54 protein-coding genes and 2 tRNA genes (1 of these 56 cut by a window edge) are annotated in these 55,816 nt (G+C 69.1%); 20 read left to right on the top strand and 36 right to left on the bottom strand.

From position 1 onward, the window contains the following. The 5 genes from ACT53U_RS00280 to pstB all read left to right on the top strand — a co-directional run. Positions 1–992 carry the 3' portion of a ligand-gated ion channel gene (locus ACT53U_RS00280; protein ID WP_476151783.1) on the top strand. Its footprint begins 67 nt before the window's first position, so the window shows 992 of its 1,059 coding nt (coding positions 68–1,059); the start codon falls outside the window, past its left edge; the stop codon is at positions 990–992. A gap of 177 nt (positions 993–1,169) precedes the next feature. Further along, positions 1,170–2,222 carry a phosphate ABC transporter substrate-binding protein PstS gene (gene pstS / locus ACT53U_RS00275; RefSeq protein WP_476151781.1) on the top strand — a complete coding sequence of 351 codons (1,053 nt, stop codon included), beginning with the start codon at positions 1,170–1,172 and terminating at the stop codon, positions 2,220–2,222. Positions 2,223–2,295: 73 nt separating this feature from the next. Next, positions 2,296–3,285 carry a phosphate ABC transporter permease subunit PstC gene (gene pstC / locus ACT53U_RS00270; protein WP_476151779.1) on the top strand — a complete coding sequence of 330 codons (990 nt, stop codon included), beginning with the start codon at positions 2,296–2,298 and terminating at the stop codon, positions 3,283–3,285. A 2-nt stretch (positions 3,286–3,287) separates the two neighbouring features. Further along, positions 3,288–4,130 carry a phosphate ABC transporter permease PstA gene (gene pstA / locus ACT53U_RS00265; protein WP_476151777.1) on the top strand — a complete coding sequence of 281 codons (843 nt, stop codon included), beginning with the start codon at positions 3,288–3,290 and terminating at the stop codon, positions 4,128–4,130. Between the two features lie 17 nt (positions 4,131–4,147). Next, positions 4,148–4,942 (top strand): phosphate ABC transporter ATP-binding protein PstB, encoded by a 795-nt coding sequence (pstB, locus tag ACT53U_RS00260; RefSeq protein WP_476151775.1) that lies wholly within the window; start codon positions 4,148–4,150, stop codon positions 4,940–4,942. Positions 4,943–5,030: 88 nt separating this feature from the next. Here the strand turns inward: pstB and ACT53U_RS00255 are convergent, their stop codons facing one another. From ACT53U_RS00255 to ACT53U_RS00215, 9 genes are all read right to left on the bottom strand, one after another. Then, entirely contained in the window at positions 5,031–6,293 is a 1,263-nt protein-coding gene (locus tag ACT53U_RS00255; protein WP_476151773.1) for an MFS transporter, read from the bottom strand. 158 nt (positions 6,294–6,451) lie between these two features. Next, positions 6,452–6,835 carry a helix-turn-helix domain-containing protein gene (locus ACT53U_RS00250; RefSeq protein ID WP_476151771.1) on the bottom strand — a complete coding sequence of 128 codons (384 nt, stop codon included), beginning with the start codon at positions 6,833–6,835 and terminating at the stop codon, positions 6,452–6,454. Positions 6,836–6,845: 10 nt separating this feature from the next. Next, positions 6,846–7,100 carry a type II toxin-antitoxin system RelE family toxin gene (locus tag ACT53U_RS00245; RefSeq protein ID WP_476151770.1) on the bottom strand — a complete coding sequence of 85 codons (255 nt, stop codon included), beginning with the start codon at positions 7,098–7,100 and terminating at the stop codon, positions 6,846–6,848. Positions 7,101–7,188: 88 nt separating this feature from the next. Next, positions 7,189–7,264, bottom strand: a tRNA-Arg gene (locus tag ACT53U_RS00240). A gap of 101 nt (positions 7,265–7,365) precedes the next feature. Continuing rightward, positions 7,366–7,671, bottom strand: a complete 306-nt coding sequence (locus ACT53U_RS00235) for an ETC complex I subunit (protein ID WP_476151768.1) — start codon at positions 7,669–7,671, stop codon at positions 7,366–7,368. Between the two features lie 90 nt (positions 7,672–7,761). Further along, positions 7,762–7,838, bottom strand: a tRNA-Pro gene (locus tag ACT53U_RS00230). A 122-nt stretch (positions 7,839–7,960) separates the two neighbouring features. Continuing rightward, entirely contained in the window at positions 7,961–8,512 is a 552-nt protein-coding gene (locus ACT53U_RS00225; protein ID WP_476151767.1) for a DUF192 domain-containing protein, read from the bottom strand. Positions 8,513–8,555: 43 nt separating this feature from the next. Next, on the bottom strand, positions 8,556–9,185 hold the full coding sequence (locus ACT53U_RS00220; RefSeq protein WP_476151766.1) for a cold-shock protein: 630 nt from the start codon (positions 9,183–9,185) through the stop codon (positions 8,556–8,558). A 196-nt stretch (positions 9,186–9,381) separates the two neighbouring features. Further along, the gene (locus ACT53U_RS00215) at positions 9,382–10,143 is read right to left on the bottom strand and encodes an SIR2 family NAD-dependent protein deacylase (protein ID WP_476151764.1); all 762 of its coding nucleotides are present in this window, start codon (positions 10,141–10,143) and stop codon (positions 9,382–9,384) included. A gap of 33 nt (positions 10,144–10,176) precedes the next feature. Between ACT53U_RS00215 and ACT53U_RS00210 the strand changes: the two genes are divergently transcribed. Beyond that, on the top strand, positions 10,177–10,635 hold the full coding sequence (locus ACT53U_RS00210; protein ID WP_476151763.1) for a VOC family protein: 459 nt from the start codon (positions 10,177–10,179) through the stop codon (positions 10,633–10,635). A 7-nt stretch (positions 10,636–10,642) separates the two neighbouring features. Here the strand turns inward: ACT53U_RS00210 and ACT53U_RS00205 are convergent, their stop codons facing one another. The 9 genes from ACT53U_RS00205 to ACT53U_RS00165 all read right to left on the bottom strand — a co-directional run bounded on the left by ACT53U_RS00205 (position 10,643) and on the right by ACT53U_RS00165 (position 20,115). Beyond that, positions 10,643–11,362, bottom strand: coding sequence for a site-2 protease family protein (locus tag ACT53U_RS00205; RefSeq protein ID WP_476151762.1), 720 nt, complete (start codon positions 11,360–11,362; stop codon positions 10,643–10,645). Between the two features lie 9 nt (positions 11,363–11,371). After that, positions 11,372–12,304 (bottom strand): DUF2167 domain-containing protein, encoded by a 933-nt coding sequence (locus tag ACT53U_RS00200; RefSeq protein ID WP_476151760.1) that lies wholly within the window; start codon positions 12,302–12,304, stop codon positions 11,372–11,374. A gap of 102 nt (positions 12,305–12,406) precedes the next feature. Beyond that, a complete protein-coding gene (locus ACT53U_RS00195) occupies positions 12,407–13,129 on the bottom strand; it encodes an ABC transporter ATP-binding protein (protein ID WP_476151758.1) in 723 nt (240 codons plus the stop codon). Next, the gene (locus tag ACT53U_RS00190) at positions 13,129–14,415 is read right to left on the bottom strand and encodes a lipoprotein-releasing ABC transporter permease subunit (RefSeq protein ID WP_476151756.1); all 1,287 of its coding nucleotides are present in this window, start codon (positions 14,413–14,415) and stop codon (positions 13,129–13,131) included. The genes ACT53U_RS00195 and ACT53U_RS00190 overlap by 1 nt, the downstream gene beginning before the upstream one ends. A 20-nt stretch (positions 14,416–14,435) precedes the next feature. Beyond that, entirely contained in the window at positions 14,436–15,758 is a 1,323-nt protein-coding gene (proS, locus tag ACT53U_RS00185) for a proline--tRNA ligase (RefSeq protein ID WP_476151755.1), read from the bottom strand. A 387-nt stretch (positions 15,759–16,145) separates the two neighbouring features. Beyond that, positions 16,146–16,424, bottom strand: a complete 279-nt coding sequence (locus tag ACT53U_RS00180) for a CPCC family cysteine-rich protein (RefSeq protein WP_476151753.1) — start codon at positions 16,422–16,424, stop codon at positions 16,146–16,148. Between the two features lie 9 nt (positions 16,425–16,433). Continuing rightward, positions 16,434–18,017: a lipoate--protein ligase family protein gene (locus tag ACT53U_RS00175; protein WP_476151752.1), complete on the bottom strand. Its 1,584-nt coding sequence runs from the start codon at positions 18,015–18,017 to the stop codon at positions 16,434–16,436. Positions 18,018–18,567: 550 nt separating this feature from the next. Beyond that, a complete protein-coding gene (ndk, locus tag ACT53U_RS00170) occupies positions 18,568–18,990 on the bottom strand; it encodes a nucleoside-diphosphate kinase (protein ID WP_476151750.1) in 423 nt (140 codons plus the stop codon). A gap of 168 nt (positions 18,991–19,158) precedes the next feature. Further along, positions 19,159–20,115 (bottom strand): hypothetical protein, encoded by a 957-nt coding sequence (locus ACT53U_RS00165; protein ID WP_476151748.1) that lies wholly within the window; start codon positions 20,113–20,115, stop codon positions 19,159–19,161. 203 nt (positions 20,116–20,318) lie between these two features. Here ACT53U_RS00165 and ACT53U_RS00160 point away from each other — a divergent pair, with 203 nt between their 5' ends. Then, entirely contained in the window at positions 20,319–20,948 is a 630-nt protein-coding gene (locus tag ACT53U_RS00160) for a hypothetical protein (RefSeq protein ID WP_476151746.1), read from the top strand. Between the two features lie 19 nt (positions 20,949–20,967). On the opposite strand, the gene ACT53U_RS00155 is transcribed toward ACT53U_RS00160, so the two are convergent. Continuing rightward, positions 20,968–22,083: a pyridoxal phosphate-dependent aminotransferase gene (locus tag ACT53U_RS00155; RefSeq protein ID WP_476151744.1), complete on the bottom strand. Its 1,116-nt coding sequence runs from the start codon at positions 22,081–22,083 to the stop codon at positions 20,968–20,970. A 417-nt stretch (positions 22,084–22,500) separates the two neighbouring features. Between ACT53U_RS00155 and ACT53U_RS00150 the strand changes: the two genes are divergently transcribed. Then, a complete protein-coding gene (locus ACT53U_RS00150) occupies positions 22,501–24,105 on the top strand; it encodes a DEAD/DEAH box helicase (RefSeq protein ID WP_476151742.1) in 1,605 nt (534 codons plus the stop codon). A gap of 71 nt (positions 24,106–24,176) precedes the next feature. Here ACT53U_RS00150 and ACT53U_RS00145 read toward each other — a convergent pair whose 3' ends face one another. From ACT53U_RS00145 to tsaA, 11 genes are all read right to left on the bottom strand, one after another. Continuing rightward, the gene (locus tag ACT53U_RS00145; RefSeq protein ID WP_476151741.1) at positions 24,177–24,809 is read right to left on the bottom strand and encodes a CAP domain-containing protein; all 633 of its coding nucleotides are present in this window, start codon (positions 24,807–24,809) and stop codon (positions 24,177–24,179) included. 324 nt (positions 24,810–25,133) lie between these two features. Next, a complete protein-coding gene (locus ACT53U_RS00140) occupies positions 25,134–25,823 on the bottom strand; it encodes a Crp/Fnr family transcriptional regulator (RefSeq protein WP_476151739.1) in 690 nt (229 codons plus the stop codon). Continuing rightward, a complete protein-coding gene (locus ACT53U_RS00135) occupies positions 25,802–28,498 on the bottom strand; it encodes a nitrate- and nitrite sensing domain-containing protein (RefSeq protein ID WP_476151737.1) in 2,697 nt (898 codons plus the stop codon). Before ACT53U_RS00135 ends, ACT53U_RS00140 begins: the two co-directional genes overlap by 22 nt. 200 nt (positions 28,499–28,698) lie before the next feature. Continuing rightward, positions 28,699–29,286, bottom strand: coding sequence for a helix-turn-helix domain-containing protein (locus tag ACT53U_RS00130; protein WP_476151736.1), 588 nt, complete (start codon positions 29,284–29,286; stop codon positions 28,699–28,701). A gap of 84 nt (positions 29,287–29,370) precedes the next feature. Further along, the gene (locus tag ACT53U_RS00125) at positions 29,371–30,318 is read right to left on the bottom strand and encodes a cytochrome-c peroxidase (protein ID WP_476151734.1); all 948 of its coding nucleotides are present in this window, start codon (positions 30,316–30,318) and stop codon (positions 29,371–29,373) included. Between the two features lie 13 nt (positions 30,319–30,331). Further along, positions 30,332–30,886: a hypothetical protein gene (locus ACT53U_RS00120; protein WP_476151733.1), complete on the bottom strand. Its 555-nt coding sequence runs from the start codon at positions 30,884–30,886 to the stop codon at positions 30,332–30,334. A gap of 10 nt (positions 30,887–30,896) precedes the next feature. Continuing rightward, positions 30,897–31,427, bottom strand: a complete 531-nt coding sequence (locus tag ACT53U_RS00115) for a DUF2478 domain-containing protein (protein WP_476151731.1) — start codon at positions 31,425–31,427, stop codon at positions 30,897–30,899. Beyond that, complete coding sequence (locus ACT53U_RS00110) at positions 31,424–32,257, bottom strand: ABC transporter ATP-binding protein (RefSeq protein ID WP_476151729.1); 834 nt, start codon at positions 32,255–32,257, stop codon at positions 31,424–31,426. The genes ACT53U_RS00115 and ACT53U_RS00110 overlap by 4 nt, the downstream gene beginning before the upstream one ends. Continuing rightward, positions 32,254–33,279, bottom strand: a complete 1,026-nt coding sequence (locus ACT53U_RS00105) for a FecCD family ABC transporter permease (RefSeq protein ID WP_476151728.1) — start codon at positions 33,277–33,279, stop codon at positions 32,254–32,256. The genes ACT53U_RS00110 and ACT53U_RS00105 overlap by 4 nt, the downstream gene beginning before the upstream one ends. 1 nt (position 33,280) lies before the next feature. Beyond that, positions 33,281–34,324 carry an iron ABC transporter substrate-binding protein gene (locus ACT53U_RS00100; RefSeq protein ID WP_476151726.1) on the bottom strand — a complete coding sequence of 348 codons (1,044 nt, stop codon included), beginning with the start codon at positions 34,322–34,324 and terminating at the stop codon, positions 33,281–33,283. Continuing rightward, on the bottom strand, positions 34,321–34,809 hold the full coding sequence (gene tsaA / locus ACT53U_RS00095; RefSeq protein WP_476151725.1) for a tRNA (N6-threonylcarbamoyladenosine(37)-N6)-methyltransferase TrmO: 489 nt from the start codon (positions 34,807–34,809) through the stop codon (positions 34,321–34,323). The genes ACT53U_RS00100 and tsaA overlap by 4 nt, the downstream gene beginning before the upstream one ends. Positions 34,810–35,498: 689 nt before the next feature. Between tsaA and ACT53U_RS00090 the strand changes: the two genes are divergently transcribed. The 4 genes from ACT53U_RS00090 (at position 35,499) to ACT53U_RS00075 (ending at position 39,634) form a co-directional block, all read left to right on the top strand. Then, on the top strand, positions 35,499–37,583 hold the full coding sequence (locus ACT53U_RS00090; protein WP_476151723.1) for a TonB-dependent receptor plug domain-containing protein: 2,085 nt from the start codon (positions 35,499–35,501) through the stop codon (positions 37,581–37,583). Positions 37,584–37,704: 121 nt separating this feature from the next. Beyond that, complete coding sequence (locus ACT53U_RS00085; protein ID WP_476151722.1) at positions 37,705–38,322, top strand: MotA/TolQ/ExbB proton channel family protein; 618 nt, start codon at positions 37,705–37,707, stop codon at positions 38,320–38,322. Next, positions 38,319–38,786: an ExbD/TolR family protein gene (locus ACT53U_RS00080; RefSeq protein WP_476151720.1), complete on the top strand. Its 468-nt coding sequence runs from the start codon at positions 38,319–38,321 to the stop codon at positions 38,784–38,786. The genes ACT53U_RS00085 and ACT53U_RS00080 overlap by 4 nt, the downstream gene beginning before the upstream one ends. Further along, positions 38,783–39,634 (top strand): energy transducer TonB, encoded by an 852-nt coding sequence (locus ACT53U_RS00075; RefSeq protein WP_476151719.1) that lies wholly within the window; start codon positions 38,783–38,785, stop codon positions 39,632–39,634. Before ACT53U_RS00080 ends, ACT53U_RS00075 begins: the two co-directional genes overlap by 4 nt. A gap of 211 nt (positions 39,635–39,845) precedes the next feature. On the opposite strand, the gene ACT53U_RS00070 is transcribed toward ACT53U_RS00075, so the two are convergent. From ACT53U_RS00070 to ACT53U_RS00055, 4 genes are all read right to left on the bottom strand, one after another. Then, positions 39,846–41,177: a sigma-54-dependent transcriptional regulator gene (locus ACT53U_RS00070; RefSeq protein WP_476137185.1), complete on the bottom strand. Its 1,332-nt coding sequence runs from the start codon at positions 41,175–41,177 to the stop codon at positions 39,846–39,848. Then, positions 41,174–42,970, bottom strand: a complete 1,797-nt coding sequence (locus ACT53U_RS00065) for a sensor histidine kinase (protein ID WP_476151717.1) — start codon at positions 42,968–42,970, stop codon at positions 41,174–41,176. Before ACT53U_RS00065 ends, ACT53U_RS00070 begins: the two co-directional genes overlap by 4 nt. A gap of 107 nt (positions 42,971–43,077) precedes the next feature. Beyond that, positions 43,078–44,394, bottom strand: a complete 1,317-nt coding sequence (locus ACT53U_RS00060) for a dicarboxylate/amino acid:cation symporter (RefSeq protein ID WP_476151715.1) — start codon at positions 44,392–44,394, stop codon at positions 43,078–43,080. Positions 44,395–44,992: 598 nt separating this feature from the next. After that, positions 44,993–45,115, bottom strand: coding sequence for a hypothetical protein (locus ACT53U_RS00055; protein ID WP_476151714.1), 123 nt, complete (start codon positions 45,113–45,115; stop codon positions 44,993–44,995). Positions 45,116–45,326: 211 nt separating this feature from the next. Here ACT53U_RS00055 and ACT53U_RS00050 point away from each other — a divergent pair, with 211 nt between their 5' ends. The 8 genes from ACT53U_RS00050 (at position 45,327) to ACT53U_RS00015 (ending at position 54,073) form a co-directional block, all read left to right on the top strand. Then, a complete protein-coding gene (locus ACT53U_RS00050; RefSeq protein ID WP_476151712.1) occupies positions 45,327–46,478 on the top strand; it encodes a transporter substrate-binding domain-containing protein in 1,152 nt (383 codons plus the stop codon). A 10-nt stretch (positions 46,479–46,488) separates the two neighbouring features. Next, the gene (locus tag ACT53U_RS00045; protein WP_476151711.1) at positions 46,489–47,103 is read left to right on the top strand and encodes an ANTAR domain-containing response regulator; all 615 of its coding nucleotides are present in this window, start codon (positions 46,489–46,491) and stop codon (positions 47,101–47,103) included. A 327-nt stretch (positions 47,104–47,430) separates the two neighbouring features. Beyond that, complete coding sequence (locus ACT53U_RS00040) at positions 47,431–48,684, top strand: transporter substrate-binding domain-containing protein (protein ID WP_476151710.1); 1,254 nt, start codon at positions 47,431–47,433, stop codon at positions 48,682–48,684. A 128-nt stretch (positions 48,685–48,812) separates the two neighbouring features. Further along, positions 48,813–49,706 (top strand): urea ABC transporter permease subunit UrtB, encoded by an 894-nt coding sequence (gene urtB / locus ACT53U_RS00035; protein WP_476151709.1) that lies wholly within the window; start codon positions 48,813–48,815, stop codon positions 49,704–49,706. Positions 49,707–49,710: 4 nt separating this feature from the next. Then, on the top strand, positions 49,711–50,859 hold the full coding sequence (urtC, locus tag ACT53U_RS00030) for an urea ABC transporter permease subunit UrtC (protein ID WP_476151707.1): 1,149 nt from the start codon (positions 49,711–49,713) through the stop codon (positions 50,857–50,859). A 1-nt stretch (position 50,860) separates the two neighbouring features. Then, positions 50,861–51,607, top strand: coding sequence for an urea ABC transporter ATP-binding protein UrtD (gene urtD / locus ACT53U_RS00025; protein ID WP_476151706.1), 747 nt, complete (start codon positions 50,861–50,863; stop codon positions 51,605–51,607). Beyond that, positions 51,607–52,302, top strand: coding sequence for an urea ABC transporter ATP-binding subunit UrtE (urtE, locus tag ACT53U_RS00020; protein ID WP_476151704.1), 696 nt, complete (start codon positions 51,607–51,609; stop codon positions 52,300–52,302). The genes urtD and urtE overlap by 1 nt, the downstream gene beginning before the upstream one ends. 28 nt (positions 52,303–52,330) lie before the next feature. Further along, positions 52,331–54,073: a nitrilase-related carbon-nitrogen hydrolase gene (locus tag ACT53U_RS00015; RefSeq protein WP_476151703.1), complete on the top strand. Its 1,743-nt coding sequence runs from the start codon at positions 52,331–52,333 to the stop codon at positions 54,071–54,073. 70 nt (positions 54,074–54,143) lie between these two features. On the opposite strand, the gene ACT53U_RS00010 is transcribed toward ACT53U_RS00015, so the two are convergent. Continuing rightward, positions 54,144–54,725, bottom strand: coding sequence for an RBBP9/YdeN family alpha/beta hydrolase (locus tag ACT53U_RS00010; RefSeq protein WP_476151701.1), 582 nt, complete (start codon positions 54,723–54,725; stop codon positions 54,144–54,146). 102 nt (positions 54,726–54,827) lie between these two features. Then, entirely contained in the window at positions 54,828–55,742 is a 915-nt protein-coding gene (gene citG, locus ACT53U_RS00005) for a triphosphoribosyl-dephospho-CoA synthase CitG (RefSeq protein WP_476151699.1), read from the bottom strand. Positions 55,743–55,816 lie beyond the last annotated feature (74 nt).

Raw genomic sequence — 55,816 nt, 5'->3', positions numbered from 1 at the left:
GCGCCGAGACCAGCCTGCCACAGGGGGTCGAACTGCCCGTGCGGGTGCGCGTCGCGCTGCGCATCCTCGACGTCACCGAGATCAAGGAAGTCGCCGGCAAAGCGCGGCTGTGGGTCGAGGTGACCCAGCGCTGGCGCGACCCGCGCGACGGTTTCGATGCCGTCGAGGCCGGCAGCCCGCGGATCGACCGCGTCGGCGCGGAAGCCGACAAGTATCTCGAAGGCATCTGGACGCCCGGCGTCGTCGTCGACAACCAGATCGGCGACGTCGACGGCCGCACGGTGGCCACCTCCACCCATGCCGACGGCTCGGTCGTCGTGGTCGAGCGCTACGAGGCCGACTTCCGCGTCGCCACCAACATGACCGCCTTCCCCTTCGACCACCAGAAGATCACCCTCTCCTTCTCGGCACCGCGCCATGCCAAACAGGACGTGCTGCTGGTGGCCACCGACGCCGATCGCGGCTTCTCCAAGGTCGCCGAGCACCTTTCCGTCACCGACTGGCAGCCTCTGCGGCTCGACTTCTCCAATGCCGAGGCGGCCGGCTGGAACGCCCGCAGCTATTCCCGGCTCGAAGCGTCGCTCGAGGTGGAGCGGCTGTCGGAACGCTACATCCTGCGCATCTTCATCCCGATCGCCGCAGTGTTGGCCGTCTCGATCTACGTGTTGTGGGCGCCCGGTATCGGGGCGACCGACAAGGGCGGGCTCATCTTCTCGGCGCTCTTGGCGCTCGCCGCGATCAGCTTCACCTTCGAGTCGAGCTTCCCCGGCTCGATCTCGCTCAATACGCCGATCGCCCAGATCATCTCGATGGGCTATGTCTATCTGGTCACGGTGCTGCTCTTCGACAGTATGCTGGGCGTGCCCTGCGGGCGGCCCGGCTCGCGGCTGTATCGACCGTGCCTCGAGATCAGGCGGCAGATGTCCTGGGCGCTGCCGGCGATCATGACGGTGATCTGCGCGGGAGCGGTGATGAGGGCGCTTCCGGCGTGACCCGGCTTTCGTGACGAAAAGCCGCGAACGGCCGCGCCCCGCGCGGCCGTCTTCGTTTCAATGCCTTGTTTTGTTTCTGAAATTCTCTCTCGTTCGTTCGACATCAAAGTGTCATCGACCGTGTTGCATGGTCGGAACGTCCCGGGATACCCCGGCCAACAAGGAGAGATTTCCGTCATGAAAAAGGCCGTCCACTCGGTGCGCGCGACGCTCGCTGCCGTCACCATGCTCGGCATCTTCACCGCGCCGGTTCTCGCCGGCGACTTCACCGGTGCCGGCGCGACCTTCCCCGCGCCGGTCTACGGCGCCTGGGGTGCCGACTACAAGGCCGCGACCGGTTCGGCCCTCAACTATCAGGCGATCGGTTCGGGCGGTGGCCAGACCCAGATCCTCAACCGCACCGTCGACTTCGGTGCCTCCGACGCCCCGATGGCTCCGGAGAAGCTCGAGAGCGGCAAGCTGCTGCAGTTCCCGACCGTGGTCGGCTCGGTCGTCGTGATCGTCAACCTCGACGGCGTCGCCGCCGATCAGCTCAAGCTCTCCGGCCCGGTCATCGCCGACATCTACCTCGGCAAGATCACCAAGTGGAACGATCCGGCGATCGCCAAGCTGAACCCGGACGTCAAGCTGCCCGACCTCGCCATCCTGCCGGTCTACCGTTCGGACGGCTCGGGCACGACCTTCGTCTTCACGTCCTACCTCAACGCCGTCTCGGCCGATTGGAAGGGCAAGGTCGGTTCGGCCACGTCGGTCAAGTGGGAAGCCGGCAACGGCGCCAAGGGCAACGACGGCGTCGCCGGTTCGGTCAAGAACGCCAAGGGCTCGATCGGCTACGTCGAGTACGTCTATGCCTCGGCCAACGCTCTGACCACCACCCAGATCCAGAACAAGGCCGGCAAGTTCGTCAAGCCGACCGTTCCGTCCTTCCAGGCCGCCGCTGCGGCTGCCGATTGGGACAAGGCCAAGAACTTCGACGCCTCGATGATCGACACCGCCGGCGACACCGCCTGGCCGATCGTCTCGGCCACCTTCATCCTTCTGCCGAAGGACCCGAAGGATGCCGCGCAGTCGGCCGAGGTCATGAAGTTCTTCGACTGGGCCTACAAGTCGGGCGACGCCGCCGCCGAGAAGCTGCACTACATCGCGCTTCCCGCCGCCGTGAAGGACCGCGTGCGCAAGGCCTGGACCGCCGAGGTCAAGGACGCCTCGGGCGCTCCGATCTGGAAGTGATCTTCCCCGAACCGACCACCCCTCCGCGGCTCGCCCGCGGAGGGGTCTTCCCGGATCCACGCGAGACAAGCCCTTGACCGCGCTCAGCCCCGACCCGGCTTCGACCGATCTCATCCCGCCGTTGCAGGCGGTCCAGGCCCGCCATTCCAAGCTCGTGAAGGATCGTCTCTTTCACTGGGCCCTGACCGGCGCGGCGACGCTCGTCCTGGTGCTGCTCGGCGCCATCGTCGTGCTCCTCTTCCACGGCGGCTTCCCGGCGCTGAAGGCCTTCGGCCTCGGCTTCTTCGTCTCCACCGAATGGAACCCCGTGACCGAACAGTACGGCGCGGGCGTCATGCTGTGGGGCACGCTGATCACCTCGGTGATCGCGATGGTGCTCGCCTTTCCCGCGTCGCTCGGCATCGCGCTGTTCCTGACGGAAGTCGCGCCGCTGAGCCTGCGCCGGCCGATCGGCACGGCGATCCAGCTTCTCGCCGCCGTGCCGTCGATCATCTACGGCATGTGGGGCTTCTTCGTCGTGGCGCCGCTGATGTCGGCCTGGGTGCAGCCGGTGCTGACCGCGGTCCTCGGCCCCCTGCCCTTCGTCGGCCAGCTCTTCTCCGGCGCCCCGGCCGGTACCGGCGTCCTGACCGCAGGCCTGATCCTCGCCCTGATGATCATGCCCTTCATCACGGCGATGTTCGTCGAGATCTTCGGCTCGGTGCCGCCGGTGCTGAAGGAGGCCGCCTACGGCGTCGGTGCCACCACCACGGAAGTCTTCCGCGCGGTGACGGTTCCCTACGGCCGGTCGGCGCTGGTGGGTGCGGTCATGCTCGGCCTCGGCCGCGCGCTCGGCGAGACCATGGCGGTGACTTTCGTCATCGGCAACGCCAACCGCATCAAGGCCTCGCTCTATGCGCCGGGCGCCTCGATCGCCTCGACCATCGCCAACGAATTCCCTGAGGCCGGACCCGGCTCGATGAAGCTCCACGCGCTTCTCGAACTCGGTCTCGCGCTCTTCGTCATCTCCTTCGTCGTGCTGGCGCTCGCGCGTTGGCTCGTCGGCTCGCGCGCGGAGGGCTGAACATGACCCGTCTCGAACGCCGCCTCGTCGTCGACCGGTTCTGGCGCCTCGTCGCCACCGGCCTCGCCGTCCTGGCGATCGTGTTGCTCGCCTGGATCCTGTGGACACTGTTCTATCGCGGCGCCACGGCCCTGTCGTTCTCGGTCTTCACCACGCCGACCATGCCGCCGGGTCGCGGCGGCGGTCTCGCCAACGCGATCGTCGGCTCGATCGTGCAGGTGGCGATCGGCCTGGCGCTGGCCGCACCGGTCGGACTGCTCGCCGGCACGTGGCTCGCCGAACTCGGCCGCGGCCGCTTCGCCGACGCCGTCCGCTTCGTCAACGACGTGCTCCTGTCGGCGCCGTCGATCCTGGTCGGCCTCTTCGTCTACCAGCTGCTGGTCCAGCCCTTCGGCGGCTTCTCCGGCATCGCCGGGTCGATCGCCCTCGCCGTGCTGATCCTGCCGGTGGTGGTGCGTTCGACCGAAGACATGCTGCGGCTGGTTCCCGGTTCCCTGCGCGAGGCCGCCTTCGCGCTGGGTGCGACGCGGGCCCAGGTCGTCACCTCCGTCCTGTGGCGGGCGGCGCGACCGGGCATCGCCACCGGCATCCTGCTCGCCGTGGCGCGTGCCGCCGGCGAGACGGCGCCGCTGCTCTTCACCTCGCTCGGCAACCTCGGCTGGTCCTTCGACATGACCCAGCCCATGGCCAGCCTGCCCGTTACGATCTATCAGTATGCCGGTAGCCCCTTCGACGAATGGGTGGCACTCGCCTGGGCCGGCGCGCTGATGATCACGATCGGCGTCCTCTTCCTCAACGTCCTGTCCCGGGTCGTGCTGGCTCCTCGCGGAAAGGCTTCCCCGTGAACATCGAAGTGATCCCCATGTCCGAAGCGCTGCGCGATTCCGTCCCCGCCTCCGCGGGAGAACCGAAGATCTCGATCGAGAACCTCGAGTTCTTCTACGGCGACAACCGTGCGCTGCACGGTATCGACATGAAGGTGCCCGAACGCAGGGTCACCGCCATGATCGGTCCGTCGGGCTGCGGCAAGTCCACGCTGCTGCGCGTGCTGAACCGCATGTACGATCTCTATCCGGGCCAGCGCGCCACCGGCCGGGTGATGCTCGACGGCGAGAACGTGCTCTCTCCCGAGGTCCAGGCGGTGCGTCTGCGCAATCGGGTCGGCATGGTCTTCCAGAAGCCGACGCCCTTCCCGATGTCGATCCGCGACAACATCGCCTTCGGCATCCGCCTCAACGAGAGCATCGGCCGCGCCGACCTCGACGAGCGGATCGAATGGTCGCTGTCGAAGGCCGCCATCTGGAACGAGGTCAAGGACCGGCTCGACACCCCGGCGACCGGCCTCTCCGGCGGTCAGCAGCAGCGCCTCTGCATCGCCCGCACCATCGCGGTGAAGCCCGAGGTCGTCCTGCTCGACGAGCCGACCTCGGCCCTCGACCCGATCTCGACGGCGCGCATCGAAGAGCTGATCGACGAGCTGAAGAATGAGTTCACCATCGTCATCGTCACCCACAACATGCAGCAGGCTGCGCGTTGCTCGGACATGACGGGCTTCTTCCTGCTCGGCAATCTCGTCGAGTTCGGCGAGACCAACCGCATCTTCACCAATCCGCAGGATACCCGCACGCAGGACTACATCACCGGCCGCTTCGGCTGAGGACAGGTCCGCGACGGAAGATCCCGAAGACCCCCGCGAGCACCGGCTCGCGGGGGTCTTCTCGTCTTCGGGAGCGCGAGGCGGAAGGTCACGCCGTCCGCGTCGGCCGGGTGACGAAGACGAAGAGCAGCACCGCCAGCACCATCAGCACGCCGGCGACGTGGAAGGCGACGTCGGGGCTGACGATCGGCGCATGCGGCGCGAGGAAAAAGCCGAAGACCTGCGTGAAGGCGATGGTGCCGGCGAGCATGGCGAGGTTCATGCCTGCCGACAGCCCGCCCTGCAGCGCTCCCTGCGCGTCCTCCGGCACGGCCCGCGACATCATCGCGCTCAGCATCGGATGGACGAAGCCCTCGATCGCGTGGATGACGAGGATCGGCAGGACGATCGCCGTGGTCGGCGCCAGCCCGTAGGCGAAGCACGACGCCGCCCCGACCGCGAGGCCGGCGAGCGCCAGCGGCCGTTCGCCGAAGCGGGCGACGGCGGGACCGGTGGCAATCCCCTGCATCAGCGCCATGGCGGCGCCGGAGACGGCCAGCGTGATGCCGGTCGTCGACGCCGACCAGCCGTATTTGGCGACGCCCCAGAACGACCAGATCGCGACGTAGACCGAGGTGGCGAAGAAGTAGAGCGTCAGCACGCCGGCGAGCGGCAGCACGCTGCCGTGGGCACGGAAGACGACGAAGGCGCCGAAGGGGTTCGCCTCGCGCCAACGGAAGGTGCGGCGGCGGTCGGCCGGCAGCGTCTCGGGCAGCGCGATCAGTCCGAAGACGAAGTTCGCCGTCGCCAGCGCCGCCGCGCACCAGAAGGGCACGCGCGTGCCGAAGGCGCCGAGCAGACCGCCGATCGCCGGGCCGAGGACGAAGCCGAGGCCGAAGGCCGCCGCCATCAGCCCGAAGGCTCGGGCGCGGTCCTCCGGCCGGCTGGCGTCGGCGAGACAGGCATTGGCGATCACCCAGGACGAGCCGCAGACACCGGCGAAGAGGCGGCCGACATAGAGCCAACCGATCGACGGGGCGAGCGCGTGGACGACGTAGTCGACCGCGAGGCCGGCGACGGCGAGCAGCAGCAGCGGCCGACGGCCGAAGCGATCCGAGAGCCCGCCGACCAGCGGCGCGCAGACGAACTGCGCCAGACTGAAGAGCGCGAACATCCTGCCGCCGACGCGCGCGGCGTCGTCGAGGCCGATGCCGCCGACCTCCTCGATCAGCGGCGGCAGCACCGGCAGCACGAGGCCGAAGCCGACGCAGTCGAGGAAGACCACGGCGAGCGCGAAGGCGGTCGCGCGCTTCGCCGCAGCGGGGTCGAGCACGGCGACGGACTCGGGCGGGGTGGTGGTCGGCTCGGACATCGGCGGTCTCGTCTCGCGCCCGGCGGCGCGACGGTGATGCCGTGATCTCCGAGATCGGTGCGGCATGCGGGGCGCGGTCGATAGCCGATCGGGGAAGACAGAGCAACCCCGCGTGGCGTCGCGCTCGCGCGAACGTGACGGGGGTACAGTGCAGTGCGTCAGGCGCCGGTCGGCAACAGGTCGTCGACGAGGACGCCGAGGGCGCCGGCGAGCTTCGCCATGGTGTCGAGCGTGCCGGAGCGCTTCCCCGTCTCGATCTGCGAGAGATAGGACTGGGCGATGCCGCCGGCCTCGGCGAGCGCCTGGGCGGTCAACCCGCGATGCTCGCGCCAGACACGGACGGGCGATTCACCGGCGAGGATGCGGTCGACCAGTTCCGAGGGCAGCATCTCCTCCTCGCCGGCCTCGCGCGCGGCCCGGAAGCGGCGCAGCGCGTCGCGATCGGCAGCGTCTTCGGCGGCCTCCAGCAGCGCCAGATAGTCGGCCTCGGCCAGAACCGCGAGCCGTTCGCCCGAGGGCGTGACGATGATCTGCGCGTTCATCGATCGATCCTCATTCGTACGCGGCCCCTCGCGGAGCGATCCTGACGATGGCGACGACCTCGCCGTCCTCGCCGAAGAGCACGCGCCAATCGCCGACGCGCAGGCGGAACACGCCCGGCTCGCCCTTCAACGCCTTGACGTTGGCGGCGAGCGACGCCGGATCGACGGCATATTGCTCGATCTTGGCGCGGATCAGCGCGGAGACGTTGGCCGGCATCCGCCGGAGCGTGCGCAACGCGTCCTTGCTGTAGGTGACCCGCTTCATGACCACACTATAGCATTTTGCAAAAGATGAGAAATCGAAATCTTCGCGATACGCGAAGGCGCGAGACCGTTTCGATCTCGCGGGAATGTGGCGACCCCGGCAGGAATCGAACCTGCGACCAACAGCTTAGAAGGCTGTCGCTCTATCCTCTGAGCTACGGGGCCGCGATGGCGGGCTCTGCCGCCGATGGTCACGGCACGCTTCGCGTGTCGACGGGATCGCGGGCTGCGATCCCGTGTCGACGCCGGCGTCGGCCGACCGGCGCTCAGTGCGTCCAGGTGCCGATGCGGCCGTATTTGAAGTTGTCCGAGTAGGAGACGGTCTTGGGCGCCCGCTCCTGCGGCTCGATCACCCGATACTCGAGGCCCTTGCGTTCGGCATAGGCGATCGCCTCTTCCTTCGTGGCGAAGAACAGGCGGATCTGGCCCTTCATGTCCGAGCTCGAGGTCCAGCCCATCAGCGGGTCGGCCGACTTGGCCGTCTCCGGCTCCCAGTCGAGCATCCAACGCTTGGTCTTGGCCTGACCGGACTGCATGGCCGTCTTCGCCGGTCGAGAGATGCGCGCCACCATGTCGTCCACTCTCCTCAGTCTCTTCGTTTCCCGACGGCCGAGCCGTCCGATCGCCTGTCGCGGCTTGCCGATCGCGCGACCGGGAGCCGGTGGTCGGGGTAGTCAGATTCGAACTGACGACCTGAAGTACCCAAAACTTCCGCGCTACCAGGCTGCGCTATACCCCGTGTCCGCCGGTCGCGCGTCGCCGCGAAACCGCTCCGCCGGCACCTCGCGGCGCCGAACTTCGCTCTCGCGTCCGCAATACACGCCCCGGCGAGGGTGGGCAAGCGTCTCGCGGATACGACCTTCATCGACCGAGCATGATCCGCGCGTGGCGGACCGTGTCGCCCGCCGAAAGGTGCAGCCGCCGCGCCGTCCCGGCATTGACCTCGAGCACGTAACGCACCGCGCCGCGCGAGGAAACCGTCGCCTCCGACAGCGGTGTCGTGTCGTGCGCGATCGAGACGATGCGGCCGTCGGCGGCGATGAAGATCATGTCGAGCGGGATGTAGGTGTTCTTCATCCAGAAGTAGACCGGCTCCTCGCGGCGGAAGTCGAAGAGCATGCCGTGGTCGTCGGGCATCGACTTGCGGAACATCAGCCCCTTGGAGCGGGTCTCGTCGGTGTCGACCACCTCGACCTCGAACTTCGTCTCGGTCCGAACGCCGCCGGCACCGGCGACGACGAGCACCAGCTCGGTCTCGGGCGGAATCGGCGCCAGCGCGCGCGCCGGCCATGCCACGGCGACGAGGCAGACGAGGGCGAGCAGCCATGCCGCCGCCGTCGGGGCGAAGGCGCCGCGTCGCGACGCGGCGATGCCGGCGAACGACGGGCGGAGAAGATCGCGGACGAACGACAAGACGCGCGGCTCCCGACAGGAGGAAAGCGGACGCATCCCCGGCTCAGTGCGACGCGGGGGCGCCGGCGATGCCGTCGGGACGGACCTCGGCGGCCATCAGGCCCTTGGGGCCGTCGCCCCAGCGCACCCAGACCTCCTGGCCCGGACGCAGCTCGGCGAGGCCGTAGCGGCGCAGCACTTCCATGTGGACGAAGATGTCGGGCGTGCCGTCGCCGCGCGTCACGAAGCCGAAGCCCTTGACGCGGTTGAACCACTTCACGACCGCCTTCTCCAGCGGCGAGGTCGGGACGATCTGGACGTGGGTGCGCGGCGGCGGCATCTGGGCCGGGTGGATCGCCGTCGTCTCGTCCATGTGCTTGATGCGCAGGGCCTGCAGGCCGCGCGGACGGTTCAGCACCTCGCAGACGACACGGGCGCCCTCGTAGGCGGTCTGGTAGCCGTCGCGGCGCAGGCAGGTGACGTGCAGCAGGATGTCCGGCATGCCGTTCTCGGGGACGATGAAGCCGTAGCCCTTGGCGATGTCGAACCACTTGATGGTGCCGACCACCTCGATGACGTCGACGGCATCGTCGGAGACGTCGTGTTCGAGCCGCGAGCCGTGATCGAGATGGGACCCGGCCTCGAGATGGGTGTCGTGTTCGAGACGGGCGTCGAATTCGGTCTTGGCTCCCATCGGCCTCACTCCCTGCGTCCGTCCCGACCGCCCGGAACGAAGCTCACACGACTTCACGTGGGGACCGTCCCGATGCGCGCGAACGTTGCCCGATTGCGTTCGAATCGCTTCCTCGAATCCCTCTGACGCGGAGGATACCATCGGCCGTGGGCACGGCCACCGGCTTTCCGCCGTCGTGCACGGATCTGTGGGCCGATCAGCCGCCGAGACCGGAAAAGACCGCGCCGATAGAGCCCCGCAACACCGCATGGGCGATGTGGTCGAGCGGCGTCGCCTCGCCGTTGACGATCACCAGCCGGGCACCGTGATACTTGGCGATCATCGGCAGGGATGCCGCCGGCTGGACGGTCAGCGAGGAGCCGACCGCCAGGAAGAGATCGGCCTCGTGGATCGCCTCCTCGGCGCGTTCCATCTCGCGGGTCGGCATGGCCTGACCGAAGGAGATCACGGCGGCCTTGATCAGGCCGCCGCAGGCGCAGCGCGGGCTCGCGCCGGTCGCCGCGATCGTCGCCTCGGCGGCGTCGAGTTCCTGGCGCTCGCCGCAGTCCAGGCATGTCGCGAAGGTGGCGTTGCCGTGGATCTCGATCAGTCTATCTTCGGGCACACCGGCGCGCGCGTGGAGACCGTCGATGTTCTGCGTGACGACGGCGTTGACCTTGCCCGACCCGACCAGCCGCGCGATCGCCCGGTGGGCGACGTTGGGCTCGACGCTCGCGATCTGGTCGCGAAAGGCGAAGCGCCGACGCCAGTCCTTCAGGCGCGCCGTTTCCGAGGAGACGAAATCGTCGAACCAGATCGGCTCGATCTTCTTCCACAGACCGTTCGGCCCGCGAAAATCGGGAATGCCCGATTCGGTCGAGATGCCGGCGCCGGTGAAGACCACCACGGTGTCGGCGGCGTCCACCAGTTCGGCGAGGAGGGCGGCGCCCTCCCGATCGTCCTCGACGATCCTCGTCATGTCACTCTCTCCCGACCCTTCACGAGGTCCCCGATGCGATATCTGCACACCATGGTCCGTGTCCGCAATCTCGACGAGAGCCTGCGCTTCTGGCGCGATCTCGTCGGCCTCGAGGTGGTCCGCCGCGACGACTATCCGCAGGGCCGCTTCACGCTGGTCTATCTCGCCGCGCCCCGCGACATCGATTCCGTCGGCGCCGACGTCGCACGCGGCCGGCGCGAGGCACCGACGCTGGAACTCACTTGGAACTGGGACGACGAAGATTACGGAACCGCCCGCAACTTCGGCCACGTCGCCTTCGAGGTGGACGACATATATGCCACTTGTGCCCGACTGATGGCGGGCGGCGTGACGATCAACCGGCCGCCGCGCGACGGCAACATGGCCTTCGTGCGCTCGCCCGACCTGATCTCGGTGGAGTTCCTGCAGAAGGGCGAACGCCTCACCCCGGCCGAGCCGTGGGCATCGATGCCGAACACCGGGGTGTGGTGACGACGTCTCACGGGACCCGGCCGGCGAGCAGTTCGTGGACATCGAAAGCCATGACGGCAAGAAAGCCGGTCAACCCGAGATAGAGGGCGACATATTCGGCCCTCTCGGCGACGGGGAGCGCACGCCGCGCGGCGTTCTCCGGCGCCTCGGGGTCGTAGTGCCAAGCGGCGACGAGACTGGGGATCGCCAGGATCAGCACCAGCAGCAGCATGGGGCTCGGCCGCCACAGGAGGCAGGCGAGCGCGAGCGGCGCGCCGAGGAGCCAGATGCGCGGCGTCAGAATCTGCGTCACCCGACCGCCGTCGAGCGGCGCGAGCGGCAGCAGGTTGAAGAGATTGAGCACCAGCCCCGACCACGAGACGGCGAGCAGGAGGCGGTCACCGTCCTGACGGGCGAGAAAGTAGACCGCGACCGTCACCAGCGTCCCGACCAGCGGACCGGCGATGGCGACCTCCGCCTCGACGCGAGGGTCGAGGATGCGATCCTTCAGCTCGATCCACGCACCGACGAAGGGCACGAAGGTCGGGAGGCCGACGTCGAGCCCGTGACGGCGGGCAGCCGCCCAGTGACCGAGTTCGTGGACGAGCAGCAGTCCCAGGAAGCCCGCCGCGAAGCGCCATCCCCACATCTGGCCGTAGACGCCGAAGGAAATCAGCATGGAGAGCGCGGTCACGCCCAGCTTGCCGAGCTTCAACGGGCCGAGCAGGAGGAGGAGCAACGCCTTCATGTCGGTCGATCAGGCCGTGGGGCGGCCGAACAGGCGCCGCACCAGCCGCAGGAGCCCGAAACCGGCCGCGGCGATCGCGACCAGGCCGAGCTTGCCGAACTTCAGCGCCATGACGCCGAAGACCGCGAGCAGCCCGAGCTTCTTGGCCGCGACGCCGCCGACCAGCGCTGCGATGCCGTAGGCTGCGACCTTGTCCGTCGATGGCTGGAAATCCTCGTAGCGCTGCCCCTCGACGAAGGAGACGCGCGAGACCAGGTCGGACGCCTCGGCGACGTGCCGTTCGACATCCCCGGCGCCGGCCAGCAGGTTGAGCGAGACATAGCCGGTGCGGCCGAGCACGAAGGTGTTGTAGTTGACCGAGTCGTTGATCGACCCGTCGCTTTCGCGCGATCTGCCGGTCGCAGCCCACACCAGACGATGGCCGACGGCGTCGTAGGTCGGCGGCTTCACCCATCCGACCACCTCGACCGGCGAGAACCCCCGTTGCGCACGCTCGACGTTGGCGGCGATGGCGCCCGAGAGCAGCGACTGCATCAACGCGTCGGCCTTCCAGTCGCGGGCCTCCTCGTCGCCGACATGGCCGTCTTCCGTGTGGGTAACGACCGCCATCCAGCCACCGCGCATGTCGATGGCGAGGCCGAGGAAGTTCGGCCCGACGAGGTTTCCGTTCGCGAGCATGAGCCGCCGCCCCTCGGCCAGCGGAACGAAGCGCAGCGCCCCTTCGAGACGCAGGCGGGCGACGCCGGCGAGCGGTTGCACGGTGTCACCGACCGAAGCGCCGATGGCGGCCGCGATGGCGGCCTCACGCTCTTTCTCGCGGGCCTCCTGCGACGTCGCGGCGGCAGCCCGCGGAGCCGCCGGCGCGCTCTGGGCGCGCGCACGAGGCGCGGCGCCCAGACAGAGGACGACGGCAGTGGCGAGGACGATACGGGATATCTTCATGGCGCAGCCCCTTGGGCGACCGGAGCCGCGAGCGGTGCGCAAAAACTACAGCCTGAAGGCGAGCACGACAACCCCTGGCTTCACCGCGCAGAGATCATCGCCTCACAGTTCCTCGACCTTGCCGTCGGCCAGCGTGATGCGCCGGTCCATGCGGCCGGCGATGTCCATGTTGTGGGTGGCGATCAGCGCCGCCAGACCCGAGGACCGCACCAGCGCCTGCAGCGCGTCGAAGACGTAGTGCGCCGTCTTCGGATCGAGATTGCCGGTCGGTTCGTCGGCGAGCAACAGACGCGGCACGTTGGCGACGGCGCGGGCGATCGCCACGCGCTGCTGTTCGCCGCCCGACAGCTCGGCCGGCAGGTGATGCACCCGCTCCTCGAGCCGCATGTAGGCGAGCAGCTGCTCGGCACGCTTGGTCGCTTCCTTCTTGCCGAGGCCGCGGATCATCTGCGGCAGCATGACGTTCTCGAGCGCGGTGAACTCGGGCAGCAGGTGGTGGAACTGATAGACGAAGCCGATCTCGAGCCGACGCATACGAGTGCGTTCGGCGTCGTTGAGCGTGCCGGTCGCCACGCCGCCGAGGTAGACCTCGCCGCCGTCCGGGCTCTCGAGCAGGCCCGCCAGGTGCAGCAGCGTCGACTTGCCGGCGCCCGACGGGGCGACCAGCGCGACGATCTCGCCGGCACGGATCTCCAGATCGGCGCTCTTCAGCACCTCGAGGAAGCGGTCGCCCTCGGAATAGCGGCGCTCCACCCGGGCGAGCCGCAGGACGGGCTCTTCGACGAGCCCCGCCGCGGCCTTCTGGTCGTCGAGATCGATCGCCATCATTCGTACCTCAGGGCTTCGACCGGATCGAGCTTGGCGGCCTTGCGCGCCGGGAAGATGGTGGCCAGCAGCGACAGAACCAGCGCCATCACCACCACGGCGACGGTCTCGGCGATCTTCATGTCGGCCTTCATCTTGGCCAGGAAGTAGATCTCCGGCGGATAGAGCTGGGTGCCGAGGATCCACGACAGCCCTTCCCTCACCTCCTCGATGTGGCGGCAGAGGAAGAGGCCGAGCAGGAAGCCGGCCATGGTGCCGATCGTGCCGATCGTCGCGCCGGTGATGAAGAACACCCGCATGATCGAGCCGGATGTGGCGCCCATCGTCCGCAGGATCGCCACGTCGCGGGCCTTGTCCTTCACCAGCATGGTCATGCCGGAGACGATGTTGAGCGCCGCCACCAGAACGATCAGCGTCAGGATGATGAACATCACGTTCCGCTCCATCTCGAGCGAGGCGAAGAACGTGACGTTGCGATGGCGCCAATCGGTGACGTAGACCGAGCGCTGGGCGGCCTCCTCGACCGGACGGCGCATCTCGCCGACCTTGTCGGGGTCGTCGGTGAAGATCTCGATCGCACTCGCCCGGCCATCGAGGTTGAAATAGCCCTGCGCCTCGGAGAAGGGCATGAAGACGAAGCTCGCGTCGAACTCCGACTGGCCGACCGAGAAGATCGCCACCACCGGATAGGCCTTGACCCGCGGCGTCACGCCCATCGGGGTGACGTTGCCGCGGGGGCTCACGATGGTGATCGGGTCGCCGATGCCGAGACCGAGGTTCTGGGCGAGACGGGTGCCGATCGCGAGACCCTTGCCGGCCTCGAAGTCGTCGAGGCTGCCGAGCTTCACGTTCTTGGAGACGAGCTCGATCTTGTCGACGTCCTTGCGCTCGAGGCCGCGCACCAGCACGCCGACCGCGCCGGCGGGGCCCGAGCCGAGCGCCTGACCCTCGATGAAGGGGAAGGCGAACTTCACGCCCTTGACGCCGGAGATGCGCTTGGAGACGTCCTCGTAGTCGGTGAACTGCGAGGCCGTCGCCTGGACCAGCATGTGGCCGTTGAGACCGAGGAACTTGCCGACCAGTTCGGTGCGGAAGCCGTTCATCACCGCCATGACGGTGATCAGCGTCGCCACCCCCAGCATGATGCCGAGGAAGGAGAAGGCGGCGATGACCGAAATGAAGGTCTCACGCCGGCGCGACCTGAGATAGCGCCAGGCGATCATCCATTCGAAACCGGCGAAGGGCGCGGTCCCGGTCGGTTCGTCGAGTTCACTCGCCTTGGCCATGCCTTCCGCTCGTCCTCTCGTCACGCCTTGGCGCCCAGGCGCGCCAGCGCCTCGGCGATCGGCAGGACCTCGCGTTCGCCGGTCTTGCGGCGCTTCAGCTCGACCTTGCCTTCGGCCAGCGACTTCGGCCCGGCGATCAGCTGCCACGGCACGCCGATCAGATCGGCGGTGGCGAACTTGGCGCCGGCGCGGGTGTCGGTGTCGTCGTAGAGCACGTCACGCCCGGCGGCGCCGAGCTTGGCGTAGATCTCGGCCGCGGCGGCATCGCAGGTGGCGTCGCCCGGCTTCATGTTGATCAGCACGACGTCGAAGGGCGCCACCGCGTCCGGCCAGACGATGCCGGCATCGTCGTGGCTCGCCTCGATGATGGCGCCGACCAGACGCGACACGCCGACGCCGTAGGAGCCCATGTGGACCGGGCGCTCGACGCCGTCGGGACCGGCCACCTTGGCGCCCATCGGTTCGGAATACTTGGTGCCGAAGTAGAAGATGTGGCCGACCTCGATGCCGCGCGCCGAGACCTGCTTGTCGGCAGGAATGGCGGCGAAGGCGGCTTCGTCGTGCTTCTCTTCGGTCGCGGCGTAGAGGCGGGTCCACTCGTCGACGATCGGCTTCAGATCGCCGCGGAAGTCGGTGTCCTCGGCCGGGATCGGCAGGTCGAGCACGTCCTTGTGGCAGAAGACTTGGCTTTCGCCGGTCGAGGCCAGAATGATGAACTCGTGGCTCATGTCGCCGCCGATCGGGCCGCTGTCCGCCTGCATCGGGATCGCGGTGAGGCCGAGGCGCGAATAGGTGCGCAGGTAGGCGACGAACATGCGGTAGTAGGCTTCGCGCGCCCGATCCTGATCGACGTCGAAGGAATAGGCGTCCTTCATCAGGAACTCGCGGCCGCGCATCACGCCGAAGCGCGGGCGGCGCTCGTCGCGGAACTTCCACTGGATGTTGTAGAGGTTCAGCGGCAGGTCCTTGTAGGACCGCACGTAGGAGCGGAACACGTCGGTGACGACCTCTTCCGCCGTGGGCCCATAGAGCATCTCGCGATCGAGGCGATCGGTGATGCGCAGCATCTCCTGGCCGTAGTCGTCGTAGCGGCCGCTGTCGCGCCAGAGCTGGGCCGACTGGATGGTCGGCATCAGCAGCTCGACGGCGCCGGAGCGGTTCTGCTCCTCGCGGACGATGTCGGCGATCTTGTCGAGGACCCGCAGACCGAGCGGCAGCCAGGTGTAGATGCCGGCCGACTGCTGGCGGATCATGCCGGCACGCAGCATCAGCCGATGGGAGACGATCTCCGCCTCGGCAGGGGTTTCCTTGAGGATGGGCAGGAAGTAACGCGACAGACGCATGGGGATCGGGGCCTCGTCGAAGGCTCGGGAATCGCGGGCGGCGTATCGATCGACCTGCCACGAGAATCCCGGCGAAAAGAAGATCTCGTCGGCCCTTGGTGGACGAGACGCACGAAAAACACAAGGGCGGGCAAGCCCTGTGTATGGTCGCGGGCATTCGGAAATATTCCGACGGCACCGGCATCCCCGCAGCCGTCGACATCGCGCCAGGCCCGTGCCGAAAGCCCCATAACCCGCCGCCGACGACCTATGGCGATATCAAACCCGCTTGCATGCGGACTCGACGGGCCACCTCGCCACCCGATACATCGAGGCTGCTGAAAGACTCATCCGCTTCTTCTCCACGACCATCGCCAAATCGTGGACAAGAAAACTCGACGACAGGTCTCAACGCTCTTCCGCGGTCGGTGGTCGAGCCGTTGAAAGACGAGCCGGAGATGAAGCACCGCATTCCCTGAAATGGTGCCGCGCCTGGGTGAGAGACAGAGAGGCATTGGGACCGCCGCGAACCTCGTCGGCATCGTGGTCGTCCTGCCCGTCATCCTCCCAGCAACATACGGGGCAAATCTCATCGCCGCCCCGTTCGTGCAGTGTCCGGCAACCGCAGCAGGGGCACCGATAAGTCGGTTCCCGAAGGAATGGCTCGACGATGTTGCGAAAGATCATGACCACAGGTTATGCGCCGTCCATCGATCTCGTCAACGCAGTCCGACAACCCGGAACTTCTCCCATCACCTTTTCGAGCGTGTCGAGATCGAGCGCCGCTTCGGCCTTGAAGGCTCCGCGATAGGCGAGATGCTCCTCGGCGAGGTCGTAACAGGTCGCCCCCATCACATCCATCAGCACCGCGTCCATCCCCGCCTCGCGGAAGGCGACGTGGCGCTTCACGAAGAAGTCGGAGCAGCACATGCCGACATAGGCGGTGACGCCCTGTGCCTTCATCGCCGCGAGCGTGTCGGAGAGATGCTCGAAGTCGAGGATGGTCGTGACCTCGAGGCCGCGGTCGCGCGCCATGCGATAGGCGTCGCCGACGGTGCAATGGCCGCAGTCGATGCAGTCGGGCGTCGGCCGCAGCGCGCACCACGCCGGTTTGGCGCAATAGGGTACGAGTACGACGCTCGCCCGATGCAGGGTGTCGCGGGCGTCATTCCCCGGCCCTGCCAGCATCAGCCGGCAGGTCGCGGCGGATCCCAGACCGACGGCTTCGGCGATACGGCCCTTCTCGACTGCGCGGGCGGCGAGGCGGACGAGGTCGGCGGACGTGAAGCCGACGAAGACGTCGTCGTCGCGCAGGGCGGATGCGATCGCCGCGGGCAGATCGGCGACGGTCCGCCCTTCGCCCGCCACGGCGATGCGGGGGCCGAGGTCGACCGGCACCCAGGCGGCGTCGGTCGCCAGCCGCAGGTCATCGATGCGGCCCTCCGTGTCGCGGTCGAGCCGCAGGCGCAGCGTCGCACGGGCGGTGCGCTCGATCGTCTCCCAGCCGTCGCGCGGCACGGCGTCCCAGGGGGCGGTGTCGGGAATCGGCGCCGGGCTCGGATCGGCCGCGGCGAGCGGCGTCGCGCGCTGCCAGCCGGCGGCGGCAAGGCCGAGACCGGCGGCGAAGGCCTGTGTCAGCGCTTCGACGACGACCGCGTCGGCGGGCACGGCGCCGAGCCGATCGGCCAGCGTCGCCACCCGCTCGCGGGCGTGTTCGAGGCCGGTCAGCGTCAGCTTCTCGGTCGGCACCAACAGGGCCGACAGCGCCGAAGCGACGTCGAAGTCGGCGAGCAACGTGGCAAAGAGCACGGCGCGGGTCGTGTCGCCCGCGAGGAAAACCGAGGCGATCTTGGCGCCGCCCGGCACCACGAGGTCGTTGGGCGCCACGAACACCGCCTCGACACCGAGGCGGGCGAGCGCGTCGGCGACGATCGCCCCGCCCTTCGCCAGCCGCTCGGCCGGGTCGGCGCCGAGCAGGCCGGCGTCGCAGGCGAGAAGCGCCACCCATTGGCCGGCGTCGTGCCACAGGGCGCCGCCGCCGGTCGGCCGCCGCGTGACGGCGATGCCGCGCTCGCGACACCAGGAGAGCCGCACCTCGCGGGCGACCGCCTGTTCGCGCCCGACCGACACGGCGGGCTCGGGACGGAAGAGGCGGAGAATCGGTACCGCGGACGAATCGACCGACGCCGCGACTGCGGCGAAGGCGTCGTCTATCCGCGCCGGACGGTCGTCGACCACCAGCCGCGCGTTCAGCCCTGTTTCCCTCGCCCGAACGGTCATTCGCCTGCGGATCTCCTCGTTCGCGGGGACCAGCTTGCGCCCTCTCGGACGGCCGCGTCCATAGCGAGGTTATCCCGTACGACTTTCGTCTATTTGGTTCCGAGAAACATTGAATTTCTCGCACAATATATTGTTTTTACGGTGATATTTCGATTGGCGAAAAATGTGGCAGCACCTGCCTGAAAAGATGACAAACCGATTTAGACCGATTAAGGTCCTCAACATCAAAAGAGGGCGAGCACAGACCGGAACGGCAGCTCGAAGCCCCGAAAGATGAAAACGCGGTCTAAGTCTCGGGAGGATGTCCCCGGGCGCCCGAAGCGGGAAAACCCGCACGGAGCTGCCGGCATCCGTCGCCTTCGGGGGTGACGGGCGCATCAATGGGAAGCACGCGCAACTGCCAATGAAGCAAGGCCCCGCAAGGTGCCTTGCTTTTTTATTTTGGGCTTCGCCCCGCAGCGACGGGCGCGGACGATCCGACCATCCGAAACGCGAGAGCCCCGCCCGGAGGTCCAGACGGGGCTCTCTTCGTTCAAACGGGATCGGCCGATCAGCCGACGATCTCGAGACCCGAGAAGAAGAAGGCGATCTCTTCGGCCGCGGTCTCCGGAGCGTCGGAGCCGTGCACCGAGTTCTCGCCGATCGACAGCGCGAAGTCCTTGCGAATGGTGCCCTCGGCGGCGTTGGCCGGGTTGGTGGCGCCCATGACTTCGCGGTTCTTGAGGACGGCACCCTCGCCTTCCAGGATCTGCGCGACGATCGGGCCCGACGACATGAACTCGGTCAGCTCGCCGAAGAAGGGACGGTCCTTGTGGACGGCGTAGAAGGCTTCGGCCTGACGCTTGGAGAGCCACAGGCGCTTGGAGGCGACGACGCGCAGACCGGCCTCCTCGAAGCGGGCGACGATGGCGCCGGTGAGGTTGCGCTTGGTCGCATCGGGCTTGATCATCGAAAAGGTACGTTCGATCGCCATCTCGGGGCATCCTCTCGTCGGAAATTGGGTTGGAGCGACCGCGGGAACGGCCGTTGGCGGGGCTTCTAGCACCGCGAGCGGCATCCGCCAAGCCGAAGGGCCGGCGAAAGCGCCGTCGCGAGCGCCGCAGGCACGCTTTCGCGCGCGCCGGCGACGCTCCCTGCCCGCTCAGCGATCGCGGAAGTCGCGGAAGCCGACGTCGGGGGCCGAGGTGTTGTGGGTCGAGGGCTGCGGCCGGTCGAAGGAGACCGAGGCGGCCTGGCCGTCCTTGTAGTCGACGACGACGGTCGGGATCGGCGCGGCGCCGGGCGTGGCGCTCACCACCGTCCGGGCGGTATCGGCGTTGCCGGGGGCGACATACATCGAGCGCAGCGCCGCGAAGGGCAGGCTCGAGAGGTCGACGCCGTCGAGCGCCACCTCGACGGCGGCATTGCCCACCGTCAGCTCCTTCAGCGTCACGACCGCCTTGCCGCCGCGGGCGAATTCGAGGGTGAAGGCGAGCTTCGCCGGATCGAAGGCGACGGTCTTGTAGGCGACGAAGGGGCGCGTGCTCTCCTCGACCGGACCGATCAGGAAGGACGAGCCGTAGGTCACCTCGCGCATGCGGAAGGGCGGCAGCGCCTTGAGGCGCCAGTAGCCGTCCTGCGGGTAGAAGACGAGGAACTCGATCGGTCCGGCCGGCGTCTTGCGCCACAGCTGGACGAGATGGAGGAAGTTCTGCTTCAGCTTGCCGATCGTCACCGGCACCACGGTCGGGCGCCAGAAGTCGGGATAGACGACGCCCTTGAGGATGTACTCGTCGTCCTCCCACAGCGTCGCGGTCGGCGGCGTGTAGTGCGAAGCGCCGTCCGCCCCGCCGGAATGGCCGAAGTTGCAGCCCGAGAAGTCGGGCGCGCGGATGTCGCGCACGATGGTGTCGACGTAAGGAGGGGTCTTCGCCTCGACCACGAAGGAGGCGACCTTGGGCGAGGTCAGCGTGTAGTAGACGTTGTCCTCCTCGGCGCACTTGGTCACGTAGGACTTGTTGTGCAGGTCGACCGAGATCGGCTCACCGGCAGAGGCCGGGGCGGCGAGCGCGAGGCCGGCGAGAAGTCCGGCGAGCGCGCCGATGCGGATGAGGGTCATGTGTCGGGTCTCCTCGGGGCCCGCCGGGGAAGGTTCGACGGGCTGCCTCGCCATCGCCGCGGAGCGGCGTTCGATCGGTGGTAGCCTCGCCACGCCCCGGCGGCAAGAGGCGGCGAAACGCGCCCCGACCGCGATCGGGGCTTGACGCCGGCACCCGAACGACCACATCGGGGAAGCTCGTCACCCTGGGGGAAGGCAGAGACATGACCGACGACGTTCCCGGTTCGCAGGACAAACCCGCGAAGCCCTCGCTTCTCGCCCGCGTCCTGCGTCTGCCGACGCTGGTGTTCGTCGCGATCTACTTCCTGATCGACGACGTCGTGCTGGCGGCGTTCCGGCCGATCGTCGCGTGGGCGGCCGGGCTGGAGATCACCCGGCGCTTCGCGATCTTCCTCGATCGACTGCCGCCCTATCCGACGCTCGGGCTGTTCCTCGTGCCCTTCGTGGTGCTCGAACCCTTCAAGTTCGGCGGCCTTTGGCTGATGGCGACCGGGCGGTTCCAGAGCGGCCTGATCATGCTGGCGATCGCCCACATCGCTTCGATCGTACTGGTCGAGCGGCTGTTCCACGCCACCCGCGACAAGCTGCTGACGATCCCGTGGTTCGCGGTCGCCTACGGCTGGGTGATGAAACTCTACGACTGGTCGCTCGGCCGGCTGCGCCGCACCGAGGCCTGGCAGCGGGCCGCGGCGATGCTCGCCGCCGCCCGCGCCCGGATCGCCGTATTCGTCCGCGCCGTGCGGGCGAGCCCGCTCGCCGAAAGGGTCCGGGCGATCGTCGCCGACCTGCGCCTGCGCCTCACCCACTGGAAGATCCGCCTCGGCCGTCGCTGAGGCGCCCTCCCCTCCGCTCTCAGCCGCCGACCGCCTTCGCCGCATCCGCGAGCGCACCCGGCAGGGCGGCGGCGAGCAGGTCGAGGTCGGCGTCGTTGCCGGCGGAGATGCGGATGCAGCGGTCCATCGGCGGCGTCCAGGGCTTACGCACGAAGAGATCGCGCTCGATCAGCCCGTCGAGCACCGCCTTGGCGAAGTCGACGTCGCGACCGCAGTCGACCGTCACGAAATTGGTCGCCGAGGGCAGCGCGACGAGGCCGTTCTCGGCGGCGATTTGGGCGATCCGCGCCTTGGAGCGGTTCACCCGTTCGATCACGGAAGCCAGCCATTCGTGATCGGCGAGAGCTGCGAGCGCACCGGCCTGGGCGACGATCGACACGCCGAAGTGGTTGCGGATCTTGTCGAAGGCGCGCGTCACCTCCGGCGCGCCGATACCATAGGCGATCCGCATGCCGGCCAGCCCGTGGGCCTTGGAGAAGGTACGGAAGCGCAGCACGCGCGGATCGTCGGGATCGACTTTCGGCAACACGCCTTCGGGGGCGAACTCGCCATAGGCCTCGTCGAGGATCATCAGGCTGTCCGCGGGCAGACGGGCGATCGCCGCCTCGACGTCGCCGGCCGACCACCACGAGGCCATCGGGTTGTCGGGATTGGCGAAATAGAGAAGCGGTGCGGCCTCGCGGATCGTCGCCTCGACCAGCCCCTCGAGGTTCTCGCGATCGTCGACGTAAGGCACCCGCACGAAGCGGCCGCCGTGGCCGGCGACGTGATAGTCGAAGGTCGGGTAGCCGCCGAAGGAGGTCACGACCGGCGTGTCCTTCTCGACGAAGAGGCGCACCACGAGACCCAGCAGGCCGTCGATGCCCTCGCCGACGACGATGTTGTCGGGCCGCACGCCGTGATGGGCGGCGAGCGCCGCCTTCATCTCGAAGAGCTCGGGATCGCCGTAGAGCCAGCTCGTCGGTCCGGCCGCCGCCATCGCCGCGAGTGCCTTGGGAGACGGGCCGAAGACGCTCTCGTTGGCGCCGATGCGAGCAAGGAAGGGCCGGCCGCGGCGGCGTTCGATCGTCTCGGCACCGACGAAGGGCACCGTGGAGGGGAGCGAGGCCATCAGCGGGGTGAAACGGGGGGGCATGGGCGGTCCTGGGGCGTTTGCGCGGTTCGTCGTCTCATCTACCGAGACGGCGGGGGGGATGTCGAGCGTTTGCGACGCGGGGGTGCCGTGCCCTGCCCTCGCCGACCTCGTACAACGGGTTGCCGCCTGCCCTGCGGCGAATTGCCTTGATCCCGACACGAACTTCGTGCATTGACGGGTCCAGCGACGCCGCGGCCGTCCACAGGGATGCATCGCGGAGGTTCGACAGAAGCGTGAAGAACGCCCGCGCGCGGCCCCGAAGGCCCGAAACATGCGCGGCTGGCGTTCTCTCTCGAGCCGCTCGATCGCTTTTCCCCGACAGCCCCCATCTCACGCGGGGATCGTCATTCGATCCCGTCACGCGAGCCCGCCGACATCGGCCGGCTCCGGGGACTGTTGCATACGAAGGCTCACCACTTGACCCAATTCACCGATTTCGGCCTCGCCGCCCCCATCCTCCAGGCGCTGGCCAAGGCCGAATACACGACGCCCACGCCGATCCAGGCGCAGGCGATTCCCCATCTCATGGAAGGCCGCGACCTGCTCGGCATCGCCCAGACGGGCACCGGCAAGACCGCCGCCTTCGCGCTGCCGCTGATCCATCGGCTGATGGCCGATCATCGCCGCCCCGGCCCGCATTCGGCCCGTTCGCTGATCCTGGCGCCCACCCGTGAGCTCGCCTCGCAGATCGCCGAGAGCTTCCGCACCTATGCCGGCACCGCGCCGCTCACCGTCGAGGTCGTCTTCGGCGGCGTCTCGATCGGCAAGCAGGAACGCGCCATCTTCCGCGGCGTCGACGTCCTCGTCGCCACTCCCGGCCGTCTGCTCGACCTCGTCGATCGCGGCTCGTGCCGCCTCGACCGCGTCGAATACCTCGTCCTCGACGAGGCCGACCAGATGCTCGACCTCGGCTTCGTCCACGCGCTGAAGCGCATCGCCAAGCTGGTGCCGGCCAAGCGTCAGACGCTGCTGTTCTCGGCCACCATGCCGAAGCAGATCGCGAGCCTCGCCGAAGGCTGGCTCAAGGAGCCGGTCAAGGTCTCGGTCGCGCCGGTCGCCACGACCGCCGAGCGCGTCGAGCAGTCGGTCTACTTCTGCGACGTCAAGTCGAAGCAGGCGCTGCTCGAGCACCTCCTGGTGCAGCCGAACTTCGACCGCGTCATCGTCTTCACCCGCACCAAGCACGGTGCCGACCGCGTGGTGAAGCACCTCGATCGCGCCGGCATCGTCGCCGCCGCCATCCACGGCAACAAGAGCCAGCCGCAGCGCGAGCGGGCGCTGGCCGCCTTCCGTGACGGCGAGATCGGCGTGCTGGTCGCCACCGACATCGCGGCGCGCGGCATCGACATCGACGGCGTCTCCCACGTCGTCAACTTCGACCTGCCGAACATCCCGGAGAGCTACGTCCACCGCATCGGCCGCACCGCGCGCGCCGGCGCCGAGGGCTCGGCCGTCTCCTTCTGCGCGCCCGACGAACGCGCCTATCTGACCTCGATCGAGCGTCTGATCCGCGCACCGGTGCCGAAGCTGCACCTGCCGACCGGCATCAAGGAGCGCGGCATCCAACTCGCGGCCGAGAACCGCCGCGAGGACGACGAGATCCTGCAGCCGCGTCGCGAGCATCACCACGCCGGCCGTCCGCGCGACGGTCGTCGCGGCGGCGCCCCCCATGCGGGTGGCGGCGAGCGTGATCGCAACGGTCCGGCCAAGGCGGCCCGTCCGCAGGGCGGCCGCGGCCCGCGTGCCGAGACCGCGCCGCGCGACGGCGCCCGTACCGAACAGCGCACCGGCAATCGCCCGCGCGTCGACGGTCCGGCCGATCTCGCCCGTCGGGTCGAGGCCGCGGCACCCCAGGCCCCGCGCGGCGACGCCCGTCGCGGCCCGGCCAAGCCCGCCCACGGCGACAAGCCGCGCGACGGTGCCCGCCCCGACAATCGCAAGGCCGAGGGCGGTCGTCGCTTCGACGCAAACGCCGATCGTCCGCGCGGCCGCAGCGGTCGCCCGCCGCGTCGCGACGCCTGATCGGCAGCGCCAGAAACACGAAAGGCCCCGGAGCGATCCGGGGCCTTTTCATTTGCTTGTCGTCGCCCGCCTCAGCGGCCCGAGACGAAGGGCACCGAGACCGGCATCCTGAAGAGCGTCGCCGTAGGTTCGGGCCCCCAGCGGTGGCCGGAGGGGGTCGGCGTGGCGCTCATCGGATCGCGGCGGGGACGGGCGAACATCAGGCACCAGTAGACGTCGCCGCGCTTCCTCGGGTTCTCGACCGAGGCGATGCCCATCCGCGTCATGTCGGCGTCCTTGAGGCCGCGATCGTGCGGCGGCGACTTCTTCCAGCCGGCGATGGTCTGCTCGATGGTGCGATAACCCTGACCGAGGTTTTCACCCGCGGTCTCATAGGCATAACCGCCGCTCTTCAAGCGCTTTTCGAGCCCGCCCCACGGCTCCAGCTCGTGCGTCATGCGGCCCGCCTCGGCGAGGTGGCCGGCATATTCGCGCGCCAGACGCGTCAGTTCGCCGTCGAGCGCCAGCGGCGCGACGCCGTTGGCGGCGCGGTATTCGTTGATCAGGCGCATCGCCTTCTGCGGGTCGACCGGCACGTAGCCGACGTCGTCGATCTCCTCGACGTGGACGGGGCCGCGGGCGCAGGCGGCGAGCGGCAGGGCCGCGAGACCGACGACGAAGGCGCGACGCGCCGGATCGGCGAGGGTCCTGGACGGGGGCAGCATGGGGAATCGTCTCCGGGGCATCATCCGAGCCCGCCTGCCATACGCGCGCGGCGAGACGATGGCCAGACGGGCGACCGCATGGCGGAAACACGATGCCGCGAGCGGGCGGGATCGCCCGGACCCATGCCGAGACGACGCTGCCCGATCCTCGGCCTTCCGTTCGGCTTCACCCTGAGGTGCCCGACCGAAGGGAGGGCCTCGAAGGGCGAAGCCACGACGGGCCGTGCCACTCGGCCCTTCGCCCTTCGAGGCCCGGCCGATGGCCGGGCACCTCAGGATGAAGGGCCTCTGCTTCGCGCCCGACGGCTCGAGGTCACCCGTCCCTCACTCGAAGAGGTCGTCGCTGCGGCCGGGGAAGATGCGGAAGGTCTTGTTCTTGGTGAACTCGACGACCTTCAGCTTGGAGAGGCGCCGCAGGCCGCGCGACAGGGTCTCGGGCGTGGTGCCGATCAGCGCGGCGATGTCGCGCTTCATCAGCGGCGTCTTCACCTCGATCATCGCGTCGTCGGCGTCCGAGCTCTCGGCCAGCGTCAGCAACGTGTGATAGAGGCGCTGCGGCACGTCGAGGGTCGAGAGATGGAAGATGTGATCCTCGTAGGTGGTCGCCTGTTCGGCGGCGAGCCGCATCAGCTCGAGCAGCAGTTCCTCGTTCTCGTGCAGCGCGGTCTGGAAGCGCTCGGCCGGGATGGTGATCAGCTCCGACGGGCCGACCGACTGACAGCTCGAGCGGTGGATGCGGCCGCCGAGCAGGTCCTGCCAGTCGAGCAGGCCACCGACCTGATGGGTGCCAAACATCGCCACCCGGCCACATTCGTCGATGCGCTCGAGAACCAACGTGCCGCTCAGCGCCAGATGGACGGTCGCCACCGGCGTCCCCTGATGGAAGACGTAGGAGCGCGCCCGGAAGCGGGTCGTCGCCGCGCATTCCTGCGGGAAGAGGCGGTGGACGATCTCGAGCAGGGTTTCGGAGCTGCCGGCCGGAGCCGCGGTCTTCAGCGATCGCGTTTCAACCATCGTGTGGGTCTCTCGAGCGGGATGACGTTGGCCGCGCGTTCGGCGACCACGGGGAGGTAGATCTCAAGCGTGCTGCCGCTCGAGGAATCGACGCGCGACTGGATCCAGCCGCGGGCGCCGTCGACCACCAGTCGGACGATGGCGAGCGAGAGTTCCTCGCCGCGCTCGTCGCCGACCCGGCTGGTCTGGAAGCGGAGAACCTTCGACAGGGTGCGCGGTGCCTGGGTGGTGCGGTCGTCGCGGATGGCGATGCGCAGATGATGACGTCCCTTGGTCTCGCAGACCTCGGTCGAGAGCCCGACCACGCCGGGCTCGGTGCCGACCGTCTCGGCGAGATAGCCGATCAGGTTGGCGATCATCTGGTCGACCGCCTCCGGATCGCTCGCGACCCGCGCCTCGAGCCCGTCGAAACGGGTCTCGACCAGGATGCCGGCGGGCGACTTCGGCCCGTGTTCGGCGAAGGCGGCGGCGAGGCGGGCGACGACGTCGACCGGCTGGATCGGGCGATCGGGATCGAGCGCCAGTTCGAGCTGTTCGGCCAGCCGCTGGATGCGCAGCGCCACCTCGTGCGCCTCGCGGGCGGCGCGCCAGGTCTCGGTGCCGCTCGGCGTCTCGCGCAGGATCTTCTCGGTGTTGCGACGCAGCGGCTCCCAGAGATGGGAGAGTTCGCTGCCGAGGCCGGAGGCGAGACGGCTGGTCGCCTGGGTCAGGTGCAGCCGGTCGAGCTCGTCCTGCAGGTGGCGGCGCTCCATCTCGGCCTGTTTGGCGGCGGTGACGTCGAGGGCGACGCCGTCCCACAGCCGGCCGTTGCCGGTCTCGACCGCCGAGGCGAGGATGCGCACCCAGGCCGGCGGGCGGCCTTCGGCCCGGCGAATGCGGCATTCGAAGTCGAGCGAGCCGCCGCCCATGCGGCGCAGCAGATGCAGCAGCACCAGCCGGTCTTCCGGCGCGATGCAGGCACGCAGCACCTTGCCGACGCTGCGGTCGAGGACGTCGCCGTCCTTCAAGCCGACGAGTTCGTGCAGCTTGCGCGACACCGCGACGACGCGGGCCGGGCCACCCTCGACCTGGGCGACGCGGAAGACGATGCCGGGCAGGCTGTCGAGCGTCGTGCGCAGGCGATCGGCGGTCTCGGTGCCGCGGCGCGCCTCGAGCAGGTCGCCCTGGATCAGTCGATCGCGCAGGGCGGCGACGTCGCGGGCGAGGCCGGCGATCTCGTCCTGACCGCGCGCGTCGGCGAGCGGCACGAGGCGCTTGCCGTCGGCGAGCTGGCGCAGCGCCGTGCCGAGCCGGTGCATCGGCGGGATGACGCTCCAGCCGAGGACGACGATCAGGCCGAGCGACAGCGCGACGATGCCGAGGATGCCACCGCCCATCGCCACCCCGTGGCGACGCGCCGCACGGGCGATCTCCTCGGTCTGCCGCTCGATCTCGCCGACCAGTTTCTTCTCGACCGCCCACATGCGTTGCAGGCGCAGGCCGGAGGTGTCCGACCAGTCGCCCGCCGAAGGCCGATCGGCCGGAGCCTCCTCGAAGCCGCGGCGCATGTGCTCGAGCATCGGCGAGACGGTCGCGGCGGCGGCGAAGAGATCGTTGATGCGGCCGTCCGACAGCATGACGAAGGTGCGGGTGAGCGTCTCCTGCTCGGTCGCCAGCTGTGCGACGAACTTCGGGTCGTGCGACAGGACGTTGATCTTGACGCCGGCGAGCAGCGAGGTTCCGAGCATCCGCTCGGCGCCGGCGCGCTCGCGCGCCTTGGTCATAAAGACCCAGGAACTCACCTGACGGGCGACCGCCGAGGGGTCGAGGCGGCGGGTCGCCGCCGGGACGATCTCCATCAGGTCGGCGACGATGGTCTCGTAGTACTCGATGGTGGAATAGACGTCGTAGCTGCCGGTCTGGGCGTCGGAACGCGAACGCGGCAGCAGGGCGAGCGAGGCGGCGGCGTTGTCGAGCGCGTCGAGCACGGCGCGGTCGGCGACCTCGGCGCGGATCCGCGTCGAGGCGTCGACGAAGCGGGCGATCGCCACGTCGGTCTTGGCCAGCTGGTCGTTGAGCACGGCGCGCTCGCGACGCGGCGAGCCGACGATCATCACCGCCTGATTGCCCTCCTCCTGCAGCTCGTAGACCAGATCGCCGATGCGGGCGTCGATCTCGACCACGGTCGCCAGCAGATCGGCGGCGCGGAACTCCTCGACCGAGCGCGTGACGAAGATCGAGGTGAGACCGAGCACGACGATCAACGGGATCACGCCGATCAGCATCAGCCGCCAGCGCAGCGGCAGGAAGTCGAGGCGGATGCGCGATCCGAAGGGGCGCGCGCCGTCACGCGCCGAACGGTCGCCGAACTCGGCGTCCTGCCGGCCGACGTGGTCGTAGACCCAGGCGCGGACGAAGGCGACGATGCGGCCCATCTGTTCGGCGTCGCGCAGGTCGAGCGGATGCGACACCAGCCAGGAGCGCGAGGTGATGAACTCGGAATGCCGCCGATCGAGATCGGTGCAGCCGGTGGCACGCAGGACGTGGGTCTCGGATTCGAAGTGGCGATCGAAGGCCGCGAGCAGGCTGCGCAGCAGGCGCGCGACGGTGCGGCGCTGCCCACGGGCATGGGCAGTCTCGATCTTGTCGAGAAGGTCGAGCAGATCGGCGTGATCCCGCTCGATCGTTCCCATCATGGTCCTCGTCGCGGACGACGGCATGGCACCTTCACGGATCGCCTGCGACCCGCCCGCCGCCTTCGGGTGGGCGACATTCGACGGGGCGTCATGCTCCGCTTCTAGGCGCGCGGAAGCCGGCGGCCGTGACGCATGTCAAGTCTAAGGAACCATACGCTGTGTCGAAACAACGCAGCGGAAGGGGCGGCCGACCGACCGTTTCAGCGGCCTTCCGACGATTCCCGCAGCAGCTCGACCACGATCATCGGGCCGGTCCGGGTCGTGAGCACCGTCTCGCGCGTACCGTAGCCGGTGACGACGGCCGGGTCGTCGAACCCGCCCCGTCGGGCGACGAAGGCGTCGAGATCGGCGACGTGGAGATAGTCGACCACCCGGCCGACCAGCGCCGCCGCGACCGCTTCGCCGTGGACGGCGGCGATGTGGGTGTGCGTCGCGAGAATCTTGTGGCTGCGGCCGGCGCCGAGGCCGACACAGCCGGGATCGCCGGTCTCGACGATGTCGAAGCCCATGGCGCGCGCCTCGGCGACCGCCTCGTCGATCGTCTCCATGACCAACAACGGCGTCGTCCGGAGCAGGCCCGCTCGCGTGCTCGGCGCCGTTGCGACGAGGCTTCCCGCCTCGACGTCCAGCGCGGCGGCAATGGCGAGAAGGGTCTCGGCACGCGCCGAATGGCCCGATTCGAGGCGTTGGACGGTGCGCAGGCCGACGCCGGCGGCGTCGGCGAGATGTTCCTGGGTCCAGGCCTTCTTCAGGCGGCGTTCGCGCAAGGGGACGGCGGATCGGGTCATGGGTGCCTCCGGCTTTCCCGATCGATAGCGCGACGCCGCCCCGCGCGGAACGTCGCGAGGCCGCCACCGCACCGCCCTCCCCGCTCACGGCAACGGACAGGCGGCGGCCGGCATCGCGAGCTTCGGATCGATCGAAAGCCGGCGATCGGTCAGGCTGCCGAGGAAGGCGGCGATCTCGGCGCGGTCGGTCTCGGAGAGCGTCGGCACGAGGCCGGGCGCGTCGTGGAGGCGGATGGCCTGAGAGAGCGTCGTCGCCCGGCCGTCGTGCCAGTACGGCCCGGTCATCGCGACGTTGCGCAGCGGCGTGGTGCGGAAGGCGAAGCGATCGGCGGGCTTGCCCGTCGTCTCGAAGAGACCCTCGTCGTACTCGCCCTCGACATGCCCACGCACGACGTGGAAGGCGTCGTCGGTGAAGTAGGGCGGGGCGTGGCAGGTGGCGCAGCCGCGCTCGACGAAGAGCGCCCGGCCGCCTTCGGCCGCCGCGTCGGCGAGCCGCGTGCCGGCCTTCGCCGCGCGGTCCCAGTCGCTGTCCTCGGCGACCATCGTCCGCTCGAAGGCGGCAATCGCCGACGTCACCTGCGTCATCGTCGGCTTGGCCGCATAGTCGGCGAAGGACGCCGCGAACAGGCGGGCATAGCAGGGATCGCGGGCGAGGCGCCCCATCACCTCGTCCTCGATGCCGCCGATGGCCATCTCGATCGGCGCGGAGCCGGTCAGCGGATCGAGCGCCTGACGCTCGAGGCCGCCGGGGAGATCCTTCGCCCAGGTCAGGTTGCGGAAGCGGCCGACATTGGCGAGGCCCGGCACGTTGCGCCGGCCGAGATGGCCGAGCGCGCCAGGATGGGTGCGGTTGCCGTCGGCGAAGCCGTGCTTCTGCTCGTGGCAGGTGGCGCACGACATGGTGCCGTTGACCGACAGGTCCGCCTCGTAGAAGAGCCGCCGACCGAGTTCGATCCGCGTCGCCTCGTCGGCGTGGGCCGCGCCCACCGTGAGGAATGCCGCCGCCGCGACGGCCGCGATGCCGCTTCGCATAATCGCCTCCCCCTCAGCGCTTCTCGACGACGATGACGCCGCCGGTCGCCGCGTCGCTCGCCGAGAGCATCAGGACATGCGAACCGGCCGGCAGGTCGTAGTCGACGATCTTGCCGATGCCGGAACAGGCAGGTCCGCCGCCGTGGCCGACGGAGGCGGCCGGCTTGCCGTCGACCACCACCTCGATCCAGCCGCGCATGCCGATCGCCACCCGCCACACACCGGCATGGGGGATCGTCAGACGGAAGAGACCGCCGCGGCTGACCGAGCCGCCCGGGGTTGCCGGACGCGGCTCGAAGGTGACGGTCGAGGCGGGCTTCAGCTCGACGTCGACGGCCTTCTCGACCGGCACGATCGCGCCGGCGAGGCCGGCCGCATCGGTGGCGGCGGCGACCTTCACCGTTCGCGCCGTCCAGGAGGCGAATTCCGGCGGGATCGGCTGGGCCTCCTCCGGGCATTTCGGCTGGCGCTGCGCGGTCGGTGCCGGCAGCGGCTCCTCGGCGAGGACGGGAACGGAGACGGCGGCGACGCCGGCGAGGGCGAGCGTGGCGAGAAACAGCGTGCGCATGGGTTTCGCCTCAGGGGTTGGCGTGAGCGGGACGAAGGGTCGCGACCCAGTCGACGATCGCGTCCGGATCGGGGGTGAGCGGCGTCCAGTCGTCGCCGACGAAGGCGATCCAGCCTTCGAGGTGGTTGCGGTCGACGGCGACGACGGTGGCGATGCCGGCGTCGATCGCCTCGGCGAGCGGCACGCGGATGCCGCGGCCGGCCAGTTCCTCCTTGGCGAAACGGCCGCAGAGGAGCACGTCGGGCGCGGTCTCGATCGCCGCGGCGAGGCGCATGGTCAGCGAGGCGATGCCGTTCGGATCGAGGCAGCAGGCGTCGGAGCCGGGACCGAGGTCCTGCGAGATCGGGATCTCCTCGCCGGTCAGGATGTCGTCGAGCCACATCGAGGGCCGGCCGTTGCCGTGCGGGGCACCGAGGCGCGGCACCACGCCGGCGACGCGCAGATCGCCGCGGGCACGGAGGCGGTCGCGGGCGCCGGCGAAGGCGGCTTCGATCGGATCGCCCTTGTCGTGGACGATCACGGCGAGCGGGATGGAGGTCATCGTCTTCCCCTTTCGCGGTCGAGGCGGCGGATTTCGGCATCGGCGCGCACGACGACGCGGCGGCCGCAGGCCGTCGTCTCGAGCCGAACGTCGGTGCGGTAGAGCGCGGCGAGGCGCTCGGTGGTGAGGATGTCGTCGACCGGGCCGACCGCCAGACGGCGGTCGTGACCGAGGACGGCGACGCGATCGGCGAATTCGAAGGCCTGTTCGGGCTCGTGGGTCGAGACGATCAGGGCGCGGCCGTCGGCGGCGGCGACGCGGATGCGGTCGACCAGCGCCCAGCGATTGCCGAGATCGAGGCTGGCGGTCGGCTCGTCCATGACGACGACCGGCGTGTCCTGCGCGAGCGCGCGGGCGATCAGCATCAGCTGCCGCTGGCCGCCGGAGATGCGGTCGACACGGCGGCCGGCGAGATCGGCGAGGCCGAGCGCCTCGAGCGCTTCGGACGTGGCGCGGCGATCCTCGCGGCCGGGCACGGCGAAGAGGCCGAGCCGGCCGGTGCGCCCCATCAGCACGACGTCGAAGACGGTGTGGCCGGGATCGCCGAGGAAGGCCTGCGGCACGTGGGCGACGGCACGGGCGATCGCGGACGCCGATGCGGCGGCGACGTCGAGCCCATCGACCAGGACGCGGCCGGCGAGCGGCGGGATCAGGCCGAGGACGGTGCGCAGCAGCGTCGTCTTGCCGATGCCGTTCGGCCCCATCAGACAGACGATGCCGCCGGGCTCCAACGTGAAGGAGACGTCGTGGGCGAGCACCGTCGCCGGGTCGTGGCCGATCGCCACGCCGTCGAGAACGAGAACCGGGGCGGGGGTGGGCTTCGCCGTCATGACCGCCTCCACGAGGCGATGCCGGCGCGCCGCGTCATCAGCCAGACGAAGAGGCCGCCGCCGATCAGCGCCGTCAGGATGCCGATCGGCACCTCGATGCGGGCGACGGTGCGGGCGACCGTGTCGACCACCACCATGAAGGCGGCGCCGAGCAGGATCGACACCGGCAGCAGGCGATCGAATCGCGTGCCGACGAAGAGCCGCGCCATGTGCGGTACCATCAGCCCGACCCAGCCGACGACGCCGGAGATCGCCACGACGCTCGCCGTGATCAGCGTCGCCGCAGCGATCACCACGAAGCGGACACGGCGGACGTCGATGCCGAGCGAACGGGCGTCGTCGTCGCCGAGCGCCATGACGCCGATGCGCCAGCGCAGCAGGAACAGCGGCACCAGACCGAGGATCACCGTCGGCGCCACGACGAGGATGTCCTCGCGGCGGACGCCGGCGAGGCTGCCGAGCAGCCAATAGGTGATGAGCGGCAGCTGGCCGTAGGGGTCGGCGAGGATCTTGGCGAGCGAGATCGCCGCCGAGGCGAGCGCGCCGACGACGATGCCGGCGAGCACCAGAACCAGGATGTCGCCGTGGTGGCGCAGCACGCGGGCGAGGATCGCCACCAGCACGACCGCCACCGCCCCGCCGACGAAGCCGAGGAGCTCGACGAGGGCCACCGGCAAGCCGAAGAGCAGGCCGATCACCGCGCCGAGGCCGGCGCCCGAGGAGACGCCGAGAATGTCGGGCGACACCAGCGGGTTGCGGAAGAGGCTCTGATAGGCCGCCCCCGCCGCCGACAGCGCCGCGCCGACCAGCACGGCGGCGGCGATGCGCGGCAAGCGGACGTCGAAGAGCACGGCATTGGCGGTCGGATCGCCGGGGCTACCGGCGAAGCGGTCGACGATCGTGGCGACGACGGTCGCCGGCGTCAGCGGATAGGGTCCGATACAGGCGGCGGCGACGATCAGCGCCACCAGGAGGCCGGTCAGAGCGGCGACGATCACCGAGATGCGTTCCGGCTCGTCCACGTCATTTCTCCAGGCCGGAGAGGAGACCGTCGAGCATCGCCGCGTCCGGTTCGACCCCGTAGAAGAGGCGATGGAAGCGGGCGACCTCGGCGCGCAGCGGCGTCGCCGGCCGGCCGGGGTAGAGCACGTGCGTCAGGATCGGCAGGCCGACCAGCCTGTTGACGGAAGGGGGAAAGTCGACCGAGCCGAAGGGCCGGTTGGGCGCGAGGAAGACGCGGCGGCGGGCGACCGCCGGCACCGCGCGCCATTCCGGTCGGGTCAGGACCGCGTCGCGCACCGGCGGATCGATGGTGACGATCGTGTCGGGCGCCCAGACCAGCACCTGTTCGGGCGAGACGTGGACGAGGCCACCGGCCTCGCGCACGCCGACGGCGACGTTGATGCCGCCGACCCGTTCGAGGATCTCGGTGTTGATCGAGCCGCGCGAACCGGTCTCGAACCCGTCGTTGCCGCGGGCGAGATAGAGCCGCGGACGCTCGGCCTGCGGCACTTGCGTCAACACGCGGTCGACGTCGGCGAGGATGCGCTCGGCCTCGGCGGCGAGCATCTCGCCGCGGTCGGGCGCGCCGAGGATGGTGCCGAGCAGGCGCAGCGAGGCGGCCGTCGCGGCGAAGCGGCCCTCGATCAGCAGATAGGGAATGCCGGTCTGGGCCTGGATGCGGTCGGCGATCGAGCGATAGGTCGGATCGGTCGAGCCGAAGTCGACGATCACGTCGGGGCGCTCGGCCATCAGCCGTTCGGTGTTGACGGTGTCGCCACGGCCGGTCAGCCGCCCGGTCTCGGGCAGATCGCGTGCCTCGGGGCGGATGAACGGCCTGTCCTCGTCGCGCAGCGCCCGCGGCCAGCCGATCAGCGTCTTCGGCGCGACGACATAGACGGCGATCGCGGCCGGCGGGCCGGCGGCGAAGACGCGGGTGATGGTGTCGGGAACGCTCACCCGCCGCCCGGCGGAATCGACGACGTCGCGGGCCACGGCCGGCAGGCCCGTCGCCAGCGAAAGCACCGCAGCGAGCGCGAGGCGGCGGAAGGCGCGGGCGACGGTCATACGTCGCCCACCTGGAAGTCGCCGGGCTTCGGCGGCGCCATCGGCATGAAGTCCGAACGATCGGGCTTGATGTCGATCAGCGGCGTGCCGTCGAGACAGTCGATGCCGCGGACGAACAGCACCGGCCCTTCGCGCCGCTCGAGGCGGACGATCGAGGTGCCGATCGGATTGGGGCGCAGCGGCGAGCGGATCGAGAAGGTGCCGCGGGTGACACCGTCGTCGCGCGGGCTCTGGGTCAGGATGTCCCGGCGCGAGCGATGGAGCCAGTAGAAGATCTCCAGCATCTGCCCTTCGGCGATGTCCTGCAGCGCCGGCACCCAAGTCTCGAACACCTCGATGCGGCAGAGCGGCCCGTCGAGACGGCCGTGGCGCGGGCATTCGGACGTGTCGGTCCACGGCGTCCGGATCCGTCCGACGAAGACGAGGGCGGCATCGTTCGCGCCGTTCCATTCGGCGACCGTCTCGCCACGCCTGATGTCCTTCACGTCCATTGCTTCGACCTCTCGTCGATCCCGCGGGAAGGGCGCGGAGGCGCCGACCGCGATCGGGTACTCCGATTCAATTATTGATCTGCATTACATGACGCAAGCCGGTTCGCACCCGATGCGATCGCACTCTCGCATGCGACGACGGCGTATCGGGTGACGGATGTCTTGCCATCCATCGTAGTTCTCAGCTTCGAGCACGGCTCTTCGCCACGATTTCGTCGCGAATGAGCGACAGATCGATCACACATAAATGTCATTCACTTTCATATTGTCCGTATTCACAGATACCATTCAATCCGATGTCACGCATACATTCTCAAGACCGGCTGCATGTCGAAATTTTATAATGAATAATTTGGCATCGATCGTCGTAATATACCGATTAATTCTACACAATTATTCAGGTATATGTCGACCGTTGCACTTCGCGACAGATTTTCGACACGTGCAGCAAAACGTCACGCATCCCCGGCGACGGACTGGCGTTGATGACCTGTTTATGTAAACTGATTGCATAGCGATCGTCGCGTCACGGTGGGAACGGGGGTTCCGGACCGGCGGCGCGTCGGGCCTCGGGGAGGTGCGGAAAGCACCGTTCGAGGCGCGGGGGCCGGTCGCAGACTTGTCGGCAACTCGAATGGCCGTACGGGGTGTTCGTCCCGCACGACCGATCCCCGGGGGGACAGATGAAACTACGATCGACGCGTTCCGCACTTCTGGCCGGCATCGCCGCCTTCCTGCCGGCGGGCATGGCCGTGGCCGGCGAGAGCGACGTCTACGACCTCGGCCAGATCCACGTCACCGCCGACAAGGAGCGCTGGTCGATCTTCGATCGCTTCGGCGGCACCGTCGTCACCGACGAGCAGACCCAGCTCCACGCCAAGGAGACGCTCGATCGCGCCGTCGATCTGGCGCCCGGCGTCGTCTCCAACAACTCGGGCGGCACCCGCAACGAGCAGCTGATCTTCGTCCACGGCTTCGACCGCTTCCAGGTTCCGCTGTCGATCGACGGCGTGCGCGTCTACCTGCCGGCCGACAACCGGCTCGACTTCGGCCGCTTCCTCACCGGCGACATCGCCGAGATCCAGATCGCCAAGGGCTATGCCTCGGTGCTCGACGGCCCCGGCGCCATGGGCGGCGCGATCAACCTCGTCACCCGCAAGCCGACCAAGGCCTACGAGGGCGAGATGCGCGTCGGTACCGAATTCGGCAACGACGGCACGTATGACGGGGTCAAGACCTACCTGCGCGCCGGCACCAAGCAGGAAGCCTACTGGGCGCAGATCTCCGGCACGTTCAACCGTATGGCCGGCTGGGAGCTGCCGCAGAGCTTCACCCCGACGGCTTACGAGAACGGCGGTCGGCGTGACCATTCCGACACGCGCGACTGGAACGTCAACGCCAAGGTCGGCTTCACGCCCAACGCCACGGACGAATATTCCATCGCCTACACCAAGCAGGAGGGCGAGAAGAACGCGCCCTACAACACGCTCGTCAGCACCAACCGCTACTGGTCCTGGCCGGAGTGGAACGTCCAGAACCTCGCCTTCAATTCGACGACGGCGATCGGCGACAAGTCCTACGTCAAGACCCGGCTGTTCTACACCACCTTCGACAACACGCTCGACAGCTGGGGCGACGCAGCGCAGACCCGGCACACCAATGCCGGCTACGTCTTCACCTCCTACTATCGCGACTGGTCGGCGGGCGGTTCGGTCGAGGCCGGGACCGAACTCTTCGGTCGCGACACGCTGAAGGGTGCGCTCCACTATCGCCGCGACAATCACACCGAGTGGAACGCCAACTACACCAATGCGTCGGGCACGTCGGCGGGGTGCACCGTCAACGTCGTGTGCTTCACCGAGCCGAAGCAGACGACGGTCGAGGACACCTGGTCGCTGGCGCTGGAGAACACCTATCGGCTGACGCCGTCGGTCGACCTCGTGCAGGGCATCTCCTACGATTGGCGCAAGTTGTGGCAGTCCGAGGACTTCACCTCGGGCGCCTATGTCCACTACCCGCTGCGCGACAAGACCGCCTTCAACTGGCAGATGGCGGCGATCTGGCGCTATGCCGAAGACGCCAAGCTCTACGCCAACGTCTCGGATCGCACCCGCTTCCCGACCCTGTTCGAGCGCTTCTCGTCGCGCTTCGGTGGCGCGGTCTCCAATCCGGGGCTCGAGCCGGAACGGGCGATCAACTACAAGCTCGGCTGGACCAAGGCCTATGCGCCGAAGAGCCAGGTGTCGATCGAGGCCTACTACGCCTCGGTGCAGGACATGATCCAGTCGGTGCCGATCGTCTATTCGGGCTCGTCGGTGACGCAGTTCCAGAACGTCGGCGACGGCTGGTATGCCGGCGTCGACCTGGCGGTCGACCACGCGCTGCGCAGCGACCTGATCGTCGGCGGCAACGTCTCGCTGATCGAGCGCAAGGTGACGGCGCCCTACATCCCCGGCTTCCAGGCGACCGACGTGCCGGAGCTGAAGGGTCTCGTCTACGCCAGTTGGAATCCGATCACCGACGTGACGCTGACGCCCAACGTCGAGTTCGCCTCGGCGCGCTGGACGTCGCGGACGGTGGGCACCACGACGACCTATCTGCGCAGCGGCGGATACGGGCTCGCCAACTTCTCGGCCGAGTACCGCATCCACTCCAACCTGACGCTGGCCGCCGGCGCCCGCAACATCTTCGACCAGTACTACATGCCCTCGGACGGCTTCCCCGCCCGCGGCCGCTCGTTCTTCGCCTCGCTCAAGGCGACGTTCTGACCCCCCCGGACCGGTGCGCTTCCCGGTTCCTGGAGCGGACGGCGGTGGAGGTGGCTTCCTCCACCGCCGTTCCATTCGTCGCGGCGACCGCGACGTGCGAAGCACCTGACGGACACATCGCATGGACATGACACCCTGGGCGCTCTTCCTGACGGCCGGTCCCGTCGGCAGGGGCGTGATGATCGTTCTCCTCGCCGCCTCGGTGTGGAGCTGGGCGCTGATCGGCGAGGCGGTCCTCGCCCACCGCCGGCTGGCGCGTGCGGTGCGCGCGGCACGGCACGGCGGGGCGCTCGCCCCTGCCCTCGCCGAGATCGCCGAGGCCGGACGCGCGGCGGTCGATCGCTTGCCGGCCGACGCCGACGAGGAACGCCGCCGCTTCGCGTTCGAAGACACGACGACGCGGGCGGCGAAGGATCTGCTGCTCGAGGCCGAACGCGGCCTCGCCGATCTCGCGGTGATCTCGTCGACCGCTCCCTTCGTCGGCCTCTTCGGCACGGTCTGGGGCATCATGGCGGCCTTCGGCAGCCTCGGTCAGGCGCAGGACACCTCGATCGCCGCCGTCGCCCCCGGCATCGCCGAAGCCCTGGCCGCGACCGCCTGGGGCCTCGCCGCCGCCATCCCCGCCTCGGTCGGCTTCAACCGGCTCGGCGCCGCCTTCGCCCGTCTCGCCGCCGGTCTCGACGGCTGGATCGGCGAGGTCGCGGCCGGCGCGACGGACGTTCGGGAGCGAGCCCCATGAGACACGCGCGGCTCACGCGGCCGAGCGTCGCCGAGCGGGCGCGGGCCGACATCAACGTGACGCCGCTGGTCGACGTCATGCTGGTGCTGCTGATCGTCTTCATGGTGACGGCACCGATGCTCGCCGCCGGCTTCCGCGTCGACCTGCCGCGCGCCCGCGCCGGCACGCCGCTGGGCACGACCCGCGCCGTCGTCGTGGTGCTCGGTGCCGACGGACGCATCACCGTCGACGGCGAGGAGGCGACGCCCGAGACCGCCGTCGAGGCCGTCGAGACGCATCTGGGCGACGAGCGCGACCGACCGATCCGGCTGCGCGTCGACGGCGGGGCGCCGTACCGACTGGTCGTCGGACTGCTCGACGGGCTCGCCACGCGCGGGCTCGACAAGGTCGGGCTGGTGACGCGCGTCGCGCACGAGCCGCCGGGCACGGCCGCCGCGGCGACCGCCGCGAGCCCGGTGCCGTGAGCCCCCTGCCCGCCCAGCGCCCGGACGGCGCGCATCGACGGCGGCGCATCGCCTTCGTCGCGGTGGCGACGGCGGGGCATCTGGCGGCGATGGCGGCGCTCTCCGCCCTGCCGCCGCACCCCGGCGTGCCGGCGGGAGTGGGCGGTCACGTGATCACCGCGGAAGCGATCGTCGAGGAGGCCGCCGCCGCGCCGGGACCTGTGGCCGCGGCGCCAACGCCGACGCCGCCGGCCGAGGCCGCGCCGAAGGAGCACGAGACGGCCGAACCATCACCCCCGACGCCGGAACCGCAAACCCCGCCGCCCGAACCCGAGTCGGTCGAGGCGACCGAGCCCGCACCGAAGAAGCCGATCGAGATCAAACAGCCGAAGCCGGAACCCCGTCGCCCGATCGAGCCACGGTCGCACAAGCCGAAGAAGCCGCGCGAGGCGGCCGCCGTCGCCCGCCCGCCGCGGACCGAGCGCACCGACGCCCCGGCGAGCGAGGTCGCGACCGGTTCGGCCGGCACCGCCACGGGCAAGGCGGCGAGCGGACGCGGGCGCACCGAAGCGGCGGCTGCACCGTCCGGATCGGTCATCGCGGCCTATGCGGCGCTGGTGGCGGCCGAGATCGAGCGGCACAAGTACTATCCGTCGGCGGCGCGCGAGGCGGGGCTCTCCGGCACGGTCTCGGTCGCCTTCACCATCGGGCCGAGCGGCACGGTGGTCTCCCACGCGGTGACGCGCTCGTCGGGGGCGCCGGCGCTCGATGCCGTGGTGCCGTCGATGATGGCGGCGACCCGGGTGCCGCCGCCGCCCGGCGGCCGGTTCCGCGGCACGATCGCGGTGCGATTCTCGGTGGGGCGGTGAGGCGCGACGCCGGCCATCGGACGGATGCCATGCGACCATGCGGCCTCCCGCGGAGGCCTTCACCCTGAGGTGCCCGGCTCTGCCGGGCCTCGAAGGGCGAAGGGCCGAGAGGCACGGCCCGTCGTGGCTTCGTGTTTCGAGGCCCGACTTCGTCGGGCACCTCAACATGAAGCCGAACAATGGGTAGCGTCAGGATTGCCCGACTGCGCCCTCACGCCCGCGAAATGCCCAGGCGGCGGATCTTGTCGAAGAGAGTCGTCTTGGGGATGCGCAGGTCTTCGCAGGTGCGGGCGAGGCTGCCGCCGTTGCGCTCCAGCGCGTCGGTGATCAGCATCCGCTCGAAGGCCTCGACCGCCTCGGAGAAACCGGACGCCGCCTCGTCGCTCGCGACCTCCCATGGGCCTTCGCCCGAAAGCCCCAGCACCCAGCGGTCGGCGGCGTTGCGCAGCTCACGGACGTTGCCGGGCCAGTCGTGGGCGAGGAGCGCGCGCAGGCGGTCACCGTCGAGATGCGGCTTCGGCCGGCCGTAGCGGGTCGCCGCCTGGGTCGCGAAGAACTCGAACAAAAGGCCGATGTCCTCTCGGCGACGGCGCAGCGGCGGCAGGTCGAGGGTCGCCACGGCGAGGCGGTAGTAGAGATCGGCGCGGAAGAGGCCGCGGTCGGCGAGATCGCGCAGGTCGACCTTGGTGGCGGCGACGACGCGGCAGTCGATCGGGATCGTCTTGTTGGAACCGAGGCGCTCCAGCGAGCGCTCCTGCAACACGCGCAGCAGCTTGATCTGCGCGGCGAGCGGCATCGACTCGATCTCGTCGAGGAACAGTGTGCCGCCGTCGGCGTGTTCGAACTTGCCGGCCCGTGCCTTGGCGGCGCCGGTGAAGGCGCCGGCGGCATGGCCGAAGAGTTCGCCGTCGATCAGGCTCTCGGGCAGGCCGCCGCAGTTGATGGCGACGAAGTTGCCGTCGCGGCGCGGGCTGGCGTCGTGGAGGCAGCGGGCGACGAGTTCCTTGCCGGTGCCGGTCTCGCCGAGGATCAGCACGTCGGCCGAGGTGGCGCCGAGCGAGACGACGAGTTCGCGGATCCGCGTCATCCGCGGCGAACGGCCGATCAGCCGGTCCTCCGGCCGCTCGGTGGCGTCGCGGCGGGCATCGAGCGCGCGCAGGTCGAGCACCAGACGGCGGCGTTCCAGCGCGTCGCGGGCGACCGTCACCAGATGTTCGGAGGAGAAGGGCTTCTCGATGAAGTCGTGGGCGCCGATCTTCATCGCCTGGACGGCGAGCGAGACGTCGCCGTGGCCGGTCATCAGGATCACCGGCAGGTCGGGGTCGAGCGCGTTCGCCCGCGTCAGCAGCTCCATGCCGTCCATGCCGGGCAGGCGGATGTCGGTGACGACGACGCCGGGGCGCTCGGTCTCGATCGACCGCCACGCCTCTTCGGCACTGCCGACCGCCTCGACGGCGAGACCGGCGAGCTGCAGGGCCTGACGGCAGCCGCGCAGGACGATCGGATCGTCCTCGACGACCAGAACCCTCGGCTCCTCGCTCATGCCCCCTCCTCCGTCGCGGCGGGCAGGTCGAGGCGGAACACCGCGCCGCCCTCCGGATGATCCGACCCCGTCAGCGTGCCGCCGAAGTCGTGCACGATCCCGGACGAGATGGCCAGCCCCAATCCGAGGCCGTCGCCGCTGGCCTTCGTCGTGAAGAAGGGCTCGAAGAGATGGGACTTCGCCTCGCCCGAGAGCCCCGGTCCGCCGTCGCGAAGCGTGACGACGACGCGGTCGCCCGCGCGCGCACCGGCGATCTCGAGCCGGCGCTCCTTCACGCCGGCCATGGCGTCGAGGGCGTTGGCGACGAGGTTGACCAGCACCTGTTCCAGCCGGATCTGATCGCAGGCGACGCGCGCGTCGGCGGCGATGTCGAGCCGCGGCACCACCCGGTCGGCGTCGAGCCGGCGGCGCAGGATGAGGAGCGCGTTGTCGACGGCGCGGGCGATCGACACGGGGCGGACCTCGCCGGCCGACTTGCGGGCGAAGGACTTCAGCTGCGTCGTCAGCGTCGCCATGCGCTTCACCATCTCGACGACGAAGACGAGATTCTCGCGCACCTCGCCGAGTTCGCCGCGTTCGAGATAGGCGATGGTGTTGTCGGAGAGCGTGTGCAGCGCCGCCAGCGGCTGGTTCAGCTCGTGGGCGATGCCGGCCGACATCTGGCCGATCACCGCGAGTTTCGCGGCATGGACCAGCTCGTCCTGCGCGGCGCGGAGATTTTTCGTCCGCTCCTCGACCTTGCGCTCGAGCTCGTCGTGGGCGCGTTGCAGCGTCTCGCGGGCGCGCTGGCGCTCGGCGAGGCGGGCGCGGTGACCGCTCCAGGCGATCGCCAGCAGGCCGAGCAGGGTCCCGCCGGCACCGGCGAGCGCACCGCGGGTCGCCGCGATGGTGCGGACCTCGCCGAGCGGCGACAGCACCGTCATCGACCAGCGGCCGCCGTCGAGCGGCGCGCTCTGGGCGAGGAAGCGGCCGGAAACCGGCACGACCTCGCCGGGATCGGGTCGCGGCCCCGGCAGGTCGACCAGACGGGCGCCGTCGTCGAGGCTGCGCACCGTCTCGAGGCCGAGCAGCGGCAGGTCGTAGGCGTTGTATTGCAGCGAGCGCTTGAGATCGGCGCGGACCTCCGCCGACAGCGGCTTCAGCGCCGCGAACTTCCACGACGGGACCGATGCGAGGATGACGACGCCGTTCTCGTCGGCGACGAAGACCGGCGCCTCGACCGTCGCCCAGGAGGTCTCGAGCGCCTCGAGCCCGACCTTGACCACGGCGACGCCGACGACCGTCCCCTCCGCCGTCAGCGGCGAGGAGAAGTAGTAGCCCGGCTCGCCGCGCGTCGTGCCGATGCCGAAGAGGCGGGCGGGACGGCCGGCCAGCGCCTCCGTCGTATAGGTGCGATAGGTCAGGTCCTCGCCGATGTAACTGTCGGAACGGTTCCAGTTGGAGGAGGCGACGACATGACCGCGGCCGTCGAGGACGAAGATCGACAGCGAACCGGCGCGCTGGTTCAGCTGCTCGAGATAGAGGTTCATCGCCTGGGCGCGCTCGGCGCCGCCCTGCACCACCAGATCGACCACGTCGCGGACGAGGCCGAGGGTCGCGGGGAAATAGGCGTATTTCTCGATCTCGCGTTCGAGGCTCGCCTCGTAGAGTTCGAGGCGCTGGCGGCCCTTGTCCTCGAGGGCGACGATGCCAGCCTCCTGGCTCACCAGGAAGCCGGACCAGCCGAGGATCGCGGCGAGCGCCGCCACCGCCGCGAGGCGCGGTCCGACCGAACCGAGGAGACGGAACTGCATTGCCTTCGCCAACTTGGCGAGACGGCGGGGCCGCCGTCTCGCGAGATCGTCGCCCCATGATAGGGGCAAGCGGGGGCGGCCCTCAACGGGGCCGCGCCCGTAGGCCGTCACTCGGCGGCGCCGTAGGCACCCGCGAGTTCGGGCACGCCGGCATCGTCGTCGTCCGCGTCGGTCTCCTCGGCGATCTCGCCCTCCCAATGGGCGACGACGGCGGTGGCGATCGAGTTGCCGAGCACGTTGGTCGCGGTGCGGCCCATGTCGAGGAAGACGTCGATGCCCATGATCAGCAGCACGCCGGCTTCCGGCAGGTGGAAGGTCGGCAGCACGGCGGCGACGACGACCAGCGCCGAGCGCGGCACGCCGGCGATGCCCTTCGACGACACCATCAGCACCAGCATCATGGTCAGTTGCTCGGAGAGCGGCATCTCGATGCCGTAGGCCTGCGCCACGAAGAGCGAGGCGAAGGTGGTGTAGATCATCGAGCCGTCGAGATTGAACGAGTAGCCGAGCGGCAGGACGAAGCCGATGATGCGCTGGGAGACGCCGAAGGCGGCGAGCCGATCCATCACGCGCGGATAGGCGGCCTCCGACGACGCGGTCGAGAAGCCGAGGAGCATCGGCTGACGCACCGCGTCGACGAGACGGAAGATCCGCTCGCGCAGCACCGTCCAGCCGGCGGCGATCAGGAAGAGCCAGAGCGCGAAGAGCGCCACGTAGAAGAACGAGACGAACTTGCCGTAGACCCACAGGATGCCGAGGCCCTGGGTGGTGACGACGTTGGCGACCGCGGCGAAGACGCCGAGCGGCGCGAAGAGCATGACGTAGCCCGTGAGCTTCAGCATCACCGGCACGGCTTCCTCGATCACCTTGACCAGCGTGCCCGCCGCGGTGTCTCGCAGATTGGCGAGCGCCAGACCGAAGAACACCGAGAAAACCAGGATCTGCAGGATCTCGTTGTTGGCCAGCGCCTCGAAGATGTTGCGCGGGAAGACGTGGGCGAGGAAGTCCTTGAGGTTCAGCGCCGAGGTCTTGAGGCCGACTTCCGCACCGGTCGCCGGCAGCGGGATGCCGACGTTCGCGCCGGGCTGCAGCAGGTTGGCGAGAAGCAGGCCGATGCCGAGCGAGGCGAGGGAGGCCATCAGGAACCAGCCGAGCGCGCGTCCGCCGATGCGGCCGACCGAGCGGCCGTCGCCCATGCCGGCGAGACCGGCGACGAGCGTCGAGAAGATCAGCGGGGCGATGATCATCTTGATCATGCGCAGGAAGATGTCGGAGAGCATCGCGAACCAGCTGGCGATCTCCTTGGCCTGCGCCGGCGTCGAGGCGGTGCGGTTGCAGGCCCAGCCCACGGCGATGCCGAGGATCAGGGCGGCGACGATGGCGGTCGTCTGGCGGTTCTTGTCGTTGGACGGTGCGGCGTGCATCGAAGACCTCTTTCGCGAGGGGATCGTGGACGGCGGGGCGACGTCGTCGTCGGCCCGGAGCGTCGATCAGTCGTGGGAACGGAAACGGGAACGGGCGGATGCCGCGATCGGCGGACGGGAGCGCGCGCCGAGGCTCGGCGGGTGGGGCTCGATGCGGGCGGCGGGTTCGGTCATGTTTCTTCGTCTCCTCCCGGGAGTGCCTTTGAACGCTCCCGGGATCGCAAGACGCAGGCCAAGATCCAGATCGATTGAATGGATTCGGAGCCGTTGTTTTTGTTTCGCTTTTCCGGGCTGCGGCAAAGTGCCGTTCGGAATCCCGAATGACGTCGCGCGACCCCGTTCGGCCGGCCGAACGGCGCGCGTGCGGGACATGCCGGCGGGGCGTAGAGGATCGTCCGTGTGAACCTCTTCGGGGCGCGCGCGGGGCGGCGGAGACCGGATCTCTACGGATCTTTCGCGGCGGATCGCGGCCATGGGCGGCGGCGATCGGACGGCGGGGGTGCGGGAGCGGGCGATGCTGCGCCGCAGAAGCGCGCAACCGCCGCCCGGATGATGGGCGGCGGTCGGAATCCCGAACGGTCGGGCGCGAGCGCCCCCTTCACCAGCAGACGAAGCCGCCGTCGACGATCTGGTCGATGCCGGTGGCGAAGGACGAGGCCCCGGAGGCGAGGAAGGTCGCCGGGTTGAAACCGGCCGTTTCGGCGACAGAGCCGCGAGACACGGCTCTCGCCTTCCCGCGCCATGCTCGGCGGATCGTGTCGAATTCGCCGCAAATCGAGGCATGCCCTCCGATCGTGCAGACAAGGAGGTTGACGCCGCCGCGCCGTCTGACATGATCGTCACAGGCTGCCTCGAAGCGGCCGGTCATGCTCGAACGGCGAGGTTCTCTGTCCCGGAAACGGGTCGAGGACCTTTTTTATTTGGTGGGTTTCATGGGTACAGAGACTTGGCGTGTGGGCGTCCTCTTCTCCAGAACGGGGGTCACCGGAGCGATCGAGCGCACGCAGAACGCCGCCACCCTGCTCGCCATCGAGGAGATCAACGCCGCCGGCGGCGTGCTCGGGCGTCCGATCGAGCCGGTCTTCCTCGATCCCGCCTCGACACCGGCGCTCTATCGCTCGATGACCGAGAGCCTGATCGACGAACACCGCGTCCGCGTCGTCTTCGGCGGCCACATGTCGAGCACGCGCAAGGCGATGCTGCCGGTGGTGGAGGCGCGCGGAGCGCTGATGTTCTATCCGACGCTCTACGAGGGCTTCGAATATTCCCGCCACTGCATCTACACCGGCGCGGCGCCGAACCAGAATTCGGTGCAGCTGGTCGACTACCTGACCGCCCACCACGGCCGGCGGGTGTTCCTCGTCGGGTCGAACTACGTCTACCCCTACGAGTCGAACCGCATCATCGCCGATCTCTTCGGCCTCGCCGGCGGCCATGCGGTCGACGAGCTCTACGTGCCGCTGGCGCTCGGCGAACAGCACATCGAGCGGATCATCGAGCGGATCCGCGCGACCGAGCCGGACGTGGTCTATTCCACCATCGTCGGCGCCGGCATCGTGCCCTTCTACACGGCCTTCCACGAGGCCGGCTTCGACGGACGCGTGCTGCCGATCGCCAGCCAGTCGACCTCGGAGGCCGACGTCGTCGCCATGCGACCCGAGGTGGCGCGTGGCCACGTCACCGCCGCGCCCTTCTTCGAGAGCCTCGACACGCCGCGCGCCCGCACCTTCGTCGCGGCCTATCACGCCCGCTTCGGCGCCGACCTGCCGGTGACCGCGCCGGCGGAAGCCGCCTATTTCCAGGTCCATCTCTATGCCACCGCGCTCGAGCGGGCGGCGAACGACCGGCTCGACGAGCTCCTGCCGGCGCTGTGGGAGGTCGAATACGACGCGCCGCAGGGCCGAGTCCGCATCGATCGCGACACCAACCACACCCATCTGTGGCCGCGCATCGGGCGCGTCGACGACGAGGGCCGCTACCGGATCGTCCACGATGCCGGCGTGCGGGTGGCGCCCGATCCGTTCATGCTGGGAATCCGATCCCAGAACGACGTCGCGGCTTCGCACCGACGTCCGGCGGAGTGAGCGGCAGGCCATGTCCATCGCACTCCTCAAGGACCTCCGAAACCTCAAGGTCATCGTCATCCACCCGCTGGACGACGACGGCGACCGGCTGGTCGAGCATCTCCGCCGCATCGGCTGCATGGCCAATCTGGTGTGGCCGGTGCCGACGCATCTGCCCGACAACTGCGACGTCGTCTTCCTCGCCATGGAGGACGAGGCGCGCGAGGAGATCGGGCGACTGCTCAAGGCGATGCCCAATCCCGAGCCGACCATCCTCGCCGTCGTCTCCTACGAGAACCCGGCGATGCTGCAGATCGTGCTCGAGAGCGGCGCGCTGTCGGTGATCGAGCGGCCGATCAAGCCCTTCGGCCTGCTGACCAACCTCGCCATCGCGCGCAATCTGTGGCTCCAGCGCCAGAAGCTCCAGAAGGAGGCGCGCAAGTACAAGCGCAAGGTCGTCGGCGACCAGAAGATCGCCCGCGCCAAGGCCATCCTCATGGCCGTCCACGATCTTTCCGAGGAACAGGCCTATGCCGAGATGCGCCGCCAGGCGATGGCCCGGCGCCTGCCGATCGACGAAATCGCCAACGCGATCATCAATTCGGAATCCCTCTTGCGTAAGACGCAAAAAGATGTTGTGATTTGATCACGTCGTGAAAAGACGTACTTCTCGCATCCCCTCCACAATCGAGACCATGCGAGATGAGGCAACCGTAAACATCCGGTTGTGCCGCGGCAATGGAGCCCGCCGATACCTCGATGAGAGGATCGTGTGGGCTTTTTTGTTGCCAGCCGACAGGGCCGTCGGCGTCTTTTTCTACAATCTGCTCTCGCCACGACTTGATCGATCGACGGCGAAGCCGTGCCGAGACCGCTGCCGTCCGCCGGGAGGATCCACCGGGACGAGCGGTCACCAACCCGGCGGCGACACCGCCGTCTCCATCGAACCCGAATGCCGAACTGGGGGAATTCCATGGACATGAATCGACGCCAGCTTTTCCGGGCCGCCGCAGCGACGACCGCCGGCCTGACCCTGCCGGGCACCGTCGGCCGCGCCTTCGCCGCCGCCGACCCGATCAAGGTGGGTGCGCTCTATTCGCAGACCGGCAACCTCGCGGTCGCCGAGAAGCTGCTCGCCAACGGCGTGATGATGGCGGTGGCCGAGATCAACGCCGCCGGCGGCGTGCTCGGCCGTCCGGTCGAGGTGGTGGTCGAGGACGGTGCCTCCGATCCCAAGACCTTCGCCGAGAAGGCCTCCAAGCTGATCGTGAAGGACAAGATCTCGACCGTCTTCGGCTGCCACACCTCCGCCAGCCGCAAGGCGGTGCTGCCGATCTTCGAAAAGCGCGGCGCCATGCTGTTCTACCAGACCCACTACGAGGGCTTCGAGTGCTCGCGCAACGTGGTCTACTCGGGCGCGGTGCCGAACCACCAGTTGGCGAACTACATCCCGTGGATCGTCAAGACGCTCGGCAAGAAGAAGTTCTTCATCGTCGGCTCGAACTACATCTACCCGCGCGAGATGGCCAAGGTCTCCAAGAAGCTGATCGAGGCGGCGGGCGCCCAGTGGGTGGCCGACGAGTATCTCGAGCTCGGCCATTCCGAATGGGCGGTGATGGTCAAGAAGATCAAGGAATCCGGCGCCGACGTGGTGCTCTCCAACGTGGTCGGCGACTCGATCATCGCCTTCTACCGCGAGTTCAAGAACCAGGGCATCTCGCAGGCCGAGATCCCGATCTGCGCCACCGTGACGTCGGAAATCGAGATCGCCGCGATGGGCGCCGACTACGCCGCCGGCAGCTACACCTCGTTCCCCTACTTCATGTCGCTCGACATGCCCTCCAACAAGAGCTTCGTCGAGCGCTTCCGCAAGTTCGTCAACGACCCCAAGGCGGTGACCTATCACTCGCTGGAAGCGGCCTATTTCCAGGTCTTCCTGTGGAAGCAGGCGGTGGAGAAGTCGAAGGACCTGTCGGTCGACGGCATCCGCGCCGGCATCGGCGGTCAGAGCTACGACGCCCCCGGCGGCAAGGTGACGATCGACGCCGACAACCTGCACTGCTGGCTCACCCCGCGCATCGGCCAGTGGCAGGCCGACGGCCAGTCCAAGGTGGTCGACGCCTATCCGCACTCGATCAAGCCCCTGCCCTACTTCGGCTACGGTGAGACGGAGAGCAACCTCTTCTGCACCGCCAAGGGCCTCGACAGCTCCAAGCTCAAGCTCTGAGCCCGATCCGAACCGGTCCCTCCCCCGAGGGACCGGACCGGGCGTGGTCGCGCCCGTCGACGTCCCGGCCCCTCCCTCCTCCTCCGGGAGGGGCCGGGATCCCTCGCTCCGAACCTCGGTCGCCCGTCATGCTGGACGTTCTCTTCATCGGTCTGAGCCTCGGCTCGATCCTGCTTCTGGTGGCGCTCGGCCTCGCCATCACCTACGGCGCCATGGGGGTCATCAACATGGCCCACGGCGAGATGGTGATGGTCGGCGCCTATGTCGCCGTGCTCTCGGGCCTCTGGCTGAAGGCGAGCTTCTGGCTCGCCCTACCGCTCGCCTTCGTCGTCACCGCGGCGCTCGGCCTCGTGGTCGAACGACTGGTGGTGCGGCGGCTCTACGGTCGACTGTTCGACACGTTGCTCGCCACCTGGGGCGTCGCGCTGCTGATCCAGCAGTCGATCCGCCTCGAATTCGGCCTGACCTTCCTCGGCATCCACGTCGAAGGTCTCGGCACCGGCCTGCAGAACGTCGCCGTTCCCGCCGCGCTCCAGGGCGCGGTGACGATCGGCGGCACCGAGATCAACGCCTATCGCGCCTTCATCGTGGTGGTGACCGCCGCCCTCACCGTGCTGACCTGGTTCGTGCTCTACCGCACGCCCGTCGGCATGAAGGTGCGCGCCATCATCCGCAATCCGCAGATGGCGGCGGCCTGCGGCATCGACGTGAAGCGGGTGAACGCGCTGACCTTCGCCTTCGGATCCGGCCTCGCCGGGGTCGCAGGGGTGATGATGTCGGGCTTCAAGGGCGTCTCGCCCGACCTCGGCTCCACCATGGTGGTCGACGGCTTCATGGTCGTCGTCACCGGCGGCATCGGCTCGCTGATGGGCACGCTGATGGCCGCGGGCCTGCTCGGCGAGACCAATGCGCTGGTGGCGATCGCCACCAACGACATCATCGCCCGCGCCGTCGTCTTCGCCGCCGTCATCCTGATCATCGTGATGAAGCCCGAAGGGCTCTTCTCCTTCAAGAGGCGCTGACGTCATGACCCTCGATCGCAAGCTGACCTTCTGCGCCTACGCGCTCTTCGTGGTCGCAATCTTCGCCGCGCCGGCATTCTTCGACGAATTCGGCCTGAACCGCATCGCCAAGTTCCTGGTCTACGGCATGCTCGGCGCCGCCGTGGCGCTGTCCTGGGGCTATGCCGGCATTCTCAACCTCGGCCAGGGCCTGTTCTTCGGTCTCGGCGCCTACATGCTCGCCATGTCGCTGAAGCTCGCCAGCCCGACCAGCGTCCAGCCGGGGTCGGCTCGCCCGCTGCCCGACTTCATGCTGTGGAACGCCGAGCCGGGGGCGGCGGTCGACCTGTGCTGCATCAACAAGGGATCGTTCCTGTGGATCCCCTTCCAGTGGCAGGGCTTCGGCCTCGTCATGGGCGTCGTGCTGCCGGCGCTGGTGGCGCTGCTGCTCGGGCTCGTCGTCTTCAAGAAGCGTGTCGAAGGCCCCTTCGTCTCGATCATCACGCTGGCGCTGGTGCTGCTCGTCCGCCTCGTGCTGGTCGACGCCCAGCCGCTGACCGGCGGCTTCAACGGCCTGACCGATCTCGCCACGCTGTCGGTCTTCGGCTTCGAGTTCGACCCCTACGGCAAGGGCACCTACTGGCTGGTGGCGTCGCTGCTGACGCTGACGCTGGTGGCGACGCGCGTCCTGATCGAGACCCGCGCCGGCCTGATCCTCCAGGCGGCGCGCGACGACCAGCGCCGCGCCCGCTATCTCGGCTTCGACGTGCCGCTCTACCAGACGTTCTTCTTCGTCGTGGCGGCGGCGATCTCCGGCGTCGCCGGCATGCTCTACGTCGTCGTCGCCGAATTCGCCTCGCCGACCTTCATGGACCTCTCCTTCTCGGTGACGATGGTCGTCTGGGCGGCGGTCGGCGGGCGGGCCTCGCTGCTCGGGGCCTGCATCGGCGCCATCGCCATCAACATGATGGAGGCCGGCATGTCGGAGACCGAGGCGCTGGTCGGCGCCTGGAAGGCGATCATCGGCCTCGTCTTCGTCGTCGTGGTGATCTTCCTGCCGCGCGGCCTCGGCGGCCTCGCCCACGATCTCGCGGCCCGCTTCGCCGCACGCCGCCCGGCGGACCGCGACGCCGCCTCCCCTGCCCCTGCCCTGACCGAAGCGAAGGAGGCCTGACATGACGGTCGCTCTCACCATCGACGGGCTCGGCGTCTCCTTCGGCGGCTTCAAGGCGGTCGACGGCGTCAGCCTCACCATCGACGACGGCGAGCTGCGCGTGCTGCTCGGCGCCAACGGGGCCGGCAAGACGACGCTGATGGACCTGATCAGCGGCCGGACGCGCTCCACCGCCGGGCGGATCTGGGTCTACGACACCGAGATCACCAACTGGCCGGAGCATCTGATCGCCCGCGCCGGCATCGGCCGCAAGTTCCAGATCCCCTCCGTCTTCCGCGACCTCACTGTCCGGCAGAACCTGCAGGTGGCGAGCTGCGAGAAGCTCGGCGTGCTGGCCAATCTCGGCCTCGGCTTCTCGGCGCGCGAGCGGGAGAAGGTCGACGCGGCGCTGGAACTGACCGGTCTCGCCGATCAGGCGGGCACCACGGCGGCCTATCTCAGCCATGGCCAGACGCAGTGGCTCGAGCTCGGCATGCTGGTCGTCCAGGATCCCGAGGTGATCCTGCTCGACGAGCCGACCGCCGGCATGACGCAGGCGGAGACGATGAAGACCGCCGAGATCATCAACAACATGAAGGGTCGGCACACGATGGTCGTGGTCGAGCACGACATGGGCTTCGTGCGCGAGATCGCCGAGCGCATCACCGTGCTCCACCTCGGCCGCGTGCTGGCGGAGGGCGCGATCGCCGACATCGAGCGCAATCCGCTGGTCCGCGAGGCCTATCTCGGTTCGAAGGGGTTCGCGTGATGCTGCAGCTCACCGACATCGACAGCTTCTACGGCCGCAGCCACGTGCTGCACGGCCTCTCGCTCGACGTCGCCGAGGGCGAGGTGACGAGCATCGTCGGCCGCAACGGCACCGGCAAGACGACGCTGCTCAAGACCATCATGGCGCTGACCGACGGCGCGCGCGGCCGCATCGTCTTCGACGGCGTCGACCTCGCCGACGAACCGACGCATCGGCGTGCCGCCGCCGGTATCGCCTATGTGCCGCAGGGGCGCGAGATCATCCCGGACTTCACCATCCGGGAGAACATCCTGATGGGCTGCTTCGCCCGCCGCGACGGGAAACGCGCCATCCCGGACCTGGTGCCGGAGCTCTTTCCCTATCTGATGGCCAATCTCGACCGGCCCGGCGGGGTGCTCTCCGGCGGCCAGCAACAGCAGCTGGCGATCGCCCGCGCGCTCGCCGCCGATCCGAAGATCCTGCTGCTCGACGAGCCCAACGAGGGCATCCAGCCCTCCATCGTCGAGGAGATCGAGAAGATCATCGTCCGGCTCAACCGCGAGATCGGCATGACCGTCGTCCTGGTCGAACAGAACATCGGCTTCGTCCGCGCCGCCTCCCACCGTTTCGCCATGCTCGAGAAGGGCCGCGTCGTCGCCTCAGGCCCGATCGACGCCCTCACCGACACCCTCGTCCACCAGCACATGGCCGTCTGACGGCCTCGTTCCTCCCGAGGATTGCACCATGACCACCACCACGACCTACAAGGCCGCGACCGTCCAGTTCGAGCCGACGATGTACGAGAAGGAGCGCAACATCACCCGCCTGCTCGCGCTGTGCGAGGAAGCGGCGAAGGCCGGCGTCCGCCTGATCGTCACGCCCGAGATGGGAACGACCGGCTACTGCTGGTACGACCGCGCCGAGGTCGCGCCCTTCGTCGAGACCGTGCCGGGCGTCTCCACCGACCGTTTCCTGGCGCTGTGCGAAAAGTACGGCTGCCACATCGTCCTCGGCATGCCGGAGGTCGATGGCGGAACCGACCTCTACTACAACACCGCCGTGCTGATCGGCCCGAAGGGCGTGATCGGCAAGCACCGCAAGTCGCATCCCTACATCGCCGAGCCGAAGTGGGCGGCGAACGGCGACGTCGCCCATCAGGTGTTCGACACCGAGATCGGCCGCATCGGCCTCCTGGTCTGCATGGACCTGCACTTCTTCGAGACCGCCCGGCTCGAGGCGGTGGCCGGCGCCGACGTGATCTGCCACATCTCCAACTGGCTGCAGGAGCGCACGCCGGCGCCCTACTGGATCACCCGCGCCTTCGAGAATTCGTGCTGGGTGATCGAATCCAACCGCTGGGGCCTCGAGCGCACCGTGCAGTTCTCCGGCGGCAGCTGCGTCATCGCCCCCGACGGTTCGATCGCCGCGTCGATCGACGTCGGCGACGGCATCGCCTACGCCACCGTCGATCTCGAGCGGGCGCGCGCCCGCGAGGTGCTGGGCGAGAAGGTCTTCGCCAAGCGCCGGCCCGAGCTCTATGCCGAGATGATGACCAACAGCTTCACCTGGAACCCGGGCGACTATTTCCGCCTCTACGGCCATCAGCCGATCCCGAAGGGCGCCAAGTCGAAGCTGGCGGTCGTCCAGTTCGCCCCCACCGACGACGCCGCCGCCAATCTGGTGGCGATCGAGGCGAAGGCGCGCGAACTCGTCGCCGCCGAGAAGCCCGACATGATCGTCTTCCCCGAACTGTCGCTGACCGGCCTCGGCGATCCGGCCGCCCGCGCCGAGACGATCGACGGGCCGACGGTAGCCACCTTCACCCGCCTCGCGATGAAGCTGCGCACCTATCTCGTCGCCGGCTTCGCCGAGCGCGACGGCGGCAAGGTCTACGACACCGCGGTGCTGGCGGGCCCCGAGGGCCGCGTCGGTCACTATCGCAAGACCCATCTCTCGGAAGCCGACGAGGCCTGGGCGACGGCGGGCGACGAATGGAAGGTCTTCGACCTCGCCATGGGCCGGGTCGGTCTGGCGATCGGTCACGACGCGCTCTATCCCGAGGCGATCCGGGCGCTGGCGCTGCGCGGCTGCGACATCGTCGCCTGCCCGGCGGCGATCGCCGGCACCTTCACCGGCGCGCATGCCGGCACGAAGATCCCGCACAACCACCCGATCCCGACCAGCGCCGACCCGTGGCACTGGCATGCCTTCCGCATGCGCGGCGGCGAGAACAACCTCTATCTCGCCTTCGCCAACGTGCTCGATCCGGCGCGCGGCATGGCGGGCGCCAGCGCCGTCTTCGGCCCCGACAGCTTCGTCTTCCCGCGGCGCGAGACGGCGATCCTCGATGCCGAGGAGGCAGCGGCGGCGACCGTCGACACGACCAACCTCGACACGCCCTACCCGACCAACATCGTGCGGCGGAAGGATCTCGTGGTGATGCGCCTGCCGCACCACTACCTGCCGCTGGTCGTCTCGCATCAGTGATCGCGAGACGCGACGACGGAGCCCGCCGCCTCCGCGGCGGGCTTTCGTACACGTGGGGACGTTCCGACGTTCAGGCCGCCGCGACCAGTCCGGCGGCGAAGTCGGCTATCAGCCGAAGGCCGTAGGGCCATGTTCCGAAACCGGATTCGGCGTTGACGTGGCCCGCCTCGCCGAGGTCGACGAGACGGCTGCCCCAGACGCCGGCCCAGTGTTCGGCGCGGGCGAAGCGCGTCACCGGATCGTTGTGCGAGGCCATCACCAGGCTCGGAACGCCGAGGTTCACGCAGGGCACGCGGTCTTCCGCCTCGAAGCGGGTCGGTTCGGCCGGGGCGACCAGCACCACCCCGGCGACCGGCACGACGCGATCGGCGGCGACGCAGGCCGAGGCGAGCGCGCCGAGCGAATGGCCGATCAGCACCGGCGGACGGCGACCGTCGCGGACATGGCGGACGATCGCGGCGATCCACAGTTCGATGTCGGGATTGTCCCAGCGGCGCTGGGCGATGCGCGAGAAGGTCGGCACCTCGGCCTGCCACAGGCTCTGCCAGTGCTCGGGACCGCTGTCCTTGAAGCCGGGGACCAAGACCAGGTCGAAGCGGTTCGCCAGAGCCTCGAGCTCCACCTTCACCGGTTGCTGTACCGTCAGCCCCATCGCCTCGTCCCTTCGGATCTTCCGACACGCGCCATAGCAGTTTTTCGCGATCCAGTCCTCGAGCGAAAAGAGGCAGACGCACGTGTCGGCGGCGCCGGGGCGTCATCCCAGGCAGTGCAGCGTCCAGGTCATGGCGAGCAGGTCGGCCGACCCGCCCGGCGAGAGATTGCGCGCGATGAAGGCATCGTCGAGCGCCTCCAACCGGCCGACGAAGTCGGACAGGTTCGGCCCGCCGGCGTCGAGCAGCGCCCGCGCCTCGGCCTTGGCCCAGGTCAGCCCCTCCATGCCGCCGCGCGCGGCGAGGTTGGTGTCGTCGTTGTGGGCGAGGAGATGGAGGAAGGCGATGCGCAGCGCATCGTCGAGGCCGCGGCCGGCGGCGAGCGCGCGTTCGAAGACCGGCAGCGAGCGCCGCCGGACGGTGGCGAAGCCCGATGCCGCCTCGCCGCGCGCGCCGGTCAGACCGTGGGCGCGGAAGAGCCGTTCGCCGGCGGTGCGCGGTTCGCCCGGGCGCATCAGTTCGCGGGTGACGATGCCGTCGCAGATCGTCGCGACCTCCGCCGTGACACGGTCGCGCGACAGTTTGCGGGTGGTCGCCAGGACGCGCCCGGCGGCACCGAGCAGCAGGCCGAAGGCGAAGATCGAGCCCTTGTGGGTGTTGACGTCGCGGGTGGCGGCGAACATCGCGCGTTCGCAGTCGAGCCCGACCGGGCGCAGCGCCTCGTGGACTTCGCGGGCCGGAAGCGAAGCGGTCTCGACGCCGACGGCAAAGAAGCCGGGGAGCTTCGGCCGCAGCGCGGCGGCGGAGGCGAGGAAGGTCTCGACGTCCATGTCGCGGTGCGAACCGGTGTTGCGGGTGTCGACGAGGCCGGGCTTCGGCGTCGCCAGCACCTCGACGACGAGGGCATCAGCGACGAGATTGCCGAGCGCACGGCCCATGCGTTCGACCCGCGTCGGATCGAGCGGCGGCAGCGGCGGCGGTACGAGCCGTTCAGGCGCGGAGGGCGAGACGAGACGCATCGATCATCTCCTCGATTTTTTCGAGGAGTTCCTCGGGTTCGTGGGCGCGGGAGCGGGCGCAGGCGTGGGCGGGT

The organism is Pinisolibacter sp. DMC19, from assembly GCF_056313985.1.
The sequence above is the reverse complement of the archived record's forward strand: the minus strand, read 5'-3'. Positions and strand labels throughout refer to the sequence as shown.

Coding starts and splice junctions, on each gene's coding strand:
- ACT53U_RS00060 (WP_476151715.1), bottom strand. CDS start 44,394: ATGCACGCCGCACCGTCCAACGACAAGAACCGCCAGACGACCGCCATC.
- ACT53U_RS00120 (WP_476151733.1), bottom strand. CDS start 30,886: ATGCGCACGCTGTTTCTCGCCACGCTCGCCCTCGCCGGCGTCGCCGCC.
- ACT53U_RS00050 (WP_476151712.1), top strand. CDS start 45,327: ATGGGTACAGAGACTTGGCGTGTGGGCGTCCTCTTCTCCAGAACGGGG.
- ACT53U_RS00250 (WP_476151771.1), bottom strand. CDS start 6,835: ATGAACGCGCAGATCATCGTCACGCCCTCGGGCGAACGGCTCGCGGTT.
- ACT53U_RS00175 (WP_476151752.1), bottom strand. CDS start 18,017: ATGACCGTTCGGGCGAGGGAAACAGGGCTGAACGCGCGGCTGGTGGTC.
- ACT53U_RS00180 (WP_476151753.1), bottom strand. CDS start 16,424: ATGATCTTTCGCAACATCGTCGAGCCATTCCTTCGGGAACCGACTTAT.
- ndk (WP_476151750.1), bottom strand. CDS start 18,990: ATGGCGATCGAACGTACCTTTTCGATGATCAAGCCCGATGCGACCAAG.
- ACT53U_RS00255 (WP_476151773.1), bottom strand. CDS start 6,293: ATGTCCGAGCCGACCACCACCCCGCCCGAGTCCGTCGCCGTGCTCGAC.
- ACT53U_RS00235 (WP_476151768.1), bottom strand. CDS start 7,671: ATGGTGGCGCGCATCTCTCGACCGGCGAAGACGGCCATGCAGTCCGGT.
- ACT53U_RS00115 (WP_476151731.1), bottom strand. CDS start 31,427: ATGACCTCCATCCCGCTCGCCGTGATCGTCCACGACAAGGGCGATCCG.
- ACT53U_RS00145 (WP_476151741.1), bottom strand. CDS start 24,809: ATGCTGCCCCCGTCCAGGACCCTCGCCGATCCGGCGCGTCGCGCCTTC.
- urtB (WP_476151709.1), top strand. CDS start 48,813: ATGCTGGACGTTCTCTTCATCGGTCTGAGCCTCGGCTCGATCCTGCTT.
- ACT53U_RS00045 (WP_476151711.1), top strand. CDS start 46,489: ATGTCCATCGCACTCCTCAAGGACCTCCGAAACCTCAAGGTCATCGTC.
- ACT53U_RS00190 (WP_476151756.1), bottom strand. CDS start 14,415: ATGGCCAAGGCGAGTGAACTCGACGAACCGACCGGGACCGCGCCCTTC.
- ACT53U_RS00135 (WP_476151737.1), bottom strand. CDS start 28,498: ATGATGGGAACGATCGAGCGGGATCACGCCGATCTGCTCGACCTTCTC.
- ACT53U_RS00010 (WP_476151701.1), bottom strand. CDS start 54,725: ATGGGGCTGACGGTACAGCAACCGGTGAAGGTGGAGCTCGAGGCTCTG.
- ACT53U_RS00165 (WP_476151748.1), bottom strand. CDS start 20,115: ATGACCCTCATCCGCATCGGCGCGCTCGCCGGACTTCTCGCCGGCCTC.
- urtD (WP_476151706.1), top strand. CDS start 50,861: ATGACGGTCGCTCTCACCATCGACGGGCTCGGCGTCTCCTTCGGCGGC.
- ACT53U_RS00245 (WP_476151770.1), bottom strand. CDS start 7,100: ATGAAGCGGGTCACCTACAGCAAGGACGCGTTGCGCACGCTCCGGCGG.
- pstA (WP_476151777.1), top strand. CDS start 3,288: ATGACCCGTCTCGAACGCCGCCTCGTCGTCGACCGGTTCTGGCGCCTC.
- ACT53U_RS00085 (WP_476151722.1), top strand. CDS start 37,705: ATGGACATGACACCCTGGGCGCTCTTCCTGACGGCCGGTCCCGTCGGC.
- pstS (WP_476151781.1), top strand. CDS start 1,170: ATGAAAAAGGCCGTCCACTCGGTGCGCGCGACGCTCGCTGCCGTCACC.
- ACT53U_RS00070 (WP_476137185.1), bottom strand. CDS start 41,177: ATGAGCGAGGAGCCGAGGGTTCTGGTCGTCGAGGACGATCCGATCGTC.
- proS (WP_476151755.1), bottom strand. CDS start 15,758: ATGCGTCTGTCGCGTTACTTCCTGCCCATCCTCAAGGAAACCCCTGCC.
- ACT53U_RS00130 (WP_476151736.1), bottom strand. CDS start 29,286: ATGACCCGATCCGCCGTCCCCTTGCGCGAACGCCGCCTGAAGAAGGCC.
- ACT53U_RS00220 (WP_476151766.1), bottom strand. CDS start 9,185: ATGGGAGCCAAGACCGAATTCGACGCCCGTCTCGAACACGACACCCAT.
- urtC (WP_476151707.1), top strand. CDS start 49,711: ATGACCCTCGATCGCAAGCTGACCTTCTGCGCCTACGCGCTCTTCGTG.
- ACT53U_RS00210 (WP_476151763.1), top strand. CDS start 10,177: ATGCGATATCTGCACACCATGGTCCGTGTCCGCAATCTCGACGAGAGC.
- pstB (WP_476151775.1), top strand. CDS start 4,148: ATGTCCGAAGCGCTGCGCGATTCCGTCCCCGCCTCCGCGGGAGAACCG.
- ACT53U_RS00160 (WP_476151746.1), top strand. CDS start 20,319: ATGACCGACGACGTTCCCGGTTCGCAGGACAAACCCGCGAAGCCCTCG.
- ACT53U_RS00065 (WP_476151717.1), bottom strand. CDS start 42,970: ATGCAGTTCCGTCTCCTCGGTTCGGTCGGACCGCGCCTCGCGGCGGTG.
- ACT53U_RS00195 (WP_476151758.1), bottom strand. CDS start 13,129: ATGGCGATCGATCTCGACGACCAGAAGGCCGCGGCGGGGCTCGTCGAA.
- ACT53U_RS00215 (WP_476151764.1), bottom strand. CDS start 10,143: ATGACGAGGATCGTCGAGGACGATCGGGAGGGCGCCGCCCTCCTCGCC.
- citG (WP_476151699.1), bottom strand. CDS start 55,742: ATGCGTCTCGTCTCGCCCTCCGCGCCTGAACGGCTCGTACCGCCGCCG.
- ACT53U_RS00100 (WP_476151726.1), bottom strand. CDS start 34,324: ATGACCGTCGCCCGCGCCTTCCGCCGCCTCGCGCTCGCTGCGGTGCTT.
- ACT53U_RS00140 (WP_476151739.1), bottom strand. CDS start 25,823: ATGGTTGAAACGCGATCGCTGAAGACCGCGGCTCCGGCCGGCAGCTCC.
- ACT53U_RS00125 (WP_476151734.1), bottom strand. CDS start 30,318: ATGCGAAGCGGCATCGCGGCCGTCGCGGCGGCGGCATTCCTCACGGTG.
- ACT53U_RS00200 (WP_476151760.1), bottom strand. CDS start 12,304: ATGAAGATATCCCGTATCGTCCTCGCCACTGCCGTCGTCCTCTGTCTG.
- ACT53U_RS00110 (WP_476151729.1), bottom strand. CDS start 32,257: ATGACGGCGAAGCCCACCCCCGCCCCGGTTCTCGTTCTCGACGGCGTG.
- ACT53U_RS00090 (WP_476151723.1), top strand. CDS start 35,499: ATGAAACTACGATCGACGCGTTCCGCACTTCTGGCCGGCATCGCCGCC.
- ACT53U_RS00155 (WP_476151744.1), bottom strand. CDS start 22,083: ATGCCCCCCCGTTTCACCCCGCTGATGGCCTCGCTCCCCTCCACGGTG.
- ACT53U_RS00015 (WP_476151703.1), top strand. CDS start 52,331: ATGACCACCACCACGACCTACAAGGCCGCGACCGTCCAGTTCGAGCCG.
- ACT53U_RS00205 (WP_476151762.1), bottom strand. CDS start 11,362: ATGAAGGCGTTGCTCCTCCTCCTGCTCGGCCCGTTGAAGCTCGGCAAG.
- ACT53U_RS00040 (WP_476151710.1), top strand. CDS start 47,431: ATGGACATGAATCGACGCCAGCTTTTCCGGGCCGCCGCAGCGACGACC.
- urtE (WP_476151704.1), top strand. CDS start 51,607: ATGCTGCAGCTCACCGACATCGACAGCTTCTACGGCCGCAGCCACGTG.
- ACT53U_RS00080 (WP_476151720.1), top strand. CDS start 38,319: ATGAGACACGCGCGGCTCACGCGGCCGAGCGTCGCCGAGCGGGCGCGG.